Raw genomic sequence first — 56,767 nt, 5'->3', positions numbered from 1 at the left:
GATGCTTCCGACGATTGGAGACAATCCAAACTGTTGTTGGAAAATTGATCCACTCCCAGCAATCATAACGACTGCTACACCAAATAAGAAAAAGGTAATTAAAATATCAACTGCTATGCCAATGTATTTTCCGCAAATCGTATAGATTACTTTTTTATGGGAAGTCGTTTTTAAAATTGACCCATGCAAGGCAATTTGCATACCTAAAAATGCAAATAAAAAAGCTGCAATGATAGAACCAACAATTCCAATCAAACCGAAGCTAGTAAAAAATTGTAGAATCTCTTGTCCAGAAGCAAATCCTGCCCCAACAATAACACCAATGTAAGCACCAGCAATTTGAATAATCTTTCTCATGATGTTCCTCCAAAACTAATATTAGTGAATATTTAAACAATTTAGATATAAAGGAAAGGGAGAGAATAGTTCTATCCTCTCGCCTATCGTACTGTATATAATAGTAGATATGAGTTCCATTACTTACATACGGTAATACCATACAATGTCTACCAGTTCCTACTCATTTTATCAATTCCTAAATGTCTGCTGATGAACAGTGAAAGCATCGATTGCAGGGATGTTTGGTTCATAACCAATTCCAGGCTTATCAGGAACACGAATCAATCCGTTCTCTACTGTCACTACTGGCTCAATCACATCTTGCTCCCAATAACGTTTAGAAGCAGCGGTATCGCCAGGCATTGTAAAGTTTGTAAGGGTTGTTAATGCAATATTGTGGGCTCTGCCGATTCCTGATTCAAGCATTCCACCGCACCAAACTGGAATTCCTTTTGAAAAACACAAATCATGAATTTTCTTTGCTTCAGTAATCCCGCCAACTCGTCCTATCTTTATATTAATAATTTGACAGCTTCCAAGGCTAATTGCTTTTCGTGCATCTTCATAAGAATGGATGCTTTCATCTAAACAGATAGGCGTGTCCAGCTGCTTTTGAATATGAGCATGGTCAACGATATCATCAGCAGCAAGCGGCTGCTCAATCATCATTAAATCAAACTGATCTAACTGTTTTAAACGCTCAAGATCTTCTAAACGATACGCAGAGTTTGCATCAGCCATTAATGGAAGCTGTGGGAACTGCTCTCGTATAGCACGAATAACGTCAACGTCCCAGCCTGGCTTAATTTTCACCTTTATGCGTTTGTACCCTTCTTTCACATAGCCATCAATTACTTCCAAAAGTTCTGCGATTGACTCTTTTATACCAATGCTAATACCCACTTCGATCGTTTCTTTCTGTCCCCCCAGCGCTTTGCTAAGTGGAATTTGCTGTTCTTTGGCATAAAGATCCCAGACAGCACCTTCAAGTGCAGATTTAGCCATGTTATTTTTTCGGATAGGGGCTAATATTGTATTCACCTCATCAGGGTGATCGAGATGCTTGTCTAGTATCATTGGAATAATAAAATCTTCGAGCATATGCCAATTTGTTTTCATCGTTTCTTCATTATATAATGGAGCAGTAAAGGCAACGGATTCTCCCCAGCCGCTCAAGCCAGCTTCATTTTTTGCTTCTACTAAAATAAACTCTCGATCTTGCATTGTTGTAAAGCTTGTTGTAAATGGAAAATTCATGCGCATTTTTAAATGGCGTAAAGTTACTTCACTTACTTTCATGTTCATTCCTGCTTTCTGTTTCTTTTTTCATATTTAAATGGTTAATCTTCTAATTTTCTATAGAGCTGGCAGCTCAATTTGTTTTGTTAATACATAATAGTAAACAGGATCTTCCGTTTTTAAGACATGTACTGCGGTAAATTTTGCTTGAAAGGCTGTCTGAAAAAATTCCCTTGTTTGAAGACGCCAATCAAGCGCTAACTGGAAATCAGTTTGCTTTAAGCATTGAAATGCTTTTGGAATTGGTACAAGAATCGTGTGCTCCTTTTTCACGGTCGTTAAATCAGAACGATTAATGACAGGAAGGCCGTCATGATTTATCTTCCAATTAGCAATCGATTTATATGTCTCTTGATTCGCTTCTGTGCAAATGCGAATAGTTGGCTGTTGTTGAATATGCCACTGTACTTTCAAGCGGTCAGTAGGCAATCCATCATTTAAGCCATCATTCATTTCGCCATAGCAATTTTCAATATACGTATTTGCGACTCCTTTTAGCTTAGATAAATTTAAAAACGCATTAACGCTTTCTAATGGATCGTAAGTCCATGTCATCAATGTATAGCCTATTTCTTTTGCTTCATTTTTTTGTGCTTTTTTTAACATGACCCCGATACCTTGACCTCGATAGTCAGGATGGATGCCAAGCATATGTGAACATAGATATACTTTTCCTTTTGTTAAACCTGGAAAGCTATAGCTAAAACCGACTAATCGTCCGTTGTCAAAAGCACCGATCATCAGTCCTCCATTTTGGACTACTGTTAATGTTTGATGAACAGGAATCGCCTCTGTTTTCCAAATGGTTTGATCAAGTGTTTGTACAGCTGTCAATTCTTCAATGGATGATATTTTACGAATTTCTATTAGTTTCTCCATTTCTTAGTTGCTCCCTTCTGCTTTGCTTTTACTAAAGTTTTGTATCCAGTAAAATAGCGCTGTTGTGTCTAGATGATAGAAGCTCGTTTAAGCGAGTAACTTCATTAATAGAAGTATCACGTTATTGAATAAATAAATGTTGCAAATGAATCGCCTCATATTGTTCTTTTCTTTTTTTCACACGTTCTTTATCCTGTACGGAGACGCCTGCAATTAAGGCATTTAGCAAAGAAAACAAAGCTGGTACAGCATCAAGTGTAGATGTAATAGTTGGAGAAACAGTTAGTAAGGCATCCGTATAGCGGCTAATCGGAGCAACGGATGAATCTGTAATTCCACAAACAAAAGCCTTCTGGTCTTTTGCAAGTTCTGCCATCTGCACTGTCTCTCGTAAGTAACGATGAAAAGAGATTGCAACAAAAGCAGTTTTGTCATTTAGCTGTTGAACAGTCGTTAAAATATCATCTGTATGAGAATGAAACAAACGGACATCTTCCCGAATTAGATTTAAAGAAAAAGCAAACCATTGTGCTGCGGCAAAAGAAGAACCAAGTCCACAAATATACACTTTCTCGGCTTGAACGAGGATGTCGACTGTTTTTTGAAAGTCTTGTTCGTTAATCTGATTGATTGCTTTTTTTATATAGAGCGCATCCCGTCCCATGACACTGGCAAAGAAGTTCGGCTCATTGGCAAGCTCAAGTTTTGCCGTATGATAGTTATCGAGACTGCTTTTTTGCAGCAATACTTCGCGCAGCACTTTCTGCAATGCCGAAAAACCTTTGAAATTCAATGCGTAACATAAACGAATTACTGTTGTTTCACTAACACCAACTTCTTTGCCTATTTCTTCTGCTGATTTAATTGCAAATGTGTGCGGTGCATCCAACAACAACTTGGCTACCTTTTGTTGACCTTTTGAAAGCTGAAAAAAGTGCTCTTTAATCGCCTTTTCTATTGTTGTCATACGAAACACCTTTCTTTGTATAGAATGTTCTAACAATTCAATGCAATCCGCTCTTTCCTAGTGCAAGCGTACATAACACTAATAAAAACATCTTATGATTACTTTCATTTACGTGTAGTGTAATTGTTTTAAAGAAATATAATGAAGGCTCAGCTTCATTAAAAAATAAGAGAAGTATAAACTTCAAATGGATAATGTTAAAAATAGCATCATTCTGAAAACTTATCAAGTACCTTTTAGTAATTAAAAATAAATGAAGCAAATAGCAATAGATTAAAACACTGTATTCATCAGTTTTCATTGAATTTTCATATAAAGCAGAAACATCGGTTAAATTTTTTTCTGGGACTTGTTTTTTTATAATTGAAAGGGAAGTATTCCATCTGTCAAGGTTTTAAAAAAGATTATAAATGTAGATCCACTATTTTTTTTATATATCTAAGTAAATAGCACTTGAAATGGGGTATGAATGTCTGTATAATAGAAAAGGTGTTTATCAGTCTGTACATGAGCCTTTGGTTTGTATGAAAAGATGATACACTTTGACTGCAATGAAATGGAAGGTTGCTGACACACCCGGCCGCTTTGCCATGGCGAGTGTGTGGGAAATTTCCATGGAGTATGTCTATTTTTAAAAAATAGGCGAAAAAAGGAGGGAAAATAATGGCAAAACAAAAAATACGTATTCGTTTGAAAGCTTATGATCATCGAATTCTTGATCAATCAGCTGAAAAAATTGTTGAAACTGCAAAACGTTCTGGTGCAAATGTTTCTGGGCCGATTCCGTTGCCAACAGAGAAATCTATTTATACGATTTTGCGAGCAGTACACAAGTATAAAGATTCTCGCGAACAATTTGAGATGAGAACGCATAAGCGTTTAATTGATATCATCAGCCCAACACCACAAACAGTAGATTCATTAATGCGACTTGATCTACCATCAGGTGTGGACATTGAAATCAAACTTTAATGAATGAAAATAAACCATATATTATAGGAGGTGTGACGCATGACCAAAGGAATCTTAGGAAGAAAAATCGGTATGACGCAAGTGTTTACTGAAAATGGTGAGCTTATTCCTGTAACAGTGATTGAAGCAGCACCAAACGTTGTTCTGCAAAAGAAAACAATGGAAAGTGATGGTTATAACGCTATCCAATTAGGTTTTGAGGACAAACGTGAAAAGCTTGCGAATAAACCAGCAATGGGTCATGTTAAGAAAGCCAATACCGCTCCTAAGCGCTTCATCCGTGAATTTTCCGGTGTAAACGTAGAAGAGTATGAGGTTGGCCAAGAAGTTAAAGTAGACATTTTCACTGAAGGTGAGAAGGTTGACGTAACCGGAACATCTAAAGGGAAAGGATTTCAAGGCTCCATCAAACGCCACGGATATTCACGCGGGCCAATGTCCCACGGGTCACGTTATCACCGCGGATCAGGTTCTATGGGACCAGTTGATCCAGCACGTGTATTTAAAGGAAAGCCATTGCCTGGACGGATGGGCGGCGAAAGAATCACGATCCAAAACCTAGAAGTTGTGAAGGTAGATAGTGAGCGCAATCTTCTATTAGTGAAAGGAAATATTCCTGGACCGAAAAAAACAATGATTCAAATAAAAAGTGCGATTAAAGCGAATTAACAAGCACCTTAGGAAAGGAGGAAATAGGAATGCCTAACGTATCCTTATATAATCAAAGTGGTTCTAAGGTTGGCGAAATCGACCTGAAAGATACTATCTTTGGAATTGAACCGAACAATCATATTTTGTTTGAAGCAATCGTGATGCAAAGAGCTTCTTTGCGCCAAGGAAGCCATAAAGTAAAAAACCGCTCAGAAGTTAGCGGCGGAGGACGCAAGCCTTGGAGACAAAAAGGCACAGGCCGAGCACGTCAAGGATCAATCAGATCTCCGCAATGGCGTGGTGGCGGTACTGTTTTTGGCCCTGTTCCACGCAGCTATAGCTACAAGCTGCCGAAAAAAGTGCGCCGCTTAGCAATCAAATCTGCATTATCTACTAAAGTTTTGGAAGAGAACATCATTGTCCTAGATGCTCTAACACTAGATGCACCAAAGACGAAGGAAATGGTAAACGTCTTAAAAAATCTTTCTGTAGATAAAAAAGCTTTAATTGTAACTGAGGCAATCGATGACAATATTGCACTTTCTGCAAGGAATATTCCTGGAATTACAGTCGTTTCAGCAGCTGGTGTCAATGTCCTAGATGTCATTGCCCATGAAAAGCTCATCATGACTAAAGCAGCTGTTGAAAAAGTAGAGGAGGTGCTTGACTAATGGATGCACGCGACATCATTAAGCGCCCAGTAATTACTGAACGTTCTACAGACCTAATGGCTGATAAGAAATATACATTTGAAGTAGATGTAAAAGCAACTAAAACTCAAGTGAAAAAAGCAGTAGAAGAAATTTTTGATGTTTCTGTCGACAAAGTAAACATCTTAAATTACAAAGGAAAACTTAAACGTATGGGTCGTTATGCAGGCTATACGAACAAACGCCGCAAAGCGATTGTTACATTAAAAGAAGGAAGCAACGAAATCGAATTATTTGAAGTTTAATAAACTAATTTGAATGGAGAAGAGGAGGGAAAAAAATGGCGATCAAAAAGTATAAACCTACCTCTAACGGACGTCGCGGCATGACAGTTTCAGATTTCGCAGAAATCACTACAAATAAGCCGGAAAAATCTTTACTAGCACCATTGAAAAAGAAGGCAGGCCGCAACAACCAAGGTAAGTTAACAGTTCGTCATCACGGCGGTGGCCATAAACGCCAATACCGTGTTATTGATTTTAGACGCAACAAAGATGGTATACCAGGGCGCGTTGCTACAATCGAGTATGATCCGAACCGCTCTGCAAATATCGCTTTAATCCATTATCATGATGGAGAAAAACGTTATATTTTAGCTCCAAAAAACTTAAAAGTAGGAATGGACATTTTCTCTGGACCTGATGCGGACATTAAAGTAGGAAATGCACTTCCTTTAGCTAATATACCTGTTGGTACTTTTATTCATAATATCGAGTTAAAACCAGGAAAAGGCGGCCAGCTTGTACGCTCTGCTGGAGTTTCTGCACAAGTGCTTGGTAAAGAAGGAAAATACGTGCTCGTACGCTTAGCTTCTGGTGAAGTTAGAATGATTCTAGCAACTTGCCGTGCAACAGTTGGCCAAGTAGGCAATGAACAGCACGAACTAATCAACATCGGTAAAGCTGGACGTTCTCGTTGGTTAGGCAAGCGTCCTACTGTTCGTGGATCTGTTATGAACCCGAATGATCACCCGCATGGTGGTGGGGAAGGCCGTACACCAATTGGCCGTAAATCTCCAGTTAGCCCTTGGGGTAAACCGACGCTTGGATATAAGACACGTAAGAAAACGAACAAATCTGATAAATTTATTGTACGTCGTCGCAAAAAATAACGGGATTGGGCTACGGTTCCATCGAAGGACCGTAGGGCAATCACGAAGGGAGGTTCAACCATGGGTCGTAGCTTAAAAAAGGGACCTTTTGTAGATGAGCATTTAATGAAAAAGATTGACAACCTAAATGAAACGGACAAGAAACAAGTAGTAAAAACTTGGTCACGCCGTTCAACGATTTTCCCAGCATTTATTGGCCACACGATCGCAGTTTACGACGGTCGCAAACACGTACCTGTTTATATCTCTGAAGATATGGTAGGCCATAAGCTAGGTGAATTCGCACCAACTCGCGCCTATCGCGGACACGCTGGCGACGATAAGAAAACAAAACGGTAATGAGAGGAGGGCATCCTAATGCAAGCTAAAGCTGTTGCAAGAACAGTTCGAATTGCGCCTCGAAAAGCACGTTTGGTCGTAGACTTAATTCGAGGAAAGCAAATCGGTGAAGCAGTTGCGATTTTAAAGCATACGCCTAAAGCTGCTTCTCCAATTATTGAAAAAGTATTAAACTCTGCTGTTGCGAATGCAGAGCATAACTATGATTTAGATGCAAATGAACTGTTGGTTTCTGAAGCATACGTCGATGAAGGTCCAACATTGAAACGCTTCCGCCCTCGTGCGATGGGACGCGCAAGCAAAATAAATAAACGCACAAGCCACATTACAATTGTGGTATCCGAAAAGAAGGAGGGATAGTTCGTGGGACAAAAAGTACATCCGATTGGTTTGCGCATCGGTATCATTCGTGATTGGGAATCGAAGTGGTATGCAGGAAAAGATTACGCGGACCTTTTACATGAAGACCTTCGAGTACGTGAATTCATTGCTAAGCGCTTGGCAGATGCATCCGTATCTCGTGTAGAAATCGAAAGAGCTGCAAAACGAATCAATATTACTGTTCACACAGCAAAACCAGGTATGGTTATTGGTAAAGGTGGAACGGAGGTTGAAGCGCTCCGTAAAGCACTAAATGATCTTACTGGCAAACGTGTGCACATTAATATTGTAGAAATTAAAAAAGCCGATTTAGATGCTAAGCTAGTTGCTGAAAACATCGCTCGCCAATTAGAAAACCGCGTCTCATTCCGTCGTGCTCAAAAACAAGCAATTCAACGTACAATGCGTGCGGGAGCAAAAGGAATTAAAACAATGGTATCCGGTCGTTTAGGCGGAGCAGATATTGCTCGTTCAGAACACTATAGTGAAGGAACTGTACCATTGCACACGCTTCGTGCTGATATCGATTATGCACATGCTGAAGCAGACACTACTTACGGAAAACTGGGCGTAAAAGTATGGATCTACCGTGGAGAAATACTTCCTACAAAGAAAAAGTCTGAGGAAGGAGGAAAATAATCATGTTATTACCTAAGCGCACAAAATATCGTCGTGAACACCGCGGCAAAATGCGTGGCCGTGCAAAAGGCGGTACTGAAGTTGCATTTGGCGAATACGGTTTACAAGCAGTAGAATCAGCTTGGATTACAAACCGTCAAATAGAAGCTGCTCGTATTGCGATGACTCGTTATATGAAACGTGGCGGTAAAGTATGGATTAAGATTTTTCCTCATAAGCCTTATACCGCTAAACCATTAGAAGTACGGATGGGTTCCGGTAAAGGGGCGCCAGAAGGATGGGTAGCAGTAGTAAAACCAGGTAAGATTATGTTCGAAATTGCTGGTGTTCCTGAAGAAGTTGCTCGTGAAGCGCTGCGTCTAGCTGCTCATAAGCTTCCTATTAAATGTAAGTTCGTAAAACGAGAAGAAATTGGTGGTGAACCAAATGAAAGCTAAAGAGATTCGTGATCTAACCACTGCCGAAATTGCACAAAAAGAAAAATCCCTAAAAGAAGAGCTTTTTAACTTACGCTTTCAATTAGCTACAGGGCAACTTGAAAATACAGCTCGCATTCGTGAGGTCCGTAAAGCAATCGCCCGTTTAAAAACGGTGGTTCGGGAAAGAGAGCTTGAGGTTAACAACTGATAACAAGAGAGGAGGGTTGCGAAAATGAGTGAACGCAACCAGCGTAAGGTTTATACTGGTCGAGTTGTATCTGATAAAATGGATAAAACTGTAACAGTCATGGTAGAAACCTACAAAAAACATTCACTTTACGGAAAACGTGTGAAATACTCAAAAAAATTCAAAGCGCATGATGAGCATAATGAAGCCAAAATTGGTGATGTAGTTCGTATTATGGAAACACGTCCATTATCTGCTACAAAGCGCTTTCGTTTAATGGAAGTAATAGAAAAAGCTGTTATTATTTAATGAAAAGTTCGGATGATTTTTTGCCGGAGGGAGGTAAGATCGATGATTCAACAAGAATCACGTTTAAAAGTTGCTGACAACTCAGGAGCACGTGAAGTATTAACGATTAAAGTACTCGGTGGTTCAGGCCGTAAAACAGCAAACATTGGAGATATCATCGTTTGTACAGTCAAACAAGCAACACCAGGAGGCGTTGTTAAAAAAGGCGACATTGTAAAAGCTGTTATCGTACGCAGTAAAACAGGTGCTCGCCGTGCTGACGGCTCTTACATTAAGTTTGATGAGAATGCATGTGTTATTCTCCGTGACGATAAAAGTCCAAGAGGAACGCGGATCTTTGGACCAGTTGCTCGTGAACTGCGTGACAACAATTTTATGAAAATCGTCTCTTTAGCTCCAGAAGTTCTTTAAGAAACGTTTATGAAGATCGAGGAATCAGATGGAATTATCGGACGCCTGATTGATATCCCACATACATAAGGAGTGGGGATCACAAGCCTAGATATCATGATAGATATGATTGATTTGATGCAAGCAAGGAGGTGCGACTCTCAATGTATGTAAAAAAAGGTGACAAAGTAAAGGTAATCACGGGTAAAGATAAAGGGAAAACAGGTGTAGTACTGGCATCATTTCCAAAAAAAGACCGTGTGCTTGTTGAAGGGGTTAATATCGTCAAAAAACATGCAAAACCCTCACAAGATAATCCGCAAGGTGGCATCATCAACCAAGAAGCAGCAATTCATAGCTCTAATGTCATGCTGTTAGATCCAAAAACAAATGAGCCGACGCGAGTAGGCTATAAAGTAATAGACGGTAAAAAAGTACGTGTAGCAAAAAAATCAGGTGAAGTGTTAGATAAATAGTCTCTAGTGAAGGGAGGTACACGACATGAACCGCCTTAAGGAAAGATTTAATAAAGAAATCACTCCTGCCTTAGTAAAGAAGTTTAACTATAAATCAGTCATGGAAGTGCCTAAAGTAGAAAAAATTGTAATCAATATGGGTGTTGGCGACGCAGTTCAAAATGCAAAAGTATTAGACAATGCGGTTGAAGAACTTACACTCATTACAGGTCAAAAACCAGTCGTTACAAGAGCAAAGAACTCCATCGCAGGTTTCCGACTTCGTGAAGGAATGCCAATCGGAGCAAAAGTAACACTTCGTGGAGAGCGGATGTATGAGTTTCTTGACAAATTAATTTCAGTATCTCTTCCTCGTGTTCGTGATTTTCGCGGGATATCTAAGAAAGCATTCGATGGCCGTGGAAACTACACATTAGGAATTAAAGAGCAATTGATCTTCCCTGAAATTGATTACGACAAAGTCAATAAAGTCCGCGGTATGGATATTGTAATTGTTACTACTGCAAAAACGGATGAAGAATCACGAGAATTACTAGCACAACTCGGAATGCCATTCCAAAAGTAATCGCTAAATAAGGGAGGCGAAAACGTGGCCAAAAAATCAATGATTGTGAAACAAAAACGTACTCCGAAGTACAAAGTGCAGGCTTACACTCGTTGTGAACGTTGTGGGCGCCCACACTCAGTTATTCGTAAATTTAAGCTTTGCCGTATTTGTTTCCGTGAACTTGCATACAAGGGTCAAATTCCTGGCGTGAAAAAAGCTAGCTGGTAAAACCCGAATTTGGGAAGGAGGTTAATATTATGGTAATGACAGATCCAATTGCAGATTTGCTTACTCGTATTCGAAATGCTAACATGGTCCGCCATGAGAGATTAGAAGTTCCAGCTTCTAAAATCAAAAGAGACATTGCGGAAATCCTGAAACAAGAGGGCTTCGTCCATGATGTCGAATACGTTGAAGATAGTAAACAAGGTATCATCCGTATCTTCTTAAAATACGGAGCGAACAATGAGCGTGTAATAACAGGATTAAAACGTATCAGTAAACCTGGTTTACGCGTGTATGCAAAGGCCAATGAAGTGCCTAAAGTACTAAATGGTCTTGGAATCGCGATCGTTTCAACTTCTCAAGGCGTCTTATCTGACAAACAAGCTCGCGCGAAGCAAGTGGGCGGAGAAGTATTAGCATACGTTTGGTAATTTTTTTGATTTGAATGGAGGTGTACAGGCATGTCCCGTATAGGTAAAAAACCGATTGAAATCCCATCTGGTGTGACCGTTACATTAGAAGGAAACAAAGCGACAGTAAAAGGGCCTAAAGGAGAACTTTCTGAAACATTTAACTCTGATATGGCTATTAACATCGAAGACAGTGTGATTACTATTACACGTCCATCTGATGCTAAAGAACACCGTGCTATCCATGGTACAACGCGTGCGTTGCTTGCTAATATGGTTGAGGGAGTATCGAAAGGCTTTGAAAAATCACTAGAATTAATTGGTGTTGGTTACCGTGCACAAAAGCAAGGTAAAAAGCTTGTTCTAAACGTTGGCTTTTCCCATCCAGTTGAATTTGAACCGGAAGATGGCGTGGAAGTAGAGGTTCCATCCAACACAAAAGTTATTGTTCGTGGAATCAATAAAGAGCGTGTAGGAGCTTTAGCATCAAATATTCGTGCCGTTCGTCCACCTGAGCCGTATAAAGGTAAAGGTATTCGTTACGAAGGTGAATACGTACGTCGAAAAGAAGGTAAAACAGGTAAATAATGCTGCTTAAGGCTGGAAAGGAGTGACCGAAGTGATTACGAAGCTGGATAAAAATAAAGTGCGTAAAAAGCGACACGCTCGTGTACGTACAAAATTAGCTGGAACGGAAACACGTCCTCGTCTAAATGTTTATCGTTCAAATAAAAATATCTATGCGCAATTAATTGACGATGAAAAAAGCGTCACACTTGCAAGTGCATCAACTCTTGATAAAGAAGTACAGTTAGAAAACGCCGGGAACGTCGAAGCGGCTCAAAAGGTTGGAGAATTGATTGCGAAGCGCGCAGTTGAAAAAGGATATAAATCCGTTGTATTTGATCGTGGAGGCTATCTATATCACGGCCGAGTCAAGGCGCTTGCAGAAGCTGCCCGTGAAAACGGCTTAGAATTCTAATGGAAAAAGGAGGGAAAACATTCATGCATCAAATTGATCCTAACAAACTTGAACTAGAAGAACGCGTTGTAACAGTAAACCGTGTTGCGAAGGTTGTAAAAGGCGGCCGTCGATTCCGATTCTCAGCGCTTGTTGTTGTTGGCGACAGAAATGGCCATGTTGGTTTCGGAACTGGTAAAGCACAAGAAGTACCAGATGCAATTCGTAAAGCAATTGAAGACGCGAAAAAGAATCTCATTACAGTACCAACAGTTGGAACTACGATTCCACACGAAGTGATCGGACGTTTCGGCGGAGGGCAAATTTTATTAAAACCAGTTCGTGAAGGTACAGGTGTTATCGCTGGCGGTCCTGTCCGTGCTGTACTTGAGCTTGCTGGAATCGGTGATATTACTTCAAAATCTCTTGGTTCAAGCACACCGATCAACATGGTAAGTGCTACAATGGACGGAATTAAACAATTGAAGCGAGCTGAAGAAGTAGCGAAATTACGCAATAAATCAGTAGAAGAATTGCTAGGATAAGGGAGGGATTTTTAATGGCAAACAAATTAGTAATTACCCTCACTCGCAGCTTAATTGGTCGCACACAAAGTCAACTAGATACGGTAAAAGCACTAGGTCTGCGAAAAATCAACCAAACGGTTGAGCATGATGATAATCCTGCGATTCGCGGAATGGTAAACAAAGTTGCTCATCTTGTAAATGTGAAAGAACAATAATAAAATCTTCTAATAAGGAGGTGCCACTATGAAACTTCATGAGTTACAGCATGCTGAAGGATCACGTAAGAAGCGCAATCGTGTTGGCCGTGGTACTAGCTCTGGCAACGGAAAAACTTCTGGCAGAGGCCAAAAAGGGCAAAAATCCCGTTCAGGCGGCGGTGTTCGTCTAGGCTTTGAGGGCGGTCAAACACCATTATTCCAACGCTTGCCTAAACGCGGCTTTACGAATATTAACCGCAAAGAATACGCAATCGTTAATATCGGTACGTTAAACCGCTTTGAAGATGGTACAGAAGTGACACCAGAGCTTCTACTTGAAACTGGCGTTGTCAGCAATGCAAAATCAGGAATTAAAATTCTATCAAAAGGCGACTTAGAGAAAAAGCTTACAGTAAAAGCAAATAAATTTTCCTCTGCTGCTAAAAATGCGATTGAAGCTGCTGGCGGTAAGACAGAGGTGATTTAATGTTTAAGACAATCTCCAGCTTTATGCGTGTGGGTGATATTAGAAGAAAGATCTTCTTCACCTTGCTAATGATGGTTGTCTTTCGGATTGGAGCTTTTATCCCTGTCCCCAATGTAGATGCAGAAATTTTAAAAGCGCAAGACCAAGCAGGCGTTTTTGGTTTTATGAATACATTAGGAGGCGGCGCTTTATTCAAGTTCTCTATCTTTGCGATGGGAATTTACCCGTATATTACAGCTTCCATCATTGTACAGTTATTGCAAATGGACGTTGTGCCTAAATTTACGGAATGGGCTAAACAAGGAGAAGTAGGTCGCCGCAAGTCTGCTCAATTTACACGTTATTTCACCATCGTTCTTGCATTCTTGCAAGCACTCGGCATGTCCTATGGCTTTAACCAGATGACAGGGCTGCAGTTTATTAAAAACCCTGGCATAGCTACTTACCTTGTTATCGCAATTGTGTTAACGGCCGGTACAGCATTTCTTATGTGGCTTGGTGAACAAATTACAGAAAAAGGTGTTGGAAATGGTATTTCCATCATTATTTTCTCAAGTATTGTTTCAGGTATTCCAAATGGAATAAACCTTATTTATGCTCAGCAAATTGAAGGTGCTGGCGAACAGCTATTCCTTCGTCTTGTTGTTTTAGCTTTAATTTTACTTGCTGTGCTTGCAATTGTTGTCGGCGTTATTTTTATACAGCAAGCATTGCGAAAAATCCCGATTCAATATGCAAAACGAGTTGATAATCGCACTCCGGTAGGCGGCCAATCAACACATTTACCATTAAAAGTGAACGCTGCAGGGGTTATTCCAGTTATCTTTGCAAGTGCCTTTATTATGGTGCCGCAAACGATTTCGACTTTTTTTGGGCCGAATAAAACGACTGAGACGATTCGAAGGATATTTGACATTACAGACGGAACGATAGGAATGTTGATCTACGTTGCACTGATCATTGCGTTTACCTATTTCTATGCGTTCGTACAAGTAAATCCAGAAAAGGTTGCAGATAACCTGAAAAAACAAGGTGGATATATTCCAAGTAAGCGTCCTGGGAAAGAAACTCAAGCTTACTTAACCACTGTCTTATATCGGCTGACATTTGTTGGAGCGATTTTTCTAGCTGCAATTTCGGTTGTTCCTACTTTCTTTGTTAAATTTGCTGGATTGCCGGAAACTGCTCAAATCGGGGGCACAAGCCTTCTGATTGTCGTAGGTGTTGCACTTGAAACGATGAAGCAATTAGAATCCCAACTTGTGAAGCGTCATTACAAAGGCTTTATTAAATAAGCAGTAAGGTTTTAGGAACATATCCTTGTTCCTGAAACCGAAGCAGGCATTTAGGGGTGGTACGAATGAATTTAGTGTTAATGGGCCTCCCAGGAGCCGGGAAAGGCACACAAGCAGATAAGATCGTCGATAAATATGGAGTCCCTCATATTTCAACTGGAGATATGTTCCGTGCAGCAATCAATGATGGTACAGCACTTGGATTACAAGCAAAATCCTTTATCGATAAGGGTGAGCTTGTGCCAGATGAAGTAACGATCGGAATTGTTCGGGAGCGATTAATGAAGGATGACTGTCAAGGCGGCTTTTTGCTAGATGGTTTTCCGAGAACAGTGGCACAAGCTGAGGCGCTGGAGCAAATATTAACTGATATGAATAAACAATTAGATTACGTTATTCATATTCAGGTTGACCAAGAGATCTTAATCGAACGTTTGACAGGAAGAAGAATTTGTAAAAGCTGTGGTGCTGCTTACCACCTTATATTCAATCCTCCAAGTCAGCCTGACGTATGTGATCGTTGTGGCGGAGAGCTATATCAACGTCCTGACGATAATGCGGAAACAGTGCAAAACCGCTTGCAGGTGAATGTGAAGCAAACACAGCCTTTATTAGATTTCTACCAGGAAAAAGGCTACTTGCGAAATATTAACGGCCAACAAGACATCAACCAAGTTTTTGTAGATGTTGATAAACTGCTTGGAGATTTGCAAGAATGATCGGAGATTGCAATCCCCCTCTAATTATTGAGGCAATGAGAGAGGCTGGAAGAATAGCGGCACTCCCTCATCTAGAACTAGCAGTGATAGAAACGTCTTTAAATCATTGTTTGGAAAGAGCAAAATCAGGAGATCGTCTTTCGAACATCTCTCATGCAATTCAAACATATGTGGAAGCACATAACTTTTCCGTCGTTCGTGAGTATGTGGGACATGGGATTGGTCAAGAATTACATGAGGACCCGCAAATTCCTCATTATGGTCCTCGTAATAAGGGCCCGCGTCTAAAGCCTGGTATGGCAATAGCTGTAGAACCGATGGTAAATACAGGAAGCCGTTATGTGTTAAACACTTGCGGATGACAGATGTCGCACATGACGGAAAAATGTGTGCTCATGTCGAGCATACAGTTGCGATTACAGAAACAGGTTATGATAAGTGAACAAAAGTTTGAACGCAGGTGATCAAGTTGAGTGAATCTGATTCGAGTCCTGGCCCCGATATAGGTCAGATCGTACTTGTCAGGAAGGGAAGAGAATATGGACAGTTAGCTGTTATTATTCAAGTCCTTGATGAACGCTTTGTACTCATTGCTGATGGTGAGAAGCGAAAATTTGATCGTCCAAAGAAAAAAAACATACAACACTTGGAGCGATATAACTATATTTCTCCAGAAGTTCGAAATAGTATCAAGGATACCGGGCGCGTATCAAACAATAAATTACGTATGGCGTTATGGAAATTTGCTCAAGAGGTCTTGGAAGTTCCAAAGAAGGGAGACGGGTTGTTAGATGGCGAAAGATGATGTAATTGAAGTAGAAGGCACTGTAACCGAAACTTTGCCTAATGCGATGTTTAAGGTAGAATTAGAGAATGGCCATTCTGTGCTTGCGCATGTCTCTGGTAAAATTCGCATGCACTTCATTCGGATTTTACCTGGCGATAAAGTAACGGTAGAGCTATCTCCGTATGATTTAACACGCGGAAGAATTACGTATCGTTTTAAATAATGATAAATTACACTCCGGACTATGAAGGAGGTTAAAACAAATGAAAGTAAGACCATCAGTAAAGCCAATCTGTGAGAAATGCAAAGTCATTCGCAGAAACGGAAAAGTTATGGTTATTTGTGAGAACCCTAAGCATAAACAAAAACAAGGATAAACAATAAAGGAGGTGTACGTCATACATGGCACGTATTGCTGGTGTAGACATTCCACGTGAGAAGCGTGTAGTCATTTCATTAACTTACATCTATGGAATTGGAAAATCAACGGCACAAAAAATACTAGCTGAAGCAGGAGTCTCTGAAGACACTCGCGTTCGCGATTTGACTGATGAGGAGCTAGGTAAAATCCGTGATATTATTGACAAGCATAAAGTAGAAGGGGATCTTCGCCGTGAAGTGTCTCTTAACATTAAACGCTTAATGGAAATCGGATCTTATCGCGGTCTCCGTCATCGTCGCGGCTTGCCTGTTCGCGGTCAAAACACAAAAAACAACGCTCGCACTCGTAAAGGTCCTCGTAAAACAGTAGCGGGTAAGAAAAAATAATAGGTAAAGGAGGTTCATATACAACATGGCACGTAAAACAAACATTCGTAAACGTCGTGTGAAAAAGAATATTGAAACTGGTATTGCACACATTCGTTCTACATTTAACAATACAATCGTTACTATTACGGATGCACACGGCAACGGAGTTGCTTGGTCTAGTGCGGGAGCGCTTGGTTTTAAAGGCTCACGTAAATCCACTCCATTTGCTGCACAAATGGCTGCAGAAACAGCTGCGAAAGCATCAATGGAACATGGCATGAAAACATTGGAAGTAACGGTAAAAGGTCCTGGTGCTGGACGCGAAGCTGCGATTCGTGCACTACAAGCTGCTGGTTTAGAAGTAACAGCAATTAAAGATGTAACACCAGTTCCACATAATGGGTGCCGTCCTCCAAAACGTCGCCGTGTATAATTTTCTGTATATATTTTTTATCCTTGTCAATAATGGGGTATGATCTATTTTTTTATACAGGAATGATAAAACCAGTTGTTGTGCACAATGGGGAAAGTTAACATGGGGGAATTTCGGTTGTTGAATGAACCGAAGTTTCGACGTTTTGAAGGAGGGTAAATTTGAATGATCGAAATTGAAAAGCCAAAAATTGAAACGATTGAGATCAGCGATGATGCCACATATGGAAAGTTCGTCGTAGAACCACTTGAGCGTGGATATGGTACAAATTTTTGTAACTCCTTAATTAGTATCATAATATTATACTTTGTGTTAATTCTTAATTCGTATCCTATTATCTTCACTCCCGGGTGCTGCTGTCACATCTATTCAGATAGATGGTGTATTGCATGAATTTTCAACAATTGAAGGCGTCGTAGAAGATGTGACATCTATCATCCTTAATATTAAAAAGCTAGCACTGAAAGTTTACTCTGATGAAGAAAAAACGCTCGAGATTGATGTACAGGGAAAAGGAACAGTAACAGCTGCAGATATTACACATGATAGTGATGTCGAAATTTTAAATCCTGACTTGCACATTGCAACATTGGCAGATAATGCGAATTTTCATTTGCGAATGAATGCAAAGCGCGGGAGAGGCTACACCCCTGCTGATCAAAATAAGCGGGACGATCTTCCAATTGGAGTTGTGCCCATCGACTCTATCTATACGCCAGTTTCTCGTGTTAACTATCAAGTTGAAAATACACGGGTCGGCCAAATGACAAACTATGACAAGCTATCGCTTGATGTTTGGACAAATGGCAGTATTGGACCTGAAGAAGCCATTTCTTTAGGTGCAAAAATTTTAACAGAGCATTTAAATATCTTTGTTGGACTGACCGATGAAGCGCAGCACGCGGAAATTATGGTGGAAAAAGAAGAAGATCAAAAAGAAAAAGTACTTGAAATGACGATTGAAGAACTGGATCTCTCCGTTCGTTCTTACAATTGCCTAAAGCGTGCGGGCATTAATACAGTTCAAGAGTTATCCAATAAAACGGAAGAGGACATGATGAAAGTTCGCAACCTTGGACGTAAATCGCTCGAAGAAGTAAAATCTAAGCTAGATGATCTTGGACTAAGCTTGCGCAAAGATGACTGATGCAGAAGGCAACATGAGAGACCATAAGGAGTCATTTGAATAGAACAATTCAACAAAGGAGGGAACCTGCATGACTTATAGAAAATTAGGCCGAACTAGTGATCAACGGAAGGCACTGCTTCGTGATCTAACTACAGATCTTATCATTAATGAACGGATTGAAACAACAGAAGCTCGTGCTAAAGAGCTGCGTTCTGTTGTAGATAAAATGATCACACTTGGTAAGCGTGGTGATTTACACGCACGTCGTCAAGCTGCTGCATTTGTCCGTCACGAAGTAGTAGAATACGTTGAAGAAGAAGCAACTGGCAAAGACGGAAACAAAGTTACAAAGAAAAAGCCAGTGTACGTATTGCAAAAGCTATTCAACGATGTTGCACCTCGTTATCAAGAACGCCAAGGCGGCTATACACGAATCATGAAGCTTGGACCTCGCCGCGGTGACGGCGCACCAATGGTCGTAATCGAGCTAGTATAACAAACAAGGGAGAGGAAGGGCAGACGGTTAAAAGCTACGGCTACAGTCATGCCCTTTTTCACTAACAATAATTGTTCAAAAAAAGCACCAAGCATTTCAAGGAACGCCAGCTGCGAGACCCGGAACGTATTCATTATAAGTGAGGATCGTAGCAGCCAAGTGACACAGAAATGCGCCGGTGTAAAAGGATATTCGATGAAAAAACATCACGTCCTGTGATTTCATCGAACTGACTCACATCCTGTGAGCCTCCGGACTTTTTGAACATCCTGACCAATGGTAGTTCAAAAGGAGGGCAAAAAGCACCAAGCATTTCAAGGAACGACGGTTGCGAGACCCGCAGCGTATAAATCATACGTGAGGATCGTAGCAGCCAAGTGACACAGAAATGCGCCGGTGATTTTTCCCGGACTTTTTGAACATCCTCTTAAAGCTAAATAGAGCGTTATGATGGCCATACCTCGATATGGCACGTCTAGCTCATGCATCTCTTTTCTTTTACAATAAAATGAAAGAGATGCGGGCTTTTTTATTTTCCCAAGCAAACCAGCAGTGAAATATCCATTACATTTTGGAGTGAGTAGGCAAGGGGGAATCATATTGAGTAAGGACATTATTTCGATTGATCATGTTTTTTTTCGCTACGACAATCAATCTTCCTATGCATTGGAAGATATCTCTTTTCATGTGGAGAAAGGTGAATGGCTGGCAATTGTTGGCCACAATGGGTCTGGGAAATCAACTTTGGCCAAAATGTTGAATGGTCTTCACTTCCCTGAAAAAGGGACAGTTCGCGTATGCGGGTTGCTGCTTTCAGAAGATTCGATTTGGGATATTCGGAAGCAAGTTGGAATGGTTTTTCAGCATCCTGATAATCAATTTGTCGGTACGACAGTACAGGATGATGTGGCTTTTGGTTTAGAAAATAGTGGATTTCCACATGACGAAATGGTGAAGCGTGTACACGATGCTTTAAAAAGTGTCAAAATGAGCGAATTTCTCGATCAAGAGCCGCACCATCTTTCAGGAGGACAGAAGCAGCGAGTTGCGATGGCAGGCATATTAGCACTTCAACCTGAAGTCATTATTTTAGATGAAGCGACATCTATGCTAGATCCGCTCGGACGTGATGATGTGCTGAAAACAGTCCGTGCTTTAAAAGCACAAAAGGGGTTAACGGTTATCTCCATTACGCATGATTTAGAAGAAGCAGCAAAAGCTGATCGTATCATCATCATGAACAAAGGCAAAATATACAAAGAAGGCAGTCCAGAGAAAGTATTCCTTATGGAAGAAGAGCTGATCAAACTCGGATTGGATATCCCTTTTTCCGTAAAAATGAAAAAAGAACTAATTAAACAAGGATTTGAATTGCCAAACAGCTATTTGACAGATGAAGAGTTGGTGAATGCACTATGGACATCGCACTTGAACGAGTGACATATAAATACCAGGCGGGTACACCTTTTGAACGACTTGCATTAGAGGAAGTGGATCTTTCTATTTCTAGCGGTACATTTATTGCAATTATCGGACATACAGGCTCTGGCAAATCGACACTGCTTCAACATTTGAATGCTCTTTTACAACCAACGGAAGGAAAAGTAATCATTGGTGATCGCACCATTGATGCTGGAAAGAAAGAAAAGCATTTGCGGCCAATTAGGCAAAAAGTCGGGATTGTGTTTCAATTTCCCGAACATCAATTATTTGAGGAAACAGTGGAAAAGGATATCTGTTTTGGCCCGATCAATTATGGCGTTTCTAAAGAAGAAGCAAAAAAGCGAGCACGTGAGATCATCAAGCATGTTGGACTTCCAGAAGACATACTTCTTCAGTCGCCATTTAATTTATCAGGCGGCCAAATGAGACGAGTTGCGATTGCTGGTGTTTTAGCAATGAAACCAGATGTGCTTGTCCTTGACGAACCAACTGCTGGGCTCGATCCAAGGGGACGCAAAGAAATAATGGACATGTTTTATCAGCTTCACAAAGAAAAAGGCCTAACAACAATCCTTGTTACACATAGTATGGAGGATGCTGCGCGATACGCAGAAGAAATTGTTATTATTGATCATGGCAAGGTAAAGAAACGAGGAGCGCCAAGAGAGATTTTTTCTTCTCCACGTGAACTGCTGTCATTAGGACTGAATGTACCGGACGTTGTACACTTTCAATACTTAGTAGAACAGAAAATGAGGAAAAATCTTCATAAAACTTGTTTATCAATAGAAGAATTAGCACTTGCTTTAAAGGATTGGAAGGTGCGAGGTGATGAATCATGATGGAAAAAATGATTTTTGGACGCTATGTGCCTACCAACTCGATTATCCATCGCCTTGATCCACGCGCGAAGCTGCTTATTGTCTTTATCTATATTTGTATCGTCTTTTTAGCTAATAATGTACTTTCATACGTTGCCTTGGCAATGTTCACTATTTTGCTCATTGTCTTATCGAAAATTCCTTTGTTATTTTTTATCAATGGTTTAAAACCCATTCTTTGGCTTGTTATTTTTACTTTTATTTTACATTTGTTCTTTACTAAAGGTGGCGATGTAATCTTTGAGTTTGGAATAATCAAAGTTTATGCTGCGGGGCTGAAACAAGGCATTTTTATTTCTATACGTTTTATGCTCTTAGTTTTTATGGCATCCTTACTCACATTGACAACAACGCCGATTTCTCTTACAGATGGTTTGGAAAGCTTGCTGCACCCATTAAAAAAGCTAAAGCTTCCTATCCATGAACTTGCTTTAATGATGTCCATTTCTTTACGTTTTATACCAACATTAATGGATGAAACAGATAAAATCATGAAGGCGCAAAAAGCCCGGGGCGTTGATTTTTCCAGCGGCCCACTTAAAGAAAGGTTAAAAGCAATTGTCGCGCTGCTCATTCCTTTATTTATTAGCTCCTTCAAACGTGCGGAAGATTTAGCAACAGCGATGGAAGCAAGAGGATATCGCGGCGGTGAGGGCAGAACGAAATATCGATTGCTGCAGTGGAAATTAGTTGACTCGCTCGGTATCTTACTCATTTTTATCCTAACGGGGATATTAATTTATTTACGAACATAAATGGGGTTATCAAGATGCAAATCCAAAAATACAAATGTATCGTTTCCTATGATGGTTCAAACTTTTCTGGCTTTCAAATTCAGCCGCAAACAAGAACTGTTCAAGGTGAAATTGAAGCAGTATTAAAGAAGATGCATCAAAATCGGTCAGTTAAAGTAGTAGGATCAGGGCGCACAGATGCAGGCGTCCATGCTTATGGACAAGTGATTCATTTTGATTCGCCGCTTGAAATTTCCGATCATCAATGGCTTAAAGCATTAAATAGCATGACGCCTCCCGATATTTCTTTTACGGCAATAGAGAAGGCAGACGCTTCCTTTCATGCAAGATATAGTGCGATCAAAAAGGAATATCACTATAAGATTTATACGGCGCCAACCCGCGATCCTTTTCGAAGACATTTTGCACTGCACTATCCTTATCCATTAAATAAGGCGCTTATTGATACAGCCATTGCTCACTTGATCGGAACCCATGACTTTACAAGCTTTTGCTCTGCCAAAACAGCTGTTGATGATAAAGTCAGAACACTTTTAACGCTCGATTACGAAATCGCAGATGATCATTGGACATTTCGATTTGTTGGAGACGGCTTTTTATACAATATGGTGAGAATTATTGTTGGAACGCTATTAGAAGTAGGCAGTGAGAAACGATCACCTGATGAGCTTCCATGGATTATTGTACAGCGAGACCGAAAGCTTGCAGGGAAAACAGCTCCTCCTGAAGGCCTCTATCTTTGGAGGGTGTACTATGAATAAAAGATAGGTAGAGAAAATTTTTGAAGTATGCTCTTTTTGTAGTAGACAACCTTGCCAGGAGTATTTTTTTCTTGACATTGACAAGATAAAAAGCTATTATATCCTATGGTATGTTATTTTTAAACCACGATAAGCCCCGGAAACTTATTCGTGATGATAACACAAAATAAGGTCGCGCTACATATTAGTAGTCGCTTTCGTTTGATTGATAATAAATAGAGCAGGGAAAGGAACACCCTGCTGATGAAATTTCTTCATTTTAATCTTGCGTCCACTTCCGTTGGAAAAGTTCCATAAAGCTATTGCTGAACAGAACTTTGAAGAATTGGACGACACATACCTAAAAGCTGAAAAAGACGAGGAATGCCAAGGTTGCAGCCTCTTCGTTTCAAATATCTTTAGGTGATTATGAATGATTCCCAATGATTGGGTTCACTTTATTTTTTAGGAGGGTAATTGATGCGTACTACGTATATGGCAAAAGCAAGTGAAATAGAACGTAAATGGTACGTTGTAGACGCTGCTGGCAAAACGTTAGGTCGTCTTTCCACTGAAGTAGCATCGCTTCTACGCGGTAAACATAAACCAATTTATACACCACACGTTGATACTGGTGATCATGTAATCATTATTAACGCTTCAAAAATCGAATTAACTGGGAAAAAATTAACTGATAAAATTTACTATCGCCACAGCTTATATCCAGGCGGTTTAAAAACTCGTACAGCACAGGAAATGAGAACAAAGTTTCCAGAAAGAATGCTTGAACTATCCATTAAAGGAATGCTTCCAAAAGGTTCCTTAGGACGTCAAATGTTCAAAAAACTGCATGTCTATGCAGGACCAGAACACAAAAATCAAGCTCAAAAACCAGAAGTGTATGAGCTTCGCGGATAATTAAAAAGGGAGGTATTATTTTGGCACAAGTTCAATATTACGGTACAGGTCGTCGTAAAAGCTCTGTTGCTCGTGTTCGTTTAGTTCCTGGCAACGGAAGCATTGTTATTAATAATCGCGACGTTGAAAACTATATTCCATTTGAAGCATTGCGAGAAGTCATTAAACAACCTTTAACAATTACAGAAACACTTGGCAATTACAATGTGTTAGTAAACGTTCATGGTGGCGGCTATACTGGCCAAGCAGGCGCTATTCGCCACGGCATTGCTCGTGCATTGCTGCAAGCTGATCCAGAATATCGCAAACCTTTAAAACGTGCTGGTCTATTAACACGTGACCCAAGAATGAAAGAACGTAAAAAATACGGTCTTAAAGGTGCTCGTCGTGCACCTCAGTTCTCGAAACGTTAAAAAACCTTATGTATCAAGACTTTCGCCCATTTGTGTTATTTTCAAATGGGCGAAAGTCATACTAATATTTGGTAATAAACGCTAGAGTGAATGTAATTTGAATGTGATTTTTTTAGGTTTCGAATTGGAGTTCAAGTTCAGGCTCCTGATTCCCGAATTGCACTTCTGAATTAGTTTCTTCTTTTTCTACTTGAGCAACCGACTTAGCTTCACTATTCAAATAATTTGCTAATAGATTGCTTATATTTTCCTCACTTTCTTTTGTTACATGAGTGTATATATCCATTGTTATAGTGATTCTGGCATGACCTAACTGCATTTGAACATCCTTCATCATAGCACCGCTTGCAAACAGCATAGAAGCGTGTGTATGCCTTAGACCATATACAGTAAAGGGTTAATGTGTTCTATCTTAGAACGCCTATAAGCGGCTTCTAGGGCCTCATTTGGATGCTAGACGCATAGGCTTTAAATCACTTCTGGGGAACAGGAAATGTTCAACGTCATCAGGATTATCCCACTCGGTATCGCAAGTCCTTATTCAGCTCCATTAGATTCAGCAAAATGTTGAACGTTTCATCATCTAATTTAATTACTCTAACGGCATTTATTAGTTAGAAAGTTTAATTTTTTTGAAAATCAAATTACAACAAAATATTATAAGGAAATAGATTAATTAAAGCCCTCTCTAGTGAGAAGAGCTTGAGTTTAATAAATTATCTTTTATCAAACTTGAGAAAAGGCTTTTATCATTAAAGTTGCTCCTCCCATATCCAAATTGGCTCCTGAAGAACGATGGATGTAAGATTACGGTTGATTCTTTTTGAATTCACCGTCATCTCGTTGCTAAGAACGATCACTGTTAATTCCTCGTCATTTAGCCGTGTAACATAATGACGGAAACCACTTGGATATCCTCCTGAATGCCCAACTGCTTTTTTCCCCATGACATCTTGAGTATACCATCCATATCCATATTGATACGGAAACTTTTTAGCATGGGTCATACTCATCAGTTCTGATGTTTCTTTGCTTATCAATAAATTATTACGCAGGGCTCTGTCAAACAGTTCTAAATCTTCAACTGTAGAAATGATATCCCCAGCTGCATACGCTGCAGAATTATGCATTAAGGGTCCGACTTTCCCCTCTACATGTCCTTCCGCTTTTGTTATACCAGCCGAAACCGTAAACATAGAATTAAACATGTTGCTTGGCTCAAAAATATGCTCTTCTATATAATTTGCATATGACTGTCCGCTGACTTTTTCAACAATAAGTCCTAACATCACATAACCAGTATTACTATAACTAAAGCTTTTACCTGGGGTAAACTCTAATTCAGAATCGCTAACGGTTTTTACAATATCATTTGGATTCCATTCTTTGCTGTAGTCAAATTCGAAATTCGCCTTTAGATAATCCGGAATTCCCGAGCTATGACTTAGTAGATGACTTATTGTAATAGACTCTCCATTCGGAAAGTCTGGAAAGTATTGCGAAATTGGATTATCTAAGTTTAGAAGTTCCTTTTCTACTAGTTGCATGACTGCTACTGCAGTGAATGTTTTAGATAATGAAGCAATCTGATAGAGCGTGCTTGGGCTATTAGGTAAATCAGTGGCTGCCAATCCATAACCTTTTGTAAATAAAACTTCACCTTCCTTTGCAATTAGGACGGTTCCCTGAAATTTTTCATTTGTCAAATATTGATCGATTTTATCAGAAACGCTTCCAGATAAATTACTATGGTTGTTACGTCCAAATAATAGCAAAGCTACTATAGACACGATTACAATAACAAGAATAGTAATAGAGAAAATTTTTAAGAATTTTTTCATATTTATACCTCTCAATCTATTTCTTTATAGCTTATTAAACACCCCCTATTATAAGACAGAATTTTACATAAAACACGAAGGAGATGGGAAAATTAACAATTTACTTATGATCCTGAATCCGTGACATGATTTTTAGGGTTACTTAATAGACAGCATCATATTTTATTGTTAATGTCATTCGTTTTCCCCTCCATTATTTTTACCTTGTTTATCAAAACTGATTGAACACATTTTGTGTTGGTTGATGAATAATCTAGGTTTAAGTAATATCTTCCTTATGATGACTACTTTAACGCAAAATATCCTACATTTCTACTATATTTTATTGCTCTCGAATGGATCAGATGTTTTAATATGTACCCATTTAAACAAACGTTAGAAATTTGGAAATTGGGTCCTGTAATTAAAGAAGTATATTCAGTAAAACTCGTTGATTACTTACACTTAATGTGTAACTAGTGGCAATAAAAATCCGCTTCACATTGATAATGCTCCGCCAACTCATAATCGCTATATTGGTAATATGGTTCGTGTTTATAGTATTGACTGGCATGGGTAAACACCATTGAGTAGGGCATTGCCCTATTATCAAAAGAAAAGGAGCAGCTTTTACTTATGAATGTATGGAAAAGAAAATTATTGTTTAACGTAGCTGCCTTTCTGTATTATTAAGTGTCGTTCAAGGCATTTTACTTACAACTACTACTGAATCAAATAACTTATATTTATCTTCCAGCTCTCCCGGAAGTTTTATCGTTTTTATCTTTTTCTTTTTAATTCTTTTCGTGGTACATATTATCTTGAGTTTCCTTAACTTATTAGCGGCTAAGTTTACAAAGGGTCTTAAGGAAGGCTATTAGCGTTCAATATTATTGGCTTGTTGTTTATCTGGATATTGTATTATCTTATTAATGATACCATTACGTTGTATTTACTAATTTCTCTAGTCGCATTTTCTGTCGTATCTTTAATGAACACAAACAAAATATTTAACTAACACTATTGAAAAATTGAATCAAGGGTGGCTTATATATAGAAGAAACTAAAGAGGTTTTGTTGTAAGAAAACAATCAAACACTGAAGTGGGAAGAGATAGATACTTAGATCGGAAGAATGAATTAAAGGCAGGAATACGGAGACTAAAGTAGAGGTCAAAAGTGAATGTAATCAGGTATTGATGAATGTAATTTGAATGTAATCAGTGCGAATGAATGTAATTTGACTTGAAAAAATATATAATTCTGTAGAAAGATGTATCATGAAAAACTTCGATATACATTGAAAAGCCGCTGTTTTTAGTCGTTTTATAGAAGAATATATAAACTTGTACCAATTCGGGATGAAAGAACGTAATAAAAACATTGATATATCAACGTTTACAGGCTATCTCTTCAATAATGAGATAGCCTGTTTTATTGAGAGAACTATTTGATAGTTATTTCTTCAGTAATAGATGTTAAATCAATCTTTAATCTTGCCTTCTATTCCTATTTTTCGATCCTCATAGCCAATATAATAATTAATTTAGCATATTGTAATATTTAATTTAGTATGCTATTATCTGCGTAAGCGATTTAACTGAATATAATACAAGTTATGTTGGCGTGTTACTGGTAAAGCAGGCAAGACCAAAATAATTTGCACTCTATTTCCTCATGGAGGGGGAGTTGCATCTTATTTTGGTCTTTTTTTTGTCCCATAACTTAGTGTAAATACCTTATAAAGGAGAAAGAAGATGGATTATAAGCAACTAGGTAAAGACGTACTAAAACTTGTTGGTGGCAAAGAAAATGTATCCATGTTAACACATTGTGCCACTCGATTAAGATTTGAGTTTTATGACTCATCTAAGGTTGACGAAGGTAAGATTGAACAATTACCTGGTGTTATTTCAGTAGTAGATAAAGGTGGACAATTTCAGGTAATTGTCGGCAACGAGGTGCAACAAGCATACCGTGCAATACAAAATGAAATGGGATCTGAGAGAGCTGGAGGAGACAGTAATAAACAAGGCAAAAATAAAGAAAAGAAAAGTCTTATTTCCCGATTGATTAGCGTGATCTCTACAACCTTTACACCGTTTATTCCAGCAATTATTGGTGCTGGTATGATTAAAGCGATTTTAGCGATACTTGTATTATTAGGTATTTTGACAGAGCAAAGTCAGACTTATTTTATTCTGAATACAGTTGCAGATGCAGCATTCTTTTTTATGCCAGTGTTACTAGCTTATGGGGCTTCAATCAAATTTGAAACAAACCCAATTTTGTCCATCACGATTGCAGGAGTATTACTACATCCAAACTGGGCAAATGTATTAGCATCTGGGGAAGCACTACATTTTATTGGTGTACCTGTTCGATTGACTAATTATGCAGGGTCTGTTTTGCCAATTATTATTACTATATGGATTATGTCTTATATTGAACGTTTTGCAGAACGAGTATCACCATCTATTATTAAATTCTTTATGAAGCCGATGTTAATCATGTTAATTACCGCGCCTCTAGCGCTTGTAGTTATCGGGCCAATTGGAACTTATTTGAATGATTTAGTTGCATTGGGAGCGGAATCAATTAATGCGTATGCTAGTTGGTTAATACCAATGCTTATGGGAACATTACAGCCATTCTTGATTATTACCGGAACAGCTTGGGCGATGACACCTATTGCAACTACACAGCTATCAAAAAATGGATATGAAATGATCAATGGACCAGGTATGCTTGCGTCCAATATCGCTCAAGGTGCAGCAACACTCGCCGTGGCAGTGAAAACAAAGAACAAGCAATTAAAACAATTGGCTGGTTCAGCTGGTTTTACAGCATTAATTGGAATTACTGAGCCATCTTTATACGGGGTAACGCTTAAATTGAAAAAACCATTAATCGCCGCAATGATTGGTGGAGGATGTGCTGGTATTTATGCTGGTCTTTCTGGACTTGTTCGCTATGCATTTGTATCTCCAGGACTAGCAGCTATTCCTGCTTTTATCGGAAGTAATCCAATGAACATTGTCCATGCTTTCATTACGATTGTGATCGCATTTGTTGTAACTTTTGCTGTTACATGGGTACTAGGTTTTGAAGACCCAACGGAAGAAGAAATTGTTAGTGAGGGCAATAAGAAACAAGCAAAACCAGAAGATAATGAACCATCCGTTTCAACAAAAGGAGTAAAGGTAGCTAGCCCACTTTCAGGACAAGCAATTGCACTAGAAGAAGTGAATGATGATGTATTTTCTAGCGGTCTACTTGGAAAAGGGATAGCTATTTTACCAGATCAAGATGATGTAAAGGCACCATTTTCTGGAGAAGTAGTGACATTACTCGACTCCAAGCATGCTGTTGGTTTAAAAAGTGATAATGGAGTGGAATTACTTATTCACGTAGGTATTGATACTGTAAATCTAAATGGAGAACATTATAAAGCACATGTGAAACAAGGAGACCGTGTGGAGCAAGGGGATCTACTTATCACATTTGATCGCCAAACAATTATCGATAAAGGATATGAAGTAGTTACACCAGTCATTATTACTAACCATGATCAATTTAAAACGATTGAACTGGTTGTTGGAAAGCAAGTTTCCTTTGGTGAAACAATTATAGACGCCAGATAATAGGAGGATTTAACATGCAATATGAAAAATTAAAGCCATTCCCAAAGAATTTTCTTTGGGGGGCCTCCACGTCTGCCTATCAGGTAGAAGGAGCATGGGATGCTGATGGAAAAGGAAAATCCGTTATCGATATGATGGATCATCCAGAGGGTACAGCTGGTTTTACTGTTGCCAGTGATCACTATCACCGTTACAAAGAGGATATTCGTTTATTTCATGAATTAGGGTTAAAGGCATATCGCTTTTCTATTGCATGGACACGTATTTTTCCTGATGGAGCAGGTGAGGTCAATGAAAAGGGGTTAGCCCTTTATGAGAAACTAATTGATGAACTTCTTCATTATGGAATTGAGCCTATTGTTACTTTGTACCATTTTGATTTACCTTATGCCTTAGAAGAAAAAGGTGGATGGGGCAATAGAGAGACAATTGATGCGTTTATAAAGTATGCATGCGTATTGTTTGATCGCCTTGGCAAGAAAGTCTCCTATTGGTTAACCATAAATGAGCAAAATACACTGATTCTTCACCCAGGTGCAGTAGGTATTCCAAAAGGTGGAAAACTACCTTCTAAAAAAGATTTATATCAACAAAATCACCATATGCTTGTTGCACAAGGAAAGGTAATGGCGCTTTGCCATGAAATGTGTCCTCATGCTCAAATAGGTCCTGCTTTAAATATGACATCTATGTATCAAGCGACAAGCAAGCCAGAGGATGCGATCGCTGCTCATAACTGGGAAACAATTCGTGGCTGGAGTTTTCTCGATCTAGCTATACATGGAAGATATAACCGATTATTATGGAGTTATTTAGAAAATCGGAATTGGCAACCAATGGTTGAAGAAGGAGACCTAGTTGCTATTCAGAAAGGGAATCCTGACTTTATTGCCATTAACTATTACTCCACAGCAACGATTGCCGAAAGTACGGGTGATGCGAGTGATGTAAGCCCAAGGGCAGGTGATCAACAAATTATGCTTGGGGAGCCAGGAGTTTACCGAGCAGAGGAAAATCCATATGTCGATAAAACCAAATATGGATGGGTAATCGACCCTGTAGGGTTGCGTCTAACCTTGAGAAAAGTGTATGAGCGATACAATTTACCAATAATAATTACTGAGAATGGAATCGGTGCCCCTGATGAATTAAATGAAGATGGTACAATCCATGATGATTATCGCATCGATTTTATCAAATCACATTTAGAACAGATTCAATGGGCACTTACGGATGGTGTAGAAGTCTTGGGATATTGTCCATGGGCAGCGATTGACGTTGTCAGCACGCATCAAGGATATGGAAAACGATATGGGTTTATCTATGTCAATCGAGGAGAATTGGATATACTTGATTTAAAACGAATAAGGAAAGATAGCTTTTTCTGGTACAAGCGTGTTATAGAATCCAACGGTGTTGATGGATTGTTCCATAACTATTGAACGTTAGGAATAAAGTTGGTGATCATATGAAGGTGGAAAAAATATTGAATAATAGTCTTGTTCTTTCAAAGGACGAGGATGGACATGAAGTCATTGTAATGGGAAAGGGCATTGGTTTTAAGAGTAAGCAAGGAGATTCCATTGATGAGGATGCTATTGAGAAGGTCTTCGTCCCAAATGATCAGCGTAGTAAACAAGAATATGTTCGTATTTTAGAAAGTGTACCTAAGGAACATATTGAGGGAATTAATACCGCTTTGGATAATTTAAAGGGCTACTGGCAAGGAGAGCTTGATGATCGATATTTTCTTATGCTGCTAGATCATATCGCTTTTGCAATTGAGCGAGTGCAAAAGGGGATTGTATTGCAAAACAAGTTATTGAATGAGGTGCGAATTCATTATCCAGAAGAATTTGAAGCAGGTCTTGCTGTAGTAAAAGACCTAAATGAGCGATTAAACGTAAATTTACCCGAGGAAGAAGCGGGGAATATTGCCTTTCACCTTGTTAACGCGAAGACAGAAGACAAAAACTTTGATAATACTGTTTTGTCCATGAAGATGTTGAAGGACATGTTGAATCTAGTCAAATATAAACTAAAAGTCCACCTTGACTATCGATCTATGCGATACAATAGGTTTGTAACTCATCTTCAATATTTTATTCACCGCTTTTTGGAAAATAAGCAGTTAAACACAAAGGATCTATTCTTATATGAACAATTTAAAATGAAATATCCAACCGAACATAAATGTGCTCAATCCATTGCCAGTTACAGTAAGAATATGATTGGTCATGACGTTACCGATGAAGAAAAGCTTTATTTAATGATTCATTTGGTTCGTCTAACAACTCAGGAAGAATAGATGAAGAGCTTAAGATTTCGAGTTTTTTTATGTGAAATGACTGTAAAAGGTTAAAGATATAAGAAGAGGATCTCTGATTTATAAACAGAGTTCCTCTTTTATTCTTAAAGAAATGGTTTTTCCACTGTCTATTTAAAGGGCATAATATGCTATTGCTCTTTTAGCTCAATAAAAAAGGGATTGAGTTTAAAAAACGAATAGAATGGTTATATAGGGTTCTTCTCTTTCTACATGCCCTTATTTTGAATGCTGTTTCCATCAGTAAAAATTGAGATGGTGAAACAACATATTATATTCCTATTTCTCGCATTTTTGCTGCGACTTTTTTCATCCTGTCATCAATATCTGTACCACTGAATTTCTTAAACCGCATTTCGCTCACGATTTTTCCGTCATACATAAACATAATTCGCTCAGTCCTAGCTGCAATCTTTGCGTCGTGAGTTACAAGCATAACCGCAGTACCTTCTGAGTTAATGTCGGAAATGATGTCCATCATTTCCTGTGCAGATTTTGAGTTAAGTGCGCCAGTCGGCTCGTCACCGAAGATAATTTTAGGACTGCTAATAAGTGCGCGGCATATTCCCGCACGCTGAAGCTGTCCTCCCGAAACCTGGGTAATATCACGCTTTTCCAGTTCCGCAATCCCAACCTTTTTCATAAGCGTTCTTGCTTTTTCGGTAATCTTTGCAGCGCTGTTTCTGTTATCCCGCATGGAAGGAAGAATGATGTTATCGAGAATGTTTAGGTTTTTAACAAATGTTGGCTGCTGAAATACAAAACCCATTTTTGTTCTGCGTAGGTCGGCAAGCTCCTTTTCACTAAGTGCTGATAGATTCCTGCCGTCAAAAGAAACCTTGCCGCCATCAATGCCATCCATTCCACTCATCGCATACATCAGTGTCGATTTTCCTGATCCTGAAGGTCCCATTACCGAAACGAACTCTCCCTCGTTGATTTCAACCGAAACGCCATCGAGAACATTGTGCTTTTCATTGCCTACTCTGAAAGATTTTACTATATTTTCACCGATAATAAGCTTCTTCATCATCTACTCCTTTATGTTTTCAGATATTTTTATTCGTCCCGCGTTCGATGTGCCGATAATTGTTGCGATAAGTACTGAGCATATCATCATCAATGGACATATGAGATACGCAGAAAGTGGATGAACAACAAACTTAAAAGATGACGCTCCAAACGATGAGATAACTGCGCTCGCAAGTACCTCTCCGAGAGTGTTTGCTAGAAGCGTCCCAAAAACAATTCCTACAATCAGAACAAATACCGAACGTGAAATATACTGAATGGTAATATCCGAGTTTGTAAAACCTAACGATTTCATTACGGCAATTGAGTATCTGTCCTTTGCGATTAGCATTTTCATAAACAAAAATGTAACCAATACCGTAATAATCAACGCAACGACAATTGCAGCATTAGAGGCCTTTCCGATAGCGCTTCTTGTCGAGCCGAATGTCTGTGTAATATATTTATCAATGCCCGAAATCTTTGCAAAATGGAATCTATCCGCATATTCCGAAGTCTTACCTCCGACAAGAGATTTATCCGAAAGCTCGGCGTAAATAACGCACCACATCATATCCGCTGAATTGTCGGAGAAAACAGCCTTTGCGGTTTTGCCACCGTTAGTAATGTCGGAATAAATTCCGGATACCGTGAGATTTTTCTCCTTCCCCTCAATCACCAGCGTCATGATATCGCCGACCTTTTTGCCCAGCTCATCAGCGTTAATAGCTGACAGCGCAATCTCGTCTGTTGCGACGGGTGCTCTGCCTTCGGAATATGCTACTGGGAATATCGAATGGTCGCCAAGCTCAATTTTTATTCCTTCCTCCGATCCATACTCCGTCTTTGCTTTGAATGTTTTGGTCGTAAGCACAGCATATTTAGATATAGACCTGTCGCGCTCTAGCGTCTTAACAATTTCCGCTGCTTTTTTAGAAATATTGTCGGTCTGCTGAATGTCAATGCGCATATCACTACTTCCTATCCCCATATATGTGATGAAGCTTTTTGAGGAAATAGTGTTGTACAGGTTCTGTGGAACGATAATGATAAATGTCGAAATCACAAGCACTGCAAGCATTGTGGAGTAAAGACTTTTTCTTGCAAGAACATCTTTTACGCCCAGAAAAATATTCGTGTTAAGTAGCCTGTTTCGGCTCAAACAAAAATGTTTTGCGCCCGCGGATTTTCCCTGTGAAGTACCAAAGCGTATTGCTTCCGCGGCTGATATTTTTCGAAAGCGTCTCAGCACTGTGCTTACATAGGCAATAATTGCAAGGAATACAAACAATATACCGATGAACCCAAACAATAAAGCGAAAGAAGCATTTTCACTTTCCCCCATATAAAGCCGTATATTTTCAAGAAGCATGCCTCTGAACACAAATGAAAGTGCAAATCCGAGCGTACAACCAGCTGACGTAATCGCCGCGTATTTCGCAAGGTAAATCTTTTTTATGTCGGAAACACGCAGCCCTATTGCTTTCATAACACCTATTTCGCGGTAGTCGTCTTCGATTTTCGCAAGGAGTGTAAAGCGTATACACATAAATGCGATTGCAACAACAAGTGCACTTACAAGAAGTATGACCGCAATCATCAGCCCATCGGAAATGGCATTCAGCATTTTGAAAAGCGGATATGTAATTGTCGGTCCGTTTGCTTCAAGTCCTGCGGAGGTGTAAGCAGTTTCGAATGCGCCAATTTCAGACGAGTCCTTTAATCTGAACTCAATCATATATTCCGTGCTTCCGAAATCCTTTATTGCCGCATAATCATTTTCGCTCACAAGAAACCTCTTTGACGAGGCAAGCAACGAATTCATCTGTGAATCGCGGAGAAATCCCGCAACGGTAAATTTCTTTCCGTCTATCACAACCTTGCCACCGACTTTTGCAGTACCGTCCTTCATATAGCCTACCGGAACATAAATCTCCCCATCGGATACATGTATAACGTTTCCGTCAAGATCAAGGAGATAATCAAATTTTTCGTTCTGTGTGCTGAGGCCGTTGTCCTGAACACTGTCCGCGAGCGAGTTTCCGTCAATTACAATCTGCGCACTGTCAACATTGAGAAATTCAAGCACCTGAAATTCATCGACATTGCTGTTCTTCTCCGCGAAATTCGCAAGCCGAACAGTATTAATATCACCCGAATGCATCTGCATAAAATGCGGAGTTTTCGCCTGCTTCATGAGTGTATCTATCGCACCCGAAAGATTTACGACAAGTATCGCAGAGAGAGAAACAAGCATAGCCGCGGCAGCGACAAAAATCGTTGTTGTCAGCGTTATTAGTTTGCTTTTTGAAATATCATTGCGGATTATTCTGTAATACATAAGCCACCTCTGTTTTCCAGCTTTTTCACCGATTTCAAGTTGTACAGAATGATTGAAGTAACACATAACAAAATCCCTGCGATAATAATGAGTAATCCCGTTCCTCTGCCACTACCCGTACCAATGATCTTTCCCACACTGTTAGCAAGCACTCCGTCGTCAACTAACAAAGGAGTGAACACATAATCCGCTAGTACACCCGAAAGTGCATAAGCGCCAACAAATCCAAGCTGTGAAATGAACCCTATAAGGGACCATGCTCTGCCCTGAACAGAATTATCAATGTTGGTACGAACAAGAAAATCCAGGCATGTGTTTGCAAATGGCATCATTGCAAAAAAGAGAAATCCCGAAATACCGATAAGTACAATATTTTCGCGAAGTCCGAATACCGTCATAAATATTCCTTCAAAAAACAGCGCAATAGAAAGAACTTTCACAAATCGTTTTTTTATCGGAAAAACTCCTATAACCATACTTGATACAAGCATTCCAGTAGCCACAAGTGTTTTAAGTGTTCCTACTACGGCACTGTTCGAAAAGGTAAGTATCATCGGCATGGAAAGTGTTTGTATGAAGCCAAGGAAAAAAGTCATTACCGATGACATGATTACAAGAACAAATACGCCCCTGTTTTCAGAAATGGCGCCCCAGCCGGCTTTGAATTCCAGGATAAACGATTTTGTCTGTTCGTATTTCTTAGAAACAAGGCCTTTACGTACAGCAAGAGTTGTAATAACTGTTACAAACAATGTACAGATGTCGATTACAAGCAGCAGCTTTATATCCGAAACGGTAAGCAGAAAACCCGCAAGTATGGGAGAAATTAGATATTTTGCCGAGCCTGCAACCTGAACAAAACCACTTGCCCTTGTGTACTCCTCCTCGGTAAGCAAATCCGTAACCGTAGCTTTGTATGCAGGAGCAAGCAGAGATGAAAAAATCGAGCTTATTGTAACTCCCACGCAAATTTGCCATAACTGCACTTCTCCACTAAGCATACAAATTAAAATAAATATAAGTCCTATCGCAGAAAGACCGTCGCCCAGCATCATTAGAAGCCTGCGGTCATAGCGATCCACAAGCACCCCTGCCACGGGACTTAAAAGAAGCGACGGCATAAACGCAAGTAAGGTTACAAGTGCCATAGCTGATGCCTTTCCCGTTTGCTCAAAAACATAAATCCCAAGCCCGAACGAAGTTAGCCCGCTTCCTATCACTGAAATAAGCTGTCCTGACCACAAAAGAAGAAATTTTTTGGATAATTTTACCGAGTTATTCATTGCTGTTTCCATTTCTTCTACCTCCATCTCCGCTGTCAAACATCTTCATCATGTACGTAAGACTTCCGCTTTCGACACCGAGCAGCCTTTCTACGTTGAAAACAAACGCCTGTATACGTGAAGCCAGCTCTTCATTCGTCATAATAACCATATCATTATCAAAAACGGTATTCGTATATGCCACAACCATCTCCATGCATTCATACGGATACGGCGTACTGAATAGTCCTTGCTCAATGCCTTCGCGGATTATTTCCGTCAGTATCGGTGGAACGCCGTTGATGATGACCTTTTGTATTTTCTGATGCATCAGCGCGTTCTGAGGCTTGTGAATATGCTCAATAATTTCCTTGCCATTTCCGCCACTTATGTTCAGTGCCATTACAACGCGAATAATACGCTCATTTATGGGGATGCTCTTGTCTGCGGCAACTTCCTTCGCTGCTCCTAAAATGAGGACAGTATACCGCTCAATCAGTGCATCCATAATATCCTCCTTCGACTTGAAGTGATAATACAGCGTTCCCCGCGCAATTCCGACCTTTTCAAGAATATCGTTTGTACTTGTGCCATCAAAGCCCTTCTGACCGAAAAGCTCATCAGCCGCGTCAAGTATTTCGTTCCTGCGCTCCTCGGCTTTTTTTATCACTCTCATTTTTACAACTCCTCTCTATAGACCGACTGTCTGTCGATTGTGTGCTATTATATTAGCATATTGTTCTTTTAAAATAAAGTGCGAATAAAAATTTGCTAGAAACATAAGGTTTTTAGCAGATTAAACCTCAGCTTTTTGAAAAAAGATTGATCAACAACTTTATCCCACATCTAACTGGCAGTAAGACCTCCACCTCAAGAGTAAGAGGAATCAAAGAAGCCTAGGTGGGGGATAACTGCCAGTAAATGTCCGATTGGTTCAACTAACCATCAGTGGGGGATGAAAGAAAACCCCCACTGATGGAAGTTTGACTTTATATGTTTTAATTTTAGGTCTTACTATTATTGTTTTTCTTTCTCCTTTACCTAGTTGAAAACAAAAATCCATTCTAGCAAAGATGTCGCAAAACGACTTTCGATACAACCAGTCACCGTAAGAAAATACTCGCAAATGCTTGAAGAACAAGGATTTTCTTTCGAAAAGGATGACAAGGATTTCAATATAGCGAGGATGATATCAAGTATTTGGAATACCTCTGCGACATGAAGGCAATGGGAAAGTCCCTCGACCAAGCAGTCAATCATATAGCGACTCTGTATCATTCAAATTTGTCCATATCGCAATCCACTATTTCGCCTACAAGAAAAAACTCCTTTGATTGAATTCATCCAAGCACAGCAAGAATTCAACCAAAGGATTTTGGATCGACTTGAAGTAGCTAAAAAGCGACAAATCAAAGGCAATCAATTTTATTTAATTGAACTAGAACCTAAAATGTCTCCCTGTGAGACTTTTATTTTTTTTCTTTCTTGTTTCTGATAATAAAACCAGCAATAAAAAAACATCCACATCCTATAATTATCTTAATTATAAGACCTATAATTCCTATATCATCAATGGTTAATGAAAATAGAAAACTTCCCAGCAAAATAAATAAAATAGCATACAACCATTTCAAATTATTAAACTCTCCTCAGTTTTTTCCCCAATAGTGATGTATGGCGCATATTTTATCCCACATCTAACTGGCAGTAAGACCCCACCTCAAGAGTAAGAGGGATCAAAGAAGTCTAGGTGGGGGATAACTGCCAGTAAATGTCCGATTGGTTCAACTAACCATCAGTGGGGGATGAGAGAAAACCCCCACTGATGGAAGTTTCACTTTATTAGCAGCAGTTCTACCTTTATAATTGAAGAATGACACTGAATCACGATAGAACGTTTTTCCTATAGCTTGATAACTCCAAAAAGACCATAATACTTCATATTGGTCTATTTCAATAAGTGCAGCTAATATAGCTCCGGATGCTGAAGCTAATGCTGCAATCTTTGGGCTTCTAGTGAATTATACATTAAATATTCAAAATATCACTACATTTAAAAAAAGGTGGCGATTTATTTGATTGATAGAAAAACAAGTTTGTACTTAGGTTCTATATTTCTTTTGACTAGTGGTTTACTTTTCACAATTGAACGTTTATCAAGCTATATTTATTGGTTTGCACAAATAACTACAGGGCAGTATCCAACTTATCACGAAACATTTTCTTTCCTTGATAATTTATTTGTTCCACTCTTTTTATTAATAGGAATTTCGTTTTTTATTTATTATTTTTATTCAAAAAATAAACCGATAATTTGAAAATGGTTAGCAAATTTTAACGAGCAGGAAGGAAAGGTATTCGCTAATATGTCGGAAAATAAAAAATTTTTTTACTTCCAAACAATACTTTACTTGTGGACAGTGAAACGTAATAAATATCAACATATTGAGTAGATTCGACTATTATTTAAAAATATTCAGCTTGTAGAGAAAGTAGGTGTTTATTCTCTACAAGCTTTTTTTCTTTTTGGGGATTTATGATTTAAGAAGTTATTTTTAATAAGAAAAAGACTCCCATACACTTGCCAAACTTTGCTAAGTGCCATGGCAATAAATGCAGAATTTATTTTTTCGTTAACCCTGTTTGTTCATTGATTCCTCTTTCTCTTCTTTAAACCATTTACGAAGTTGATTAATATGAGTTTGATGGTATCTATTATGGTCTGCTATATGCCAAATTCCCCAACGAATAGTTGCTGTTTTTTCATCTTCATAGTTAACTGTTTTATTCAATTAGTTGTTTGATTTTCTGCACCAACTTTTTACATTATTGATGCTGTTCCTAGTTTTATAAACTTCATTATAAATGTCAACTAAATTATGGCTCTTACGCACTTTTAGTGAGGCGTATTCTAAGTTATAATTGGAATATAATAACTAAAAGAAAAAGGACGTGTATTCTCATGAAGAATCTACTAAAACGGCTAGATTCCCGTCTCGAAGTAGTTTCGGTAGTAGATAAATCTGATCGTGTGGAGTTCGTCGCTTTTCTTTCTTCATCTTCTGCCTCGTGTCCCCAATGTGGCAAGCGTACCTTTAAACGTCATTGCACTTATATACGTAAATTTTCAGACCTTCCTTTGGAAGCACGTCAGGTCATTATTTATGTAAAATCTCATAAATGGTTCTGTCAAAATAATAAATGTAAAAGACGAGTGTTTACAGAACGATTACCTTGGATCGCCCCCCATCGTAGGCGTACTCAACCGATGGAAGACGCTCTTCGGGCAGTAGTGTTCTCTACCAATGCAGTCCAGGCAGAAAAAGTATGCCGAACATTAGGTATGTCAATTAGTCATGACTCTTTATTACGTCTTGTCTACCAGACACCTCTTCCAAAGAAGGAGAGTCCCTTTCGTTGGAATTGACGATTTTGCCTTCAAAAAACGGCAGCGATACGGGGTCATTATTTGTGACGCGCTTACCTCTCAACCGATTGACCTATTACCTGATCGTACAGTTGAAACACTGAAGTCATGGCTGAGAAACTATCCACCCATTCAAAGAATTTCTAGAGACCGTTTCGCTCGTTTTCGGGAAGTGATAGACCAGATTTATCCACGCGCGATCCAAATTCATGATCGCTTTCATCTTATCCAAAATCTATGGACATTGCATGATCGAATCATACAAAAAGTACTTCCACTACGTCTATTAAAAGACGATAATCAATCTTCTCCACCTTCCCCACGACCATTAACCAAACAGGAGAAACGTAGAAAACAAAACGTAGAGAAAAAATGGGAACGAGACTTCAAGTTAAAAAATTAAAAAAAGAAGGATATTCACTCCAACGGATCGCTGCAATTATGAACATCGATCGGCGAACTGCAAAGGCAGATCTCTTGAAGGAAAATCCAGGAACTGGTGAACGACAAAAACGTCTAAAACCGATTGATGCTTGGACAGAAGACGTTTTATCTTTAGAAAAAAAAGGACATACTGTAAAAGAGATATACGATACGATAATGAAGCAAGGATACAAAGGATCTTATGGTTCAGTAAGGGTGTTGGTTACGGATGTTCGAAAAAAAAGGAAACAAGGACAAACGCTTAGGCCATCAGCTTATTATACGAGAAGGGAAATTCGCCGTGCTTTATGGCAATGGACATTTTCTTCAACAGAGAAAGATAGAGCGCTCGTTAATCATGTTCTTAAAAAATACCCAGCATTACGTCCCTATTTCGCTTTTATTCAGGGATTTCGAGAAGCGATTTCAAACCGCGATAAAGAGCATTTACGAGAGCTCATTTTGTACGAAAAAAGCCGTGAAGATCCCCTAACAAAAACATTTATTAATCGATTACTCATTGATTTTCCATCGACTCTCCATGCATGTTCTTTTGAGGATAGCAATGGATTTGTAGAGGGTCATGTAAACCGATTAAAGATGATTAAACGAATGATGTATGGACGAGCAAGTTTTGAACTCTTGCGTATACGTGTATTGTACGTTTCTAAATAGTATTTTAAAAAAGTGATTTCATTACTTACTTTAGCAACAGGTGATTATTCCCCAACATTGCGTGTTAGCATTTCTATAGATGTCCATTGTTGTTTGAATGTCTGTATGTATGACCTAATCGTACTTGGACATCCTTAATAGTTGCTCCTACTTCAAATAGGAGTGAAGCATGGGTATGACGAAAACTATGGATTGTTATATTTTGCAGATTATTATGATCTTCTAAGAAGTGTGCTAATGTATCATTGGGTGAAGCTAACCGACAGTACTTCATTTTCTTATCATTTACATCAAAACGGGTACGGTAATTGCTACATAACTAAGCAAATAAATCCATTGCTTTAAAAATGTCATGTCCTATTATTTTTTTAACCTCTTCTACTGTAAACCGATTGAACTCAGTCAGTAGCACAGACCCCACGGCTAAGGTCTGTGCTACTATTTTTTAATAGTAGAAGTGAAGGAAGGTCGAACATCCCGAGGTGATTTGTAAGAAATATCCATATAAGTAAAAAATAAACGAGGAAATTATAATACAAATTACTTGGTAGGTGGGTAGTGTGAATTAGGCTTTAATAAGCCCCCAATTTCGTCGGAATAAAAATCCCCATTTAAAAATGAAGCGATTGCTTTTTGTCTGGCTTCCTGTTAAACGTGAGCGTATACCTGTGAAGTTAATACTTATTTATTTCTTAATTTGTATAGTTAATACATAGGTTCCAAATGCAACTAATTGGTCAGAAAAAAGTTTAAAAATAAATAGTAAATATACATTCTATAAAATATACTTATTATTAAGTATATTAAATAAAATTTAATTATTGACTTATTCTGATATTAGTGATATTTTTGAAATATTAATTATTGGAAATAATAAATAAATAATATAGGTGATGAGCTATGTATTATAAAAAGGAAAGATTTGACCTTGATAAACCTTTGCAATTACCCAAACCAATAAAACATAGGAAGGTAAAGGGGAAGAACTTATTTATTGCTATTAATGTGCCTACTTGGATTGTCCTCTCAGATAGAGATTCGTACTTATTCAAATTACTTCTCAATAATATAAGTATGCGAGAAGCTGTAAAGTCTCACTCTTATAAATATAATCAACGAGAGATAGACTCTTTAGAACAAATGAAAAAATTGATTTCTTTGCTTTATACTAAAGACTTTTTTAATAAATCATATATTGCTAGTGATGATAACGTTAAACGCGTACGTAATATACAATTTCACCTGACTAACAGATGTAATTTACGTTGTATACATTGCTATATGGATAGTGGAATTAAAGAATATGATGAAATAGATACAAAACAGTGGTTAGCTTTAATTGATGAGGCCTCAGAAAGGTATGGCGAATTTTTCCTTAGTATTACAGGTGGAGAGCCTCTTTTGTACAAAGGTCACTTAGAAATACTCCGTTATGCTAAGAGTAAGGGAGCAAAAACTGGAATGATCTCTAATGGTATGGCAATTACTGAACAAAAAGTTCAAGAACTTAATACATGTTTAGATAATCTTCAAATCAGCTTAGATGGTGCGTCAGAAGAAGTTAATGACAAGATTAGAGGTAAAGGGGTATTTAATAGGGTAACAAAGTCATTAAAATTATTAAAAAATTCAGATGTTAGAGTTGGATTAAACATTACAGTGATGAATTCTAATGCACAAGATATTCAAGATAATCTTTACAATTACATTAATAATGAACTAGGTGGTATGAAGTTAGACTTAGATTTATCAAGCTTTGTTAGTGAGGGAAGAGGAGTAAACTTAACAGAAGAAATAAACCCTTCTGATTTTGCATCAACATTAAGTTATACAGCAGAACATTTTGTTGATAAAGATGCTTGGATGCCTACACCGAGTTATCCAAGAAGAAATTGTGGTTACGGTAATACTATAGACATTTATCCAAATGGTGATGTTTCTCCCTGTCTTACACCAAGATTTATAAGAGGAAATTTTATAAAAGACGGTGTTAAAAGCTTATTTGATATTATAGACCATGAACATAATCTATCTATGGTAGATTTACTTCCCGAGTGTAAAACATGTGATTTAAGGTATGTTTGTGGTGGGAGGTGCCATTTAGGCACTCTGACTAAAGGTGAGGGGATTGGTCAAGTAGATTGTCCAGATCAATACAAAGAGAATATGTTTAACAATTTAGTACGTCAATTCGAGGCAACTACACGTTTATAATCTGAGGGGGAGGATTATAAAAAAGGAGGAGTTATACATGGAAGATATTAAATTTTTTGAATTAGAGATTCCTGAAGAAACAGAAGAGTGCCACCAACTAATCAACACTAAGTACAATGCTTTTGCTTACGTTTTATGGGCTCCACAATCAGATCCATTCTGTGCTGACAAGAGTGAATTAAAAGGTTAAGTTAAATAGCTAACTTTTAAAGGCGATCTTCCCTCTCATTTTATTATAAATTAGAACCAAAGAGCTACTGTGCTCTTTTGGTTCTTTTAGTGCGCCCGGCATGGGTGCAATCTATAGGGTGAAAGTCCTGAGCTGTGAAGGCAGAAGTAACAAACGCAAGGGTGTCTGTGGTGACGCAGAATCTGAAGGAAGCGAGCGGCAAATTTCCGGTCTGGGGAACACGAACTTCATATAAGGCTTGACATCATTGGATGAGTTTGCCACACATAACAAAATCCTTTCTGCCGAAGGTGATGTAGAGTAAATGAAGCAGATAGATGGAAGGAGAGATTGCATTATTACCCGGGGAGGTCTGATTAACACGCCAAGTACACTTGGTAACCTATCTAGTGATAGATAGTTGAATAATCAGAAGTCAGTCGAGGTCATAGTACTTGATTCACTCGAGAGAATCAAGGAAGGACTGAACTATTTAGGAGAACAAACACTCGGCAAACGGTTCTTTGTTTAAAAGCAGAAAATTCTAACGGGAACCTGCCTGAAAGGAAGAAATAGTGAATTCCATGGGGTCTTTCTGAAGGGATTAGTAAAAAACCCGCTTAAAGAGAATGTCTTGTTCACCTAGAAAGAAACATCTTGATGTTAATGGAACGAATCCTGTCACTCGAAAACCTTCTACGCGCATTAAAACGAGTAGAAAAAAATAAAGGAAGTCTTGGAGTAAACCATATGTCCGTAAAAGACCTACGAAGACATATCCTCGAAACATGTGAACCACTTAAAACTTCCTTGATAAAGGGGTACCTATAAACCTTCTCCTGTCCGTCGGATTGAAATCCCTGAATCAGCTATACTAAGTTGGACAGATAAAATAAGAGGCTGTAAACTTAGACTGTTAATATAAGGAGCGCGCTATGATGACACCTTAACGTCGAATTTTTACACCCGAATTAAACTGCAATTAGTGAAGCTTTACGAAAATGGCAAATCCCATGCGGATATTACCAGAGAATATGATATTACACCATCTGCTTTAGATCGTTGGATTAAAAACCATCGTGAAACAGGTTCTTTCGCTGCAAAAGATAATTGTTCAGAAGAAGAAAATGAATTGATGCGCCTTCGCAAAGAAAACCAACGTTTACTCATGGAGAACGACATTTTAAAGTAACCAGTCCTGATCATGGGACGAAAATAGATGTGATTCGAAATAACGCTCACAAATATTCGGTATCAGCAATGTGTGACGTCCTCGATACTCCGAAAAGTACGTATTACTATCACGCTGATTTAACAGGTAAATGTTCGCAAAAAGCCGAAGATAAAGAGCTTTCCAAAGGTCAAAACCGATTCCCATGGAGATAAGAATTGAACAATTGAATCAATACTTGATTGGTTGGTGTGGATATTATGCGTTAGCGGATACTCCCTCCAAGTTCAAAGAAGTAGATAAATGGATAAGAAGGCGTCTACGAATGTGCCAATGGAAAGAGTGGAAGAAACCGAAAACCAAAGTGAGAAATCTCATGGGGTTAGGTGTACCGAAACAACAGGCATATAAATGGGGAAATTCTCGAAAGAAATACTGGGGAATAGCCAAAAGTCCAATTCCACTAAGAACCCTCACAAACTCCTATTGGGAGTCGCGAAGGTTGAAAAGTCTATATGTAAGATATTCACAACTACGTCAGACATAAATGGAACCGCCGTATACCGAACGGTACGTACGGTGGTATGAGAGGTCGGGGCTTAATCACCCCCTCCTACTCGATTGTTTGGAGGTGCAGGAAATATTTAAGAATTATAAAAAAGTTTTATCAAATTATAACTTTAGAAACGTATGGATTGCACAAATGGGTACTGGGTTAGGAGGAAGTCTGTATTTTATAGCTCTTTCTTGGATTATCTGGGATATTACCAATTCTACGGCACAGAGTGGTATATTCGCGATAATGTATGATATACCTCAATTATTACTAGGATTATGGATAGGCGTTATTATAAGTCGTTATAATCTTAGAAGATTACTAGTAATCTCTGATTCAATACGTGCTGGCTTGGTTTTAACCGTTATGACACTTTATTTGTTTGATTTATTGACTGTTAATATAATCTTTTTATGCATATTCTTAGAAGGTATCCTAGTTGTTTTTAATAGACCAGCAACTAATGCCATAATTCCTCAAATTGTAAATAAAAATGAGTTAGAAACAGCTAATGCCACCACTCAGATGTCTAATAGAATTGTAAATACTGCTGGCTACGGACTGGGTGGTTTACTAATAGCAGGTGTTGGAGCATTTTTTAATATACTTGTAAATGCTTTCTCTTTGCTTTTAAGTGCTTTTCTTATTAGTCGGTTAAAAAATATTAAAAATCCCTTTGAAGGTAAAGATAAATCAAATATTAAAGATGATTTTAAAGAGGGTTTTCGCTATTTGAAGAAAACTCCAGCGTTAATTATTATTTTCAGTATTGGAATACTTATGAATGTTGGTGGTGCCCCTATTACTGTATTAGGTCCAGCATATGCGGAAAATATACTTGGTGCTGGTTCTGGTGGATATGGTTTAATTCAAGGTTCTTGGTTTGTAGGGATAGCATTGGGAGCTTTATACATAGGAAGCAAAAAAATTAATTCGTTATGGAAAATGTTAGCTTTAGGATTTTTTACTCAGGGGATAGCACAAGTGTTTTTCGGATTAAGTTCTAGTATTTATTTATCGATGTTCTTTATTATCATACATGGTGTTGCGATGTCGATTGCTAATATTCCTTTATTTAGTTTTGTCCAAAGGACAGTTCCAAGTAAACAACTTCCACATGTATTTAGTATCCTAGGAACCCTAGTATCTATGGTTAATCCTTTAGCATTTGGTGCTAGTGGAGTATTAGCCGAATTCATAGGGGTTCGGCAAACATATATCATAGGTGGTATGTTACCTTTAATAGCCACTTTACTAATTGTATTACCTTCTTGGTTAAAAAATGCAAATCAGGAGTGAGTTATGATATGAGTAAATTAACAATGGTGTCTACTGAATTACCGGAATTTGCTGAAGAAATTACTACTGCAATGTTTAAGTCCTTTACTGGGCAAGGTGGCAGGGATGAATATAAAAATGTCTTAAATAAATATCATCATTTCTTTGACGAGGATTTTATAAATAAACTGAAAAATATAAGTTGGGAATATGATGATTCGTCAAGAGAAAATTTCTATATTAGAGGGTATCTTATTGGTCAATGGTATAGTTACCATACAAAAGATTTTCTCGATGACTTGACTTTATTAGAGATTCAACCTGTAATAAATAATAAAGGAAAATTAATATCACTTAGAGAGGCACAAAAAACAAATCAAATCTCATTTAACAATGAATTAAACAGGGAAATCCATAAATACTTAGATGAGTATTATAACCCAAAAGCAACTGAATTTTATACCATTTTAAATACTCTTTCAATAAAGTTAGGGTTTAATGATTTTATTGAAGTTGCAGATAACCTAAGAAGGTATAAAATAGATAACTTAATTAGTGAGTACGATAGATTTCTAGAATATACAGACAGCTTTTTTACAGAAGAGGTCTTAAAAAACTGTTCAAATGGACATTTCAATCTAAATAGTATTGATAAATTAGATGATTTCACTATAGAGCGTACAGTTTCTGATATGAACTTCTTAATTGATAGAATGAAATGGTCTACTAAAGGAATTCAAGTCGCTTGGGTGAATTCTAGAAATAAAACAGGAAACTCTTTTTGTGTACCTTTAAAAATACCAGGTGAAGTAATATTGGTCTCTGATAATAAACAAGGGTTTCAAACTCAACGGCACTTATACCATGAATTTGGCCATGGATTTCATTTTAACAATGTAGATGAAGGATTAGTATATCCATTTAGAAGAATGGGGGATCATGCAGTAGCTGAAGCATTTAGTGCATTGAATGAAAGCTTGCTTTTTAATAAACATTGGCTTAAGTCAAGAGGATATAATTCTGATATCGCTAAAGAGGCATATAAGTATAGGGTATATCTCATTAGAAAGTATTGGGCTAAATTAAAAACTGAAGTAGAGTTTCATCGTACACTTAAATTTGCAGATAATGGTTACTACACAAGGGCACTATTAGAAGATGATATGAGTCTTTATAATCTGTTAACATTAGATGACGAAATTAGTGCAGCTTGGCAATTAAGAGGATGGTTATTACATGCTCAGTTAGAGGAATTAATAATTAAAAAATATGATGAAAATTGGTTTGAAAAAGAAGAGGCGGGAAGTTATATTAAGCAATTGTTTACTTATGGATATAAGTTTAACGCAGATGAAGTATCCGAACTATTGGGTGAGGATTTGTTAAACAATAAAGCATTAATGCACCAGTTTAATCAGCATTCATAAGTAAGACGCATAAAGGTGGAGGTTTTTGTATGGATGAGGTATTTGTAAGAAGAAATGATAATTTTTATACTAAGTACATTCGATCGTCTAATATAAACTCTATTACTAATTGCCGGATTATTCCTTTAACTGTGCATAACGCAACTTTCTTAAATATTTTCGATATGTATACAAAAATAACATTTGAAGAAAGAATGAGAGCTTCCAATATTGAATTTTATACACATATAATTAAAAAAGATCATTTATTAATTTACAATGTACATTTTCAATTTTTAAATTCAATTAAAAAGCTTTTTGAAGAAATAGTTAATTCTATATCGTATTTGAACGATTTAGAAAATGATTTAAACAATAAACTATTTGAGACTGCAATGAGACGTGCCTTAGAAAGAACTCAAAGAGCAAATCAAGATATAAAAAGTCAGGCAATAAAAAAATGCTATGCTGAAGCAGGTATAGATTTTATTAGTTTGTATGGGGAAACATCATCCTATAATCAAATAACAATAGATTCATTTTTTAATTGGATTAGCTCAACAAAAAAAGAAGGGCGCTTGAAAAAAATAATTTTTTATATAGGTAGTAGGATATCAAGAGATAATGAACATTTATTAAGTCCTTATGTATCGAAAAATCAAAATTTGATCGAAAAAAGGAGCGAAAATATACTTCCTGCTAAAAATAAAAAAATCTCGTATAACATCAATCACAGCTATAGTATTTTTGTTAACTTATTAAGTGTCAACTCATTGAATATAACAGATAAAGATTTTTCTTTATTAAATCTTTATATAGGTGGTAATAGTACAAGTATATTATTTAAACAGTTAAGAGAACAACATCAACTAGTCTATGATGTAAGTTCAGTAGGGAATGCTAACACAGGTGAAATTGTCATATTTAGTAAGGTCAAAAATGGATTGTTGAATCAAGTAATTGAAAAAGTGAGCAATGAATTAGAAAAAATTAATAATGGGCTATGGGATAAGAATACAATAGATGCAGCAGAAAACTATTTTAGATTAAACAGTCTAATAATAAAAGATAGACCTTTGGCTTTAACAAGAGCCTATATAAATTATCTAACCAACAATCACGGCAATATCATTCAAAAATCAAATAATGACTTTTCTATTAGATCTTCTTTTAAGGTTGAAAATAATGTTCAACTTTGTTTATATGGAGGATTACATGCAAAAACTTGATAAATTATTAAACTTAAAAATAACCATAGATGGTAATAACACAGTGAAAGTTTTTGAAAATTGCAACCTTAATTCTCAATTCGTTAGTATTAGCTTACCGATTGGTGGTTTGTCTTTTATCAATCAACGTGGAGAAAGAATCCCTTCAGGTGTTGCACATCTTATTGAACACCTTTTATTAGATGATATGAACAATCTATTTGAAAAATATATGATTAAGGGTGCAAAGGTTAACGGTTACACGCACCTAAATACAACAACTTTTAATATTATAATGAGCGATTTTAATGCTTCTATAATTGATGAATTTTTAGATGACCTTTTTAACAAAAAAATAACTAATGAAAGTTTTAGTAAACAGAAGAAAATCGTTTTGAATGAGTTTCATACCACTAATACAGTAGGAAGTAAGTACGAACGAGGATTAAGGAAACTATTCGGTCCAATATACCCTTATTTTACTGTTATAGGTAACGAAGATGATATAAAAGGTATAGAACTTTATGAATTATTATCATTTAAAGAAGAGTATTTCATTATAGAGAATATCGATTTTATTACGTGTGGACCCGCAAGATCTTCTAATGTTTTTAAGTGGGCAGAGAAATTAAATAAAAGAAAAGATAAGGGTTTATTCGTTCCTAAAGATATTTCTTTTAATGAGGACGATATCAGATTTATTAGGGAGGATAATACATTATTTTCTCTTTTAGATAACGATTCAATAGAGCATTTAATTACAACAGAGACAATCATTAATATTATCGGAACCGTTTTAATTGAGAAGGGAATTATCTCTAATTATCAAATAGACATAATAGGTAGCAAATTACTGTGTATACTTGATTTTAAAAAGCTACCTCACAATGGATTAACTATCTCATATAAAGAGTTTAAGCAGATTAAGATACGTATTGTCTACAGTTTTTTGATGTCGTTTAATTATACAGAAAGATTTGTAGATAGAGTACATTGGATATACCTCAATAATTATAATTTAAGTGAATACTATCAGGCATTAAACACTATTTCTTACAATGCATTATTGGAGTACTTGAAAAGATTACAGAGTATTGTTGAACAAGAGATGGGTTAACACAACGGAAAGTATTATACTATCATTTTTTCATGGGATAATTTACATCTACAAGGGACATAACCATAACTAATAAAAACCAACACTTTAATTAAAATATACCCTATAGAGTAGACATGAAAAAAAGTCTACCTATAGGGTACATTTTACATTGAATAAAGGGAGTTAATTAGTAACTCAAATTATGTCATCGACTGGAGTTTGACTGGAATGACTAGAATGACTGGATATCGACTGTTAACAACTGGATCTAGCTCAATATTTTGGACACAAAAGCTAAGAAAGTTATTATTTAAATGTCTGTTGTTGTTTAAGCTCTTATTTACTATTTGGTACAACTATTTTAGTCAAAAGTAAATTACTTAAAATGTGTCCTGAAAAGATACTGTAACTATAAAGGTATAGAAAATTAACAAGCGTTGCAGCAATGACAAGTGTGGTTGTTCTTGTTTAGAATGTTATAGTATAATCATAGACTAAAAAAGACCGAAGATGTGGGAACATCTTCAGTCATCTACAATAGCCGCCCTCAAAGGGGCTACTCAGAGTGGTTTTTTGAAATAGACCATCCCTAGACGTTGTCAAGGCTCAAGGGAGGTCTATTTCTTTTTATCTTGGGAACCAGTATAGCGGATTAGTGCGCTCGTTGATTTTCTGCACCGGCTTTTTACATTGCCTCCTACTTCATTTCCACTGTTAACCCTTTAACATACTAAAATAATGCTATGAGAATATGTATTTAACAGTTATCTTGCCTCCCGTTTTCTAATCATTGCCGGGTAAATTCATCTATCAACTCCTGTTCGTAGTTTGTCAGCACCTTCATTCACTAAACCAAAAAAACACCTAATCAGGTGTTTTTTTGGCCTACATTAACTGCATAGTTGTGATGCAAGTGCCATCACTTTCAAAAGTAGAAAACGATGACTCCACTTTTTTTCCGTCGTGAGCAATCGTTATGTGATACGTTTTATCTCTCGGTAGCCATAAATCGAAAAATCCGTTTGATTGGGATTTCAAGTTTTCATCGAGTACCACATTGCCTTCATTGTCTTGAATGTATACATCAAAATCTTCTTCCACCATTTCTCCTTGACAACCTGTCAAGCTATGGTTCGTGCATGGATGGGTTTCATTGACGTAAGGTGCAATGGAAACAAAGAAATCGTCTTCAGGCAAGTCATAGACTAACTCTTTTTTGTTGCTGTCGGTAACAATAAGTTGTGTAGATGTGATGGAGGCTGATTGGTTTTTTATATTGCCTACACTGTAATCACGCACTAACTCCTTCATGTTCTGTGTCGTTTCTTTTGATGAATCTCCTTTATTTGTATTTTCCTCACCGCAAGCAACTAACAAAACAGCAGCTAATAAAGCAACCGCAGTGATTTTTAATTTCATTTAGGCTCACCTCATTATATATTCCAATTTACAATTATACCTTTTCAAATACCTTATTTCTAGATTTGACACAATATATTCATTTTTTAAAAAGTAGGGAAAAATATAACTTACATTTAACACGTTAAAGCATGTTTATCTGACGATGCTCTGCAATTATTTTTAAAAAACTTTGCATCGAGTTTGTCATATATACATCTTTTCGACGTATAAAGACGGTTGAAATGCTTTCGTATTTTTTAGGAATCGGATGACAATGAATCTTGCCTGTAATAGAAAGATGCTCAACAGCGGATTCCGGTACGAGCGTAATTCCAAGGCCAAGTGCAACACTGTTTAGAATCGTCTCTAATATGTTAAATTCCATGATTCTTTTTGGAAGTAAACCTTCATCTTTAAGCCAGTGTTCCAGCTTAGAACGATATCCACATCCTTGATTAGAAACAAGGAGAGGTGTTGTTATAAATTCCTCTATATGAAAAGTTTTATTTTGTGAAACAAGAACGAGTGTTTCTGTACAAACATCATATTGTTCTAAAAGTGGATGTTTAATAGGTCCTGATATAAAAGCACCATCTAATTTGTGATCGGCTACTTCTTTCATAAGTTCATCCGTTAACCCAGCTTTTAGTGATAAATCAACATTGGGATATCTGTTATAGTAGGAGGCTAGGATGTTTGGTAATGTCCTCACTGTTTCAACTGTCCCGATTTTTAAGGTTCCGGATGGTGTATCACTATCTAGAAATGCTTTTTTTAGTTCCTCAACATCCTGTAAAATTTTATTAACATAAGCAACCATTTTTCGACCTTCTGGTGTTAACGTCATTCCTTTTTTATGGCGATAAAAAAGCGGTGTTTTAAGCTCGCTTTCTAATTGTTTAATACGTGCCGTTACATTAGATTGGACATAATTTAATGCCTTTGCGGCACTGCTAACGCTTCCGTGATGTACAACGCTTTGGAAAATTTGTAAGTCTCGAAACTCCATTGAACATTCCTCCTTTGCTATAAAGTATCATTATAAAAGATATTTTATATCATTTTCAATCATTTTACTTGATATCTTTTCCCCTTTATAATTCTCGTTGTGAAATGCAAAGAAATGACATGAGAGAGGGATTACAGCGATGAAAAAGGCAGAAATGATAATAGGTGCGATGGCATGTTTAATAGCAAGTATGTCATGGGGAGCAATGTTTCCAGTTGCAGATCATGCACTAGAGTATATAGACCCATTTTATTTTACATTTATTCGATATGGGGCGGTATCGATTGCTTTAGTCATTTTATTGTGGATGAAAGAAGGAAAGAAATCATTTCGTTTGGAAGGGAAAGGAAAGCTGCTCATCTTCTTTGGGATGATGGCGTTTACTGTATATAACGTACTTATTTTCTTAGGTGAAATGTTAATGGGGAAGTCCGGGGTTATGGCAGCGTCTATTATGGAGGCACTAATGCCGATGATTTCAATTTGTATTCTATGGGGATATAAACATGTGAAACCGAAGAAGTATATGATGATTAGCATGGCCATTGCCTTTGTTGGCGCTTTTTTTGTTATTACAAAAGGTAATATGAGTTTCTTTCTTACATTGGAAGAAAACCTGTTATCGCTAGCCTTTATGTTAATTGCTGTTATAGGATGGGTAATCTATACAATGGGCGGACAATCATTTCGTGATTGGTCTACACTTCGCTACTCAACTTTGACATGTGTATTTGGTACAGCGATAACAGGTATCATGACGATAATAATCACAAAACTGGGATATGTTTCAGTACCGAGTATGGAAACGATTTCGATTGTTAAGTATGATTTATTATTTATGATGACATTGCCGGGTATTGTGGCACTGCTTAGTTGGAACTATGGGGTGAAAATATTGTCGTCAATTAATGGCATTTTATTTATTAACTTCGTTCCCATTACGACATTGGTTATTATGATGACGCAAGGATATAAAGTAACCATATTTGATGTAGTAGGAACACTGCTTGTGATAACCGCCCTTATTCGAAATAATATATATCAGCGCAAAGAAGAAAACAAGAATAAACAGCTTTTACAAGAGGAACGGTTACATAAGGTTGTTTAATACATACAGAGTTTTGGAGGATATAAATACTTTTTCTCAAGCTATTCAGTACGAAAAGAATTTAGACTATTAAGGATGAAGAATAAGGTTGATGTATAATAGAAACACTGACTCCTGATGTTGGAGTCAGTGTTTTTTTACTTTAAATGATCATCCAAAAACTTTATCATCGCATTGTAAAATTCAATTCGATTTTCTTCGTTTTCGAATATATGCCCTTCATTATCTTTAAGCATGTATTCCACGTCAATCCCTCTTGCTTGTAGTGCCTCGACAATTTGGTCAGATTCAGCTTTGTTGACACGAGGATCGTTTGCACCTTGAGCGACAAATAAAGGTGTTTTAATTTTATCGACATGGAAGACAGGAGAGATTTGTTCAAGAAGCTCTTTGTCTTCTATAGGATGACCCACTCGTTTATAAAGCTCATTTCGCATCGTTTCCCAATAAGGAGGGATTGTTTCTAAAAATGTAAAAATGTTAGAAACGCCAACGTAGTCAACAGCGGCTGCATATAAATCAGGTGTAAAAGTAATGCCAGCTAACGTTGCATAGCCGCCAAATGATGCCCCGTAGATGCCAATTCGATCAGGATCTGCTATACCTTGGTCAATTGCCCACTGTACGCCATCTGTAATGTCATCTTGGATTTTTAATCCCCACTGTTTATTACCCGCATCTACAAACTCTTTTCCGTAGCCGACTGAGGATCTAAAATTCACTTGCAGAACAGCGTATCCTCGATTTGCAAGAAGTTGCACTTCTGGATTGAAGCCCCATGTATCTCGGCCCCAAGGACCTCCATGTGGATTTACAATTAAAGGCAAGTTTTCTGGGTTTTTATTTTTTGGCAACGTTAAATAACCATGTATCGTTAAACCATCTCTACTTTTATAGGAGATCGGATGCATGTCTGCTAAATGCTCCTTGTTCAGCCAAGAACCTAATTCGGCTAATTTCGTTAGTTCATCCGATGTTGAATCGTAATAATAATAGGTTCCATATACTTTATCACTTGATATGGAAACAATGAATTTTGTCCTTTCTTTGTTGTAGTCAATAATTGTAAGTTCGCTTTCACTAACTTGTAACTTTTCTGTTAAACTATTAAAAGAGTTTTCGAAATCTTCGTCAAAGAATATATATTGTCGCTTATCTGTAAAAAATATACTATATAGTAATTTATCCTGATCTGTGTCGTATTTGGCCCCTATCACATCCACTTGTGGGTTAGAATAAAGAACCTCTTCGTTCGCTTGTAAATCGAACTTTACTAACTCAGCTTTATCACGATCTTTATTAGACACTGCATAAATAGATTGATTGTCTTTGGAGAAAGCGATCGGTCTAATAGTGTCACCATCTTTTGTATCGACAAAAGGTCTAAATGCTTCTTCTTCCGAATCACGATACAACACAGTACTATTGACGCCATCGGATTCTATCGCAATTCTAATTTTTCCATCGTGATCTGTAAGCCAGCTCTCAATATTTCCGGGATTTTTTGCTACCAGGGTTGTTTCGCCTGTTTTAATATTTAACCTATAGACATCAAAAACCGTTGGATCTTCTTTGTTCATCGAAATAAGAATTTCATCTTTAACACCTTGTAAACCACTAATAACTTGTAGGCGTGCGTCTCCAACGATTTGTACGCGTACGTCTGGATAAGGCGTTAAATCTCTCTCTTCTTGTCCGTTAAAACTGGAGGAATAAATATGGAAAATTTCATCGCCGCCATTATCTTTTATATATAAGATTTGATCGTCCTTCCAAAAGAAACCATCAATATCACGATCCTTGGAACTAGTTACCCGAACTGGTTCACTATCGTCTCCTATTTTCTTTACGAACACATTGATGTGATTTTCCCAAGCAGAGGAATAGGAAAGGTAATTTCCATCTGGTGAAAGTTGATAATTAGAATCTCCAGGGTTCTTCATAAAATCTTCTACTGAAATCTCTGGAACGCCTGTATCATCAATATGTTTAGCTGCAACCTTTTTATATTGTTCAATCAGATTTTCCATACCGCTAGCAGTTACAGTTTCGCCCACCTGAGTATCAGCTTTGAAAAGATCGTGATTCTTCGCCGATTGTAAATAATCTGCTACACTTTTTTCATCTTTCTCAACACCAAGTGCTCTAATGAAAATCCGCGCGACTTCACCGCTAGTAATGGACTCTTTGCGGTTTTCCAATTCGCCATCATGCACCCACTGTTTTACAATTTCTGCTCTCATTTCTTCTGAAGCATGTTGAAAAGTTAATTCCGTTAATGCGTGTTCAATAAAATCTTGTGCAGAAACACCAGTTTCATTGTTTGCTAATTCAGCAACAATTTTTTTATTTTCAAAAGTCGAATCATTTGATTCATTTGCTAAAGCATTTAATGGACAAGATGCTAATAGCATTGCTGTTGCTGTTGTTAATAAAAACTTTTTACTCACCTTTACTCCTCCTCGTATTATATATTTCAAGAACAAAAAATCTGCTCTTTGACAACGATATTTGACTAAGTTATTAATTGTAAGCAACCATAACACTTCCTTTCTGTTATGGTTCTCATTATAAAGAAGCAAAGTTACATCTCGGTTATCATGTTGTTTAATTGTGGGTTACCTTTAGGTTAAGCTCTACCAATAGCTACTCTTGTGCCATTCTCATTTGATGTAAAATCAGCTTTCAGCTTCATTTTTTTCAACATATAATTTGAAGTCGATAAACCAATTCCCGCCCCACGCTCATAGGAAGAGTTATCCATACCTGGACCTCTGTCTGCAACAATGATCTGTTCTGTTTCTACATCAACCACAATGTGTGCATATTTTCCCTCTGCTGCATGGCGAAGAATATTCTGAAATAAATTATCCAGAACCCGTGTCATCCATTTAGGATCTGCTTCCCAATAAAAAGTCTCCTCTGTCGGTAAATCAACATCGAGCTGAATTTCTTTTTCTTCAAATACAGGATACCACGCGGCAACAGATGCTCTTACTAAACGTCCAATATCTGTTGAAGTGGGTTGAAAAGGATGTT

64 protein-coding genes and 6 pseudogenes (1 of these 70 cut by a window edge) are annotated in these 56,767 nt (G+C 37.7%); 53 read left to right on the top strand and 17 right to left on the bottom strand.

Annotated elements, in window-relative coordinates:
* The 4 genes from J2S08_RS16095 to J2S08_RS16080 all read right to left on the bottom strand — a co-directional run.
* A protein-coding gene (locus J2S08_RS16095) for a YkvI family membrane protein (RefSeq protein ID WP_307231283.1) crosses the window boundary here: on the bottom strand, positions 1–357 show its start. The gene continues 705 nt to the left of window position 1, outside the view; only the first 357 of its 1,062 coding nucleotides appear in the window; the start codon lies at positions 355–357; its stop codon lies off the left edge, out of view.
* Positions 358–528: 171 nt separating this feature from the next.
* Positions 529–1,638, bottom strand: coding sequence for an o-succinylbenzoate synthase (gene menC / locus J2S08_RS16090; protein ID WP_307231281.1), 1,110 nt, complete (start codon positions 1,636–1,638; stop codon positions 529–531).
* 57 nt (positions 1,639–1,695) lie between these two features.
* Complete coding sequence (locus J2S08_RS16085) at positions 1,696–2,517, bottom strand: GNAT family N-acetyltransferase (protein ID WP_307231279.1); 822 nt, start codon at positions 2,515–2,517, stop codon at positions 1,696–1,698.
* Between the two features lie 121 nt (positions 2,518–2,638).
* Complete coding sequence (locus J2S08_RS16080) at positions 2,639–3,484, bottom strand: MurR/RpiR family transcriptional regulator (RefSeq protein ID WP_307231277.1); 846 nt, start codon at positions 3,482–3,484, stop codon at positions 2,639–2,641.
* Between the two features lie 663 nt (positions 3,485–4,147).
* Between J2S08_RS16080 and rpsJ the strand changes: the two genes are divergently transcribed.
* The 37 genes and pseudogenes from rpsJ (at position 4,148) to rpsI (ending at position 24,181) form a co-directional block, all read left to right on the top strand.
* On the top strand, positions 4,148–4,456 hold the full coding sequence (gene rpsJ / locus J2S08_RS16075; protein ID WP_307231275.1) for a 30S ribosomal protein S10: 309 nt from the start codon (positions 4,148–4,150) through the stop codon (positions 4,454–4,456).
* Positions 4,457–4,495: 39 nt separating this feature from the next.
* Positions 4,496–5,125 carry a 50S ribosomal protein L3 gene (gene rplC / locus J2S08_RS16070; protein ID WP_307231273.1) on the top strand — a complete coding sequence of 210 codons (630 nt, stop codon included), beginning with the start codon at positions 4,496–4,498 and terminating at the stop codon, positions 5,123–5,125.
* A 29-nt stretch (positions 5,126–5,154) separates the two neighbouring features.
* Positions 5,155–5,778, top strand: coding sequence for a 50S ribosomal protein L4 (rplD, locus tag J2S08_RS16065; RefSeq protein ID WP_307231271.1), 624 nt, complete (start codon positions 5,155–5,157; stop codon positions 5,776–5,778).
* The gene (gene rplW / locus J2S08_RS16060) at positions 5,778–6,062 is read left to right on the top strand and encodes a 50S ribosomal protein L23 (protein WP_307231269.1); all 285 of its coding nucleotides are present in this window, start codon (positions 5,778–5,780) and stop codon (positions 6,060–6,062) included. The genes rplD and rplW overlap by 1 nt, the downstream gene beginning before the upstream one ends.
* A gap of 35 nt (positions 6,063–6,097) precedes the next feature.
* Positions 6,098–6,928 (top strand): 50S ribosomal protein L2, encoded by an 831-nt coding sequence (rplB, locus tag J2S08_RS16055; protein WP_307231267.1) that lies wholly within the window; start codon positions 6,098–6,100, stop codon positions 6,926–6,928.
* Positions 6,929–6,988: 60 nt separating this feature from the next.
* Positions 6,989–7,267, top strand: a complete 279-nt coding sequence (gene rpsS / locus J2S08_RS16050; RefSeq protein ID WP_307231266.1) for a 30S ribosomal protein S19 — start codon at positions 6,989–6,991, stop codon at positions 7,265–7,267.
* An 18-nt stretch (positions 7,268–7,285) separates the two neighbouring features.
* On the top strand, positions 7,286–7,627 hold the full coding sequence (gene rplV / locus J2S08_RS16045; RefSeq protein ID WP_307231264.1) for a 50S ribosomal protein L22: 342 nt from the start codon (positions 7,286–7,288) through the stop codon (positions 7,625–7,627).
* A 3-nt stretch (positions 7,628–7,630) separates the two neighbouring features.
* Positions 7,631–8,287, top strand: coding sequence for a 30S ribosomal protein S3 (rpsC, locus tag J2S08_RS16040; RefSeq protein WP_307231263.1), 657 nt, complete (start codon positions 7,631–7,633; stop codon positions 8,285–8,287).
* Positions 8,288–8,289: 2 nt separating this feature from the next.
* A complete protein-coding gene (gene rplP, locus J2S08_RS16035) occupies positions 8,290–8,724 on the top strand; it encodes a 50S ribosomal protein L16 (protein ID WP_307231261.1) in 435 nt (144 codons plus the stop codon).
* On the top strand, positions 8,714–8,914 hold the full coding sequence (rpmC, locus tag J2S08_RS16030; protein WP_307231259.1) for a 50S ribosomal protein L29: 201 nt from the start codon (positions 8,714–8,716) through the stop codon (positions 8,912–8,914). Before rplP ends, rpmC begins: the two co-directional genes overlap by 11 nt.
* A 24-nt stretch (positions 8,915–8,938) precedes the next feature.
* The gene (gene rpsQ, locus J2S08_RS16025; protein WP_307231257.1) at positions 8,939–9,202 is read left to right on the top strand and encodes a 30S ribosomal protein S17; all 264 of its coding nucleotides are present in this window, start codon (positions 8,939–8,941) and stop codon (positions 9,200–9,202) included.
* Between the two features lie 42 nt (positions 9,203–9,244).
* Positions 9,245–9,613 (top strand): 50S ribosomal protein L14, encoded by a 369-nt coding sequence (rplN, locus tag J2S08_RS16020; protein ID WP_307231256.1) that lies wholly within the window; start codon positions 9,245–9,247, stop codon positions 9,611–9,613.
* Positions 9,614–9,756: 143 nt separating this feature from the next.
* On the top strand, positions 9,757–10,068 hold the full coding sequence (gene rplX, locus J2S08_RS16015) for a 50S ribosomal protein L24 (RefSeq protein ID WP_307231254.1): 312 nt from the start codon (positions 9,757–9,759) through the stop codon (positions 10,066–10,068).
* Between the two features lie 25 nt (positions 10,069–10,093).
* Entirely contained in the window at positions 10,094–10,633 is a 540-nt protein-coding gene (rplE, locus tag J2S08_RS16010) for a 50S ribosomal protein L5 (protein WP_307231252.1), read from the top strand.
* A 24-nt stretch (positions 10,634–10,657) separates the two neighbouring features.
* Positions 10,658–10,843 carry a type Z 30S ribosomal protein S14 gene (locus tag J2S08_RS16005; RefSeq protein ID WP_307231250.1) on the top strand — a complete coding sequence of 62 codons (186 nt, stop codon included), beginning with the start codon at positions 10,658–10,660 and terminating at the stop codon, positions 10,841–10,843.
* Positions 10,844–10,872: 29 nt separating this feature from the next.
* Positions 10,873–11,271, top strand: coding sequence for a 30S ribosomal protein S8 (gene rpsH, locus J2S08_RS16000; RefSeq protein ID WP_307231247.1), 399 nt, complete (start codon positions 10,873–10,875; stop codon positions 11,269–11,271).
* A gap of 30 nt (positions 11,272–11,301) precedes the next feature.
* Positions 11,302–11,838, top strand: a complete 537-nt coding sequence (gene rplF / locus J2S08_RS15995) for a 50S ribosomal protein L6 (protein WP_307231245.1) — start codon at positions 11,302–11,304, stop codon at positions 11,836–11,838.
* 31 nt (positions 11,839–11,869) lie between these two features.
* Positions 11,870–12,232, top strand: a complete 363-nt coding sequence (rplR, locus tag J2S08_RS15990) for a 50S ribosomal protein L18 (protein ID WP_307231244.1) — start codon at positions 11,870–11,872, stop codon at positions 12,230–12,232.
* Between the two features lie 23 nt (positions 12,233–12,255).
* The gene (gene rpsE / locus J2S08_RS15985) at positions 12,256–12,756 is read left to right on the top strand and encodes a 30S ribosomal protein S5 (protein WP_307231242.1); all 501 of its coding nucleotides are present in this window, start codon (positions 12,256–12,258) and stop codon (positions 12,754–12,756) included.
* 14 nt (positions 12,757–12,770) lie between these two features.
* On the top strand, positions 12,771–12,953 hold the full coding sequence (gene rpmD, locus J2S08_RS15980; RefSeq protein WP_307231240.1) for a 50S ribosomal protein L30: 183 nt from the start codon (positions 12,771–12,773) through the stop codon (positions 12,951–12,953).
* Positions 12,954–12,981: 28 nt separating this feature from the next.
* Positions 12,982–13,422, top strand: coding sequence for a 50S ribosomal protein L15 (rplO, locus tag J2S08_RS15975; RefSeq protein ID WP_307231238.1), 441 nt, complete (start codon positions 12,982–12,984; stop codon positions 13,420–13,422).
* A complete protein-coding gene (secY, locus tag J2S08_RS15970) occupies positions 13,422–14,717 on the top strand; it encodes a preprotein translocase subunit SecY (RefSeq protein ID WP_307231236.1) in 1,296 nt (431 codons plus the stop codon). The genes rplO and secY overlap by 1 nt, the downstream gene beginning before the upstream one ends.
* Before the next feature lie 65 nt (positions 14,718–14,782).
* A complete protein-coding gene (locus J2S08_RS15965; RefSeq protein ID WP_307231235.1) occupies positions 14,783–15,436 on the top strand; it encodes an adenylate kinase in 654 nt (217 codons plus the stop codon).
* A gap of 77 nt (positions 15,437–15,513) precedes the next feature.
* Positions 15,514–15,878, top strand: a pseudogene (locus J2S08_RS15960) (M24 family metallopeptidase); the annotation flags it as partial.
* 27 nt (positions 15,879–15,905) lie between these two features.
* Positions 15,906–16,241 carry a KOW domain-containing RNA-binding protein gene (locus J2S08_RS15955; protein WP_307231233.1) on the top strand — a complete coding sequence of 112 codons (336 nt, stop codon included), beginning with the start codon at positions 15,906–15,908 and terminating at the stop codon, positions 16,239–16,241.
* Entirely contained in the window at positions 16,228–16,446 is a 219-nt protein-coding gene (gene infA, locus J2S08_RS15950; protein WP_307231230.1) for a translation initiation factor IF-1, read from the top strand. Before J2S08_RS15955 ends, infA begins: the two co-directional genes overlap by 14 nt.
* 40 nt (positions 16,447–16,486) lie before the next feature.
* Positions 16,487–16,600, top strand: coding sequence for a 50S ribosomal protein L36 (gene rpmJ / locus J2S08_RS15945; RefSeq protein ID WP_017473641.1), 114 nt, complete (start codon positions 16,487–16,489; stop codon positions 16,598–16,600).
* 25 nt (positions 16,601–16,625) lie between these two features.
* Positions 16,626–16,991: a 30S ribosomal protein S13 gene (rpsM, locus tag J2S08_RS15940; protein WP_307231225.1), complete on the top strand. Its 366-nt coding sequence runs from the start codon at positions 16,626–16,628 to the stop codon at positions 16,989–16,991.
* Between the two features lie 25 nt (positions 16,992–17,016).
* Entirely contained in the window at positions 17,017–17,406 is a 390-nt protein-coding gene (gene rpsK, locus J2S08_RS15935; RefSeq protein WP_307231223.1) for a 30S ribosomal protein S11, read from the top strand.
* A gap of 165 nt (positions 17,407–17,571) precedes the next feature.
* Positions 17,572–18,553 (top strand): annotated as a pseudogene (locus J2S08_RS15930) (DNA-directed RNA polymerase subunit alpha).
* A gap of 70 nt (positions 18,554–18,623) precedes the next feature.
* Positions 18,624–19,031, top strand: coding sequence for a 50S ribosomal protein L17 (rplQ, locus tag J2S08_RS15925; RefSeq protein ID WP_307231222.1), 408 nt, complete (start codon positions 18,624–18,626; stop codon positions 19,029–19,031).
* Between the two features lie 600 nt (positions 19,032–19,631).
* Complete coding sequence (locus J2S08_RS15920; RefSeq protein WP_307231220.1) at positions 19,632–20,471, top strand: energy-coupling factor ABC transporter ATP-binding protein; 840 nt, start codon at positions 19,632–19,634, stop codon at positions 20,469–20,471.
* A complete protein-coding gene (locus tag J2S08_RS15915; protein ID WP_307231218.1) occupies positions 20,447–21,316 on the top strand; it encodes an energy-coupling factor ABC transporter ATP-binding protein in 870 nt (289 codons plus the stop codon). Before J2S08_RS15920 ends, J2S08_RS15915 begins: the two co-directional genes overlap by 25 nt.
* Entirely contained in the window at positions 21,313–22,110 is a 798-nt protein-coding gene (locus J2S08_RS15910; RefSeq protein ID WP_307231216.1) for an energy-coupling factor transporter transmembrane component T family protein, read from the top strand. Before J2S08_RS15915 ends, J2S08_RS15910 begins: the two co-directional genes overlap by 4 nt.
* Before the next feature lie 14 nt (positions 22,111–22,124).
* Positions 22,125–22,871: a tRNA pseudouridine(38-40) synthase TruA gene (gene truA / locus J2S08_RS15905; RefSeq protein WP_307231214.1), complete on the top strand. Its 747-nt coding sequence runs from the start codon at positions 22,125–22,127 to the stop codon at positions 22,869–22,871.
* Between the two features lie 459 nt (positions 22,872–23,330).
* Complete coding sequence (gene rplM / locus J2S08_RS15900) at positions 23,331–23,768, top strand: 50S ribosomal protein L13 (RefSeq protein WP_307231212.1); 438 nt, start codon at positions 23,331–23,333, stop codon at positions 23,766–23,768.
* A gap of 20 nt (positions 23,769–23,788) precedes the next feature.
* Positions 23,789–24,181 carry a 30S ribosomal protein S9 gene (rpsI, locus tag J2S08_RS15895; RefSeq protein WP_307231211.1) on the top strand — a complete coding sequence of 131 codons (393 nt, stop codon included), beginning with the start codon at positions 23,789–23,791 and terminating at the stop codon, positions 24,179–24,181.
* A gap of 112 nt (positions 24,182–24,293) precedes the next feature.
* Here the strand turns inward: rpsI and J2S08_RS15890 are convergent.
* Both J2S08_RS15890 and J2S08_RS15885 read right to left on the bottom strand, forming a co-directional pair.
* Positions 24,294–24,563 (bottom strand): annotated as a pseudogene (locus J2S08_RS15890) (tyrosine-type recombinase/integrase); the annotation flags it as partial.
* A gap of 370 nt (positions 24,564–24,933) precedes the next feature.
* Positions 24,934–26,022, bottom strand: a complete 1,089-nt coding sequence (locus tag J2S08_RS15885) for a serine hydrolase domain-containing protein (protein ID WP_307231209.1) — start codon at positions 26,020–26,022, stop codon at positions 24,934–24,936.
* Positions 26,023–27,757: 1,735 nt separating this feature from the next.
* Here J2S08_RS15885 and J2S08_RS15880 point away from each other — a divergent pair.
* The 3 genes from J2S08_RS15880 to J2S08_RS15870 are packed head-to-tail and all read left to right on the top strand — an operon-like array spanning position 27,758 to position 31,952.
* Complete coding sequence (locus J2S08_RS15880; RefSeq protein WP_307231207.1) at positions 27,758–29,644, top strand: beta-glucoside-specific PTS transporter subunit IIABC; 1,887 nt, start codon at positions 27,758–27,760, stop codon at positions 29,642–29,644.
* A 14-nt stretch (positions 29,645–29,658) separates the two neighbouring features.
* The gene (locus J2S08_RS15875; protein ID WP_307231205.1) at positions 29,659–31,086 is read left to right on the top strand and encodes a glycoside hydrolase family 1 protein; all 1,428 of its coding nucleotides are present in this window, start codon (positions 29,659–29,661) and stop codon (positions 31,084–31,086) included.
* A 26-nt stretch (positions 31,087–31,112) separates the two neighbouring features.
* On the top strand, positions 31,113–31,952 hold the full coding sequence (locus J2S08_RS15870; RefSeq protein WP_307231204.1) for a PRD domain-containing protein: 840 nt from the start codon (positions 31,113–31,115) through the stop codon (positions 31,950–31,952).
* A gap of 289 nt (positions 31,953–32,241) precedes the next feature.
* On the opposite strand, the gene J2S08_RS15865 is transcribed toward J2S08_RS15870, so the two are convergent.
* From J2S08_RS15865 to J2S08_RS15845, 5 genes are all read right to left on the bottom strand, one after another.
* A complete protein-coding gene (locus tag J2S08_RS15865) occupies positions 32,242–33,000 on the bottom strand; it encodes an ABC transporter ATP-binding protein (RefSeq protein WP_307231202.1) in 759 nt (252 codons plus the stop codon).
* A gap of 3 nt (positions 33,001–33,003) precedes the next feature.
* Positions 33,004–35,322, bottom strand: a complete 2,319-nt coding sequence (locus J2S08_RS15860; RefSeq protein ID WP_307231200.1) for an ABC transporter permease — start codon at positions 35,320–35,322, stop codon at positions 33,004–33,006.
* A complete protein-coding gene (locus J2S08_RS15855) occupies positions 35,307–36,617 on the bottom strand; it encodes an MFS transporter (RefSeq protein ID WP_307231198.1) in 1,311 nt (436 codons plus the stop codon). Before J2S08_RS15855 ends, J2S08_RS15860 begins: the two co-directional genes overlap by 16 nt.
* Positions 36,598–37,260 carry a TetR/AcrR family transcriptional regulator gene (locus J2S08_RS15850; protein WP_307231196.1) on the bottom strand — a complete coding sequence of 221 codons (663 nt, stop codon included), beginning with the start codon at positions 37,258–37,260 and terminating at the stop codon, positions 36,598–36,600. The genes J2S08_RS15855 and J2S08_RS15850 overlap by 20 nt, the downstream gene beginning before the upstream one ends.
* 793 nt (positions 37,261–38,053) lie before the next feature.
* Positions 38,054–38,218, bottom strand: a complete 165-nt coding sequence (locus J2S08_RS15845; RefSeq protein ID WP_307231194.1) for a hypothetical protein — start codon at positions 38,216–38,218, stop codon at positions 38,054–38,056.
* A 441-nt stretch (positions 38,219–38,659) separates the two neighbouring features.
* Between J2S08_RS15845 and J2S08_RS15840 the strand changes: the two genes are divergently transcribed.
* Complete coding sequence (locus tag J2S08_RS15840) at positions 38,660–38,902, top strand: hypothetical protein (RefSeq protein ID WP_307231192.1); 243 nt, start codon at positions 38,660–38,662, stop codon at positions 38,900–38,902.
* Positions 38,903–39,217: 315 nt separating this feature from the next.
* On the opposite strand, the pseudogene J2S08_RS22590 reads toward J2S08_RS15840, so the two are convergent.
* Positions 39,218–39,376: pseudogene (locus tag J2S08_RS22590) on the bottom strand (hypothetical protein); the annotation flags it as partial.
* A 170-nt stretch (positions 39,377–39,546) separates the two neighbouring features.
* On the opposite strand from J2S08_RS22590, the gene J2S08_RS22585 reads away from it, so the two are divergent.
* From J2S08_RS22585 to J2S08_RS15830, 3 genes are read left to right on the top strand one after another with little or no spacing between them, the layout of a single operon-like run.
* Positions 39,547–40,011, top strand: a complete 465-nt coding sequence (locus J2S08_RS22585; RefSeq protein ID WP_370875698.1) for a transposase family protein — start codon at positions 39,547–39,549, stop codon at positions 40,009–40,011.
* A complete protein-coding gene (locus tag J2S08_RS15835) occupies positions 39,941–40,414 on the top strand; it encodes a transposase (protein WP_307231190.1) in 474 nt (157 codons plus the stop codon). The genes J2S08_RS22585 and J2S08_RS15835 overlap by 71 nt, the downstream gene beginning before the upstream one ends.
* Complete coding sequence (locus J2S08_RS15830; protein ID WP_307231189.1) at positions 40,384–41,109, top strand: transposase; 726 nt, start codon at positions 40,384–40,386, stop codon at positions 41,107–41,109. The genes J2S08_RS15835 and J2S08_RS15830 overlap by 31 nt, the downstream gene beginning before the upstream one ends.
* Before the next feature lie 75 nt (positions 41,110–41,184).
* On the opposite strand, the pseudogene J2S08_RS15825 reads toward J2S08_RS15830, so the two are convergent.
* Positions 41,185–41,371: pseudogene (locus tag J2S08_RS15825) on the bottom strand (tyrosine-type recombinase/integrase); the annotation flags it as partial.
* Positions 41,372–42,009: 638 nt separating this feature from the next.
* On the opposite strand from J2S08_RS15825, the gene J2S08_RS15820 reads away from it, so the two are divergent.
* From J2S08_RS15820 to J2S08_RS15785, 8 genes and pseudogenes are all read left to right on the top strand, one after another.
* Positions 42,010–43,323: a radical SAM/SPASM domain-containing protein gene (locus J2S08_RS15820; RefSeq protein ID WP_307231186.1), complete on the top strand. Its 1,314-nt coding sequence runs from the start codon at positions 42,010–42,012 to the stop codon at positions 43,321–43,323.
* 37 nt (positions 43,324–43,360) lie between these two features.
* Entirely contained in the window at positions 43,361–43,513 is a 153-nt protein-coding gene (locus J2S08_RS15815; RefSeq protein WP_307231185.1) for a hypothetical protein, read from the top strand.
* Between the two features lie 949 nt (positions 43,514–44,462).
* The gene (locus J2S08_RS15810) at positions 44,463–44,684 is read left to right on the top strand and encodes a transposase (protein ID WP_370875700.1); all 222 of its coding nucleotides are present in this window, start codon (positions 44,463–44,465) and stop codon (positions 44,682–44,684) included.
* A gap of 166 nt (positions 44,685–44,850) precedes the next feature.
* A pseudogene (locus tag J2S08_RS15805) lies at positions 44,851–45,210 on the top strand (group II intron maturase-specific domain-containing protein); the annotation flags it as partial.
* Positions 45,211–46,518: an MFS transporter gene (locus tag J2S08_RS15800; protein ID WP_307231183.1), complete on the top strand. Its 1,308-nt coding sequence runs from the start codon at positions 45,211–45,213 to the stop codon at positions 46,516–46,518.
* Between the two features lie 8 nt (positions 46,519–46,526).
* Positions 46,527–47,924, top strand: a complete 1,398-nt coding sequence (locus J2S08_RS15795; RefSeq protein ID WP_307231181.1) for a hypothetical protein — start codon at positions 46,527–46,529, stop codon at positions 47,922–47,924.
* Positions 47,925–47,953: 29 nt separating this feature from the next.
* A complete protein-coding gene (locus J2S08_RS15790) occupies positions 47,954–49,132 on the top strand; it encodes an insulinase family protein (protein ID WP_307231179.1) in 1,179 nt (392 codons plus the stop codon).
* The gene (locus tag J2S08_RS15785; RefSeq protein ID WP_307231177.1) at positions 49,119–50,228 is read left to right on the top strand and encodes a peptidase M16 family protein; all 1,110 of its coding nucleotides are present in this window, start codon (positions 49,119–49,121) and stop codon (positions 50,226–50,228) included. The genes J2S08_RS15790 and J2S08_RS15785 overlap by 14 nt, the downstream gene beginning before the upstream one ends.
* 867 nt (positions 50,229–51,095) lie before the next feature.
* Here the strand turns inward: J2S08_RS15785 and J2S08_RS15780 are convergent.
* Positions 51,096–51,629, bottom strand: a complete 534-nt coding sequence (locus J2S08_RS15780; RefSeq protein WP_307231175.1) for a CueP family metal-binding protein — start codon at positions 51,627–51,629, stop codon at positions 51,096–51,098.
* A 124-nt stretch (positions 51,630–51,753) separates the two neighbouring features.
* Complete coding sequence (locus tag J2S08_RS15775) at positions 51,754–52,620, bottom strand: LysR family transcriptional regulator (RefSeq protein WP_307231173.1); 867 nt, start codon at positions 52,618–52,620, stop codon at positions 51,754–51,756.
* A 139-nt stretch (positions 52,621–52,759) separates the two neighbouring features.
* Between J2S08_RS15775 and J2S08_RS15770 the strand changes: the two genes are divergently transcribed.
* Positions 52,760–53,728 carry a DMT family transporter gene (locus J2S08_RS15770; RefSeq protein WP_307231171.1) on the top strand — a complete coding sequence of 323 codons (969 nt, stop codon included), beginning with the start codon at positions 52,760–52,762 and terminating at the stop codon, positions 53,726–53,728.
* A gap of 137 nt (positions 53,729–53,865) precedes the next feature.
* Here J2S08_RS15770 and J2S08_RS15765 read toward each other — a convergent pair whose 3' ends face one another.
* Both J2S08_RS15765 and J2S08_RS15760 read right to left on the bottom strand, forming a co-directional pair.
* On the bottom strand, positions 53,866–56,178 hold the full coding sequence (locus J2S08_RS15765; protein ID WP_370875696.1) for a S9 family peptidase: 2,313 nt from the start codon (positions 56,176–56,178) through the stop codon (positions 53,866–53,868).
* 179 nt (positions 56,179–56,357) lie between these two features.
* Positions 56,358–56,767 (bottom strand): sensor histidine kinase (locus J2S08_RS15760; protein WP_307231170.1); only part of this gene is annotated, 410 nt, incomplete at its 5' end.

Origin of the sequence: Bacillus chungangensis, from assembly GCF_030812995.1 — a bacterium.
Taxonomy (GTDB): domain Bacteria; phylum Bacillota; class Bacilli; order Bacillales; family Bacillaceae_C; genus Bacillus_CF; species Bacillus_CF chungangensis.
The sequence above is the reverse complement of the archived record's forward strand: the minus strand, read 5'-3'. Positions and strand labels throughout refer to the sequence as shown.

What these genes read in the sequence shown, in the direction of transcription:
- J2S08_RS15785 (WP_307231177.1), top strand. Translation starts at nt 49,119, where the DNA reads ATGCAAAAACTTGATAAATTATTAAACTTAAAAATAACCATAGATGGT.
- J2S08_RS16085 (WP_307231279.1), bottom strand. Translation starts at nt 2,517, where the DNA reads ATGGAGAAACTAATAGAAATTCGTAAAATATCATCCATTGAAGAATTG.
- J2S08_RS15910 (WP_307231216.1), top strand. Translation starts at nt 21,313, where the DNA reads ATGATGGAAAAAATGATTTTTGGACGCTATGTGCCTACCAACTCGATT.
- rpmD (WP_307231240.1), top strand. Translation starts at nt 12,771, where the DNA reads ATGGCAAACAAATTAGTAATTACCCTCACTCGCAGCTTAATTGGTCGC.
- rpmC (WP_307231259.1), top strand. Translation starts at nt 8,714, where the DNA reads ATGAAAGCTAAAGAGATTCGTGATCTAACCACTGCCGAAATTGCACAA.
- J2S08_RS15775 (WP_307231173.1), bottom strand. Translation starts at nt 52,620, where the DNA reads ATGGAGTTTCGAGACTTACAAATTTTCCAAAGCGTTGTACATCACGGA.
- secY (WP_307231236.1), top strand. Translation starts at nt 13,422, where the DNA reads ATGTTTAAGACAATCTCCAGCTTTATGCGTGTGGGTGATATTAGAAGA.
- J2S08_RS15965 (WP_307231235.1), top strand. Translation starts at nt 14,783, where the DNA reads ATGAATTTAGTGTTAATGGGCCTCCCAGGAGCCGGGAAAGGCACACAA.
- rplF (WP_307231245.1), top strand. Translation starts at nt 11,302, where the DNA reads ATGTCCCGTATAGGTAAAAAACCGATTGAAATCCCATCTGGTGTGACC.
- rpsK (WP_307231223.1), top strand. Translation starts at nt 17,017, where the DNA reads ATGGCACGTAAAACAAACATTCGTAAACGTCGTGTGAAAAAGAATATT.
- J2S08_RS15885 (WP_307231209.1), bottom strand. Translation starts at nt 26,022, where the DNA reads ATGAAAAAATTCTTAAAAATTTTCTCTATTACTATTCTTGTTATTGTA.
- rpsS (WP_307231266.1), top strand. Translation starts at nt 6,989, where the DNA reads ATGGGTCGTAGCTTAAAAAAGGGACCTTTTGTAGATGAGCATTTAATG.
- infA (WP_307231230.1), top strand. Translation starts at nt 16,228, where the DNA reads ATGGCGAAAGATGATGTAATTGAAGTAGAAGGCACTGTAACCGAAACT.
- J2S08_RS15780 (WP_307231175.1), bottom strand. Translation starts at nt 51,629, where the DNA reads ATGAAATTAAAAATCACTGCGGTTGCTTTATTAGCTGCTGTTTTGTTA.
- rplN (WP_307231256.1), top strand. Translation starts at nt 9,245, where the DNA reads ATGATTCAACAAGAATCACGTTTAAAAGTTGCTGACAACTCAGGAGCA.
- rplM (WP_307231212.1), top strand. Translation starts at nt 23,331, where the DNA reads ATGCGTACTACGTATATGGCAAAAGCAAGTGAAATAGAACGTAAATGG.
- rplQ (WP_307231222.1), top strand. Translation starts at nt 18,624, where the DNA reads ATGACTTATAGAAAATTAGGCCGAACTAGTGATCAACGGAAGGCACTG.
- J2S08_RS15855 (WP_307231198.1), bottom strand. Translation starts at nt 36,617, where the DNA reads ATGGAAACAGCAATGAATAACTCGGTAAAATTATCCAAAAAATTTCTT.
- rpsE (WP_307231242.1), top strand. Translation starts at nt 12,256, where the DNA reads ATGCATCAAATTGATCCTAACAAACTTGAACTAGAAGAACGCGTTGTA.
- rplX (WP_307231254.1), top strand. Translation starts at nt 9,757, where the DNA reads ATGTATGTAAAAAAAGGTGACAAAGTAAAGGTAATCACGGGTAAAGAT.
- J2S08_RS15770 (WP_307231171.1), top strand. Translation starts at nt 52,760, where the DNA reads ATGAAAAAGGCAGAAATGATAATAGGTGCGATGGCATGTTTAATAGCA.
- J2S08_RS15860 (WP_307231200.1), bottom strand. Translation starts at nt 35,322, where the DNA reads ATGTATTACAGAATAATCCGCAATGATATTTCAAAAAGCAAACTAATA.
- J2S08_RS15815 (WP_307231185.1), top strand. Translation starts at nt 43,361, where the DNA reads ATGGAAGATATTAAATTTTTTGAATTAGAGATTCCTGAAGAAACAGAA.
- J2S08_RS15875 (WP_307231205.1), top strand. Translation starts at nt 29,659, where the DNA reads ATGCAATATGAAAAATTAAAGCCATTCCCAAAGAATTTTCTTTGGGGG.
- rplP (WP_307231261.1), top strand. Translation starts at nt 8,290, where the DNA reads ATGTTATTACCTAAGCGCACAAAATATCGTCGTGAACACCGCGGCAAA.
- rpsH (WP_307231247.1), top strand. Translation starts at nt 10,873, where the DNA reads ATGGTAATGACAGATCCAATTGCAGATTTGCTTACTCGTATTCGAAAT.
- rplV (WP_307231264.1), top strand. Translation starts at nt 7,286, where the DNA reads ATGCAAGCTAAAGCTGTTGCAAGAACAGTTCGAATTGCGCCTCGAAAA.
- rplE (WP_307231252.1), top strand. Translation starts at nt 10,094, where the DNA reads ATGAACCGCCTTAAGGAAAGATTTAATAAAGAAATCACTCCTGCCTTA.
- rplB (WP_307231267.1), top strand. Translation starts at nt 6,098, where the DNA reads ATGGCGATCAAAAAGTATAAACCTACCTCTAACGGACGTCGCGGCATG.
- rplW (WP_307231269.1), top strand. Translation starts at nt 5,778, where the DNA reads ATGGATGCACGCGACATCATTAAGCGCCCAGTAATTACTGAACGTTCT.
- rpmJ (WP_017473641.1), top strand. Translation starts at nt 16,487, where the DNA reads ATGAAAGTAAGACCATCAGTAAAGCCAATCTGTGAGAAATGCAAAGTC.
- J2S08_RS15790 (WP_307231179.1), top strand. Translation starts at nt 47,954, where the DNA reads ATGGATGAGGTATTTGTAAGAAGAAATGATAATTTTTATACTAAGTAC.
- J2S08_RS15850 (WP_307231196.1), bottom strand. Translation starts at nt 37,260, where the DNA reads ATGAGAGTGATAAAAAAAGCCGAGGAGCGCAGGAACGAAATACTTGAC.
- rpsQ (WP_307231257.1), top strand. Translation starts at nt 8,939, where the DNA reads ATGAGTGAACGCAACCAGCGTAAGGTTTATACTGGTCGAGTTGTATCT.
- menC (WP_307231281.1), bottom strand. Translation starts at nt 1,638, where the DNA reads ATGAAAGTAAGTGAAGTAACTTTACGCCATTTAAAAATGCGCATGAAT.
- J2S08_RS15835 (WP_307231190.1), top strand. Translation starts at nt 39,941, where the DNA reads ATGACTCTTTATTACGTCTTGTCTACCAGACACCTCTTCCAAAGAAGG.
- rplC (WP_307231273.1), top strand. Translation starts at nt 4,496, where the DNA reads ATGACCAAAGGAATCTTAGGAAGAAAAATCGGTATGACGCAAGTGTTT.
- J2S08_RS15830 (WP_307231189.1), top strand. Translation starts at nt 40,384, where the DNA reads ATGGGAACGAGACTTCAAGTTAAAAAATTAAAAAAAGAAGGATATTCA.
- J2S08_RS15820 (WP_307231186.1), top strand. Translation starts at nt 42,010, where the DNA reads ATGTATTATAAAAAGGAAAGATTTGACCTTGATAAACCTTTGCAATTA.
- J2S08_RS16080 (WP_307231277.1), bottom strand. Translation starts at nt 3,484, where the DNA reads ATGACAACAATAGAAAAGGCGATTAAAGAGCACTTTTTTCAGCTTTCA.
- rplD (WP_307231271.1), top strand. Translation starts at nt 5,155, where the DNA reads ATGCCTAACGTATCCTTATATAATCAAAGTGGTTCTAAGGTTGGCGAA.
- J2S08_RS15870 (WP_307231204.1), top strand. Translation starts at nt 31,113, where the DNA reads ATGAAGGTGGAAAAAATATTGAATAATAGTCTTGTTCTTTCAAAGGAC.
- J2S08_RS15795 (WP_307231181.1), top strand. Translation starts at nt 46,527, where the DNA reads ATGAGTAAATTAACAATGGTGTCTACTGAATTACCGGAATTTGCTGAA.
- rplO (WP_307231238.1), top strand. Translation starts at nt 12,982, where the DNA reads ATGAAACTTCATGAGTTACAGCATGCTGAAGGATCACGTAAGAAGCGC.
- truA (WP_307231214.1), top strand. Translation starts at nt 22,125, where the DNA reads ATGCAAATCCAAAAATACAAATGTATCGTTTCCTATGATGGTTCAAAC.
- J2S08_RS22585 (WP_370875698.1), top strand. Translation starts at nt 39,547, where the DNA reads ATGAAGAATCTACTAAAACGGCTAGATTCCCGTCTCGAAGTAGTTTCG.
- rpsM (WP_307231225.1), top strand. Translation starts at nt 16,626, where the DNA reads ATGGCACGTATTGCTGGTGTAGACATTCCACGTGAGAAGCGTGTAGTC.
- J2S08_RS15865 (WP_307231202.1), bottom strand. Translation starts at nt 33,000, where the DNA reads ATGAAGAAGCTTATTATCGGTGAAAATATAGTAAAATCTTTCAGAGTA.
- J2S08_RS15880 (WP_307231207.1), top strand. Translation starts at nt 27,758, where the DNA reads ATGGATTATAAGCAACTAGGTAAAGACGTACTAAAACTTGTTGGTGGC.
- J2S08_RS15800 (WP_307231183.1), top strand. Translation starts at nt 45,211, where the DNA reads ATGGAACCGCCGTATACCGAACGGTACGTACGGTGGTATGAGAGGTCG.
- rpsJ (WP_307231275.1), top strand. Translation starts at nt 4,148, where the DNA reads ATGGCAAAACAAAAAATACGTATTCGTTTGAAAGCTTATGATCATCGA.
- J2S08_RS15915 (WP_307231218.1), top strand. Translation starts at nt 20,447, where the DNA reads ATGGACATCGCACTTGAACGAGTGACATATAAATACCAGGCGGGTACA.